This is a genomic window from Nitrosomonas communis (genome assembly GCF_900114745.1).
Taxonomy (GTDB): Bacteria; Pseudomonadota; Gammaproteobacteria; order Burkholderiales; family Nitrosomonadaceae; genus Nitrosomonas; species Nitrosomonas communis_A.
Genome location: NZ_FOUB01000004.1, coordinates 56285 through 113955, shown reverse-complemented (window position 1 = coordinate 113955; position 57671 = coordinate 56285). Strand labels below are relative to the sequence as shown.

The 57671-nt window shown below is 45.0% G+C and carries 52 protein-coding genes and 7 pseudogenes (1 of these 59 cut by a window edge); 24 read left to right on the top strand and 35 right to left on the bottom strand.

The window, feature by feature from the left end:
* From BM122_RS03095 to BM122_RS03085, 3 genes are all read left to right on the top strand, one after another.
* A protein-coding gene (locus tag BM122_RS03095; RefSeq protein ID WP_074903551.1) for an Rne/Rng family ribonuclease crosses the window boundary here: on the top strand, nt 1-2583 show its 3' portion. It extends 21 nt beyond the left edge of the window; only the last 2583 of its 2604 coding nucleotides appear in the window; its start codon lies off the left edge, out of view; it ends in the stop codon at nt 2581-2583.
* A 102-nt stretch (nt 2584-2685) separates the two neighbouring features.
* The gene (locus BM122_RS03090) at nt 2686-4185 is read left to right on the top strand and encodes a metallophosphoesterase (RefSeq protein ID WP_074903549.1); all 1500 of its coding nucleotides are present in this window, start codon (nt 2686-2688) and stop codon (nt 4183-4185) included.
* A gap of 4 nt (nt 4186-4189) precedes the next feature.
* On the top strand, nt 4190-6214 hold the full coding sequence (locus BM122_RS03085; protein ID WP_074903548.1) for a CHAT domain-containing protein: 2025 nt from the start codon (nt 4190-4192) through the stop codon (nt 6212-6214).
* Nucleotides 6215-6221: 7 nt separating this feature from the next.
* Here the strand turns inward: BM122_RS03085 and holB are convergent, their stop codons facing one another.
* Together holB and tmk are read right to left on the bottom strand one after the other, a co-directional pair.
* Nucleotides 6222-7280 (bottom strand): DNA polymerase III subunit delta', encoded by a 1059-nt coding sequence (gene holB, locus BM122_RS03080; RefSeq protein ID WP_074903610.1) that lies wholly within the window; start codon nt 7278-7280, stop codon nt 6222-6224.
* Between the two features lie 261 nt (nt 7281-7541).
* Nucleotides 7542-8165 carry a dTMP kinase gene (gene tmk / locus BM122_RS03075; protein ID WP_074903546.1) on the bottom strand — a complete coding sequence of 208 codons (624 nt, stop codon included), beginning with the start codon at nt 8163-8165 and terminating at the stop codon, nt 7542-7544.
* Nucleotides 8166-8271: 106 nt separating this feature from the next.
* On the opposite strand from tmk, the gene ampD reads away from it, so the two are divergent.
* Complete coding sequence (ampD, locus tag BM122_RS03070; RefSeq protein ID WP_074903544.1) at nt 8272-8844, top strand: 1,6-anhydro-N-acetylmuramyl-L-alanine amidase AmpD; 573 nt, start codon at nt 8272-8274, stop codon at nt 8842-8844.
* Here the strand turns inward: ampD and rnk are convergent.
* Together rnk and BM122_RS03060 are read right to left on the bottom strand one after the other, a co-directional pair.
* Entirely contained in the window at nt 8804-9217 is a 414-nt protein-coding gene (rnk, locus tag BM122_RS03065; protein ID WP_074903543.1) for a nucleoside diphosphate kinase regulator, read from the bottom strand. The two genes, ampD and rnk, sit on opposite strands and share 41 nt — an antisense overlap.
* A gap of 266 nt (nt 9218-9483) precedes the next feature.
* Nucleotides 9484-10389 carry a D-hexose-6-phosphate mutarotase gene (locus tag BM122_RS03060; RefSeq protein WP_074903541.1) on the bottom strand — a complete coding sequence of 302 codons (906 nt, stop codon included), beginning with the start codon at nt 10387-10389 and terminating at the stop codon, nt 9484-9486.
* Between the two features lie 118 nt (nt 10390-10507).
* Between BM122_RS03060 and BM122_RS03055 the strand changes: the two genes are divergently transcribed.
* Nucleotides 10508-13363 (top strand): aconitate hydratase, encoded by a 2856-nt coding sequence (locus BM122_RS03055; RefSeq protein ID WP_074903539.1) that lies wholly within the window; start codon nt 10508-10510, stop codon nt 13361-13363.
* Between the two features lie 363 nt (nt 13364-13726).
* Here BM122_RS03055 and BM122_RS03050 read toward each other — a convergent pair whose 3' ends face one another.
* Nucleotides 13727-14458: a DUF2459 domain-containing protein gene (locus tag BM122_RS03050; protein WP_074903537.1), complete on the bottom strand. Its 732-nt coding sequence runs from the start codon at nt 14456-14458 to the stop codon at nt 13727-13729.
* Between the two features lie 297 nt (nt 14459-14755).
* Between BM122_RS03050 and BM122_RS03045 the strand changes: the two genes are divergently transcribed.
* Nucleotides 14756-15664, top strand: coding sequence for a TIGR01777 family oxidoreductase (locus BM122_RS03045; protein ID WP_074903535.1), 909 nt, complete (start codon nt 14756-14758; stop codon nt 15662-15664).
* A 666-nt stretch (nt 15665-16330) separates the two neighbouring features.
* Here BM122_RS03045 and BM122_RS03040 read toward each other — a convergent pair.
* The 10 genes from BM122_RS03040 to BM122_RS02995 form a co-directional block, all read right to left on the bottom strand.
* Nucleotides 16331-17833: a proton-conducting transporter transmembrane domain-containing protein gene (locus BM122_RS03040; RefSeq protein ID WP_074903533.1), complete on the bottom strand. Its 1503-nt coding sequence runs from the start codon at nt 17831-17833 to the stop codon at nt 16331-16333.
* Nucleotides 17830-19272, bottom strand: a complete 1443-nt coding sequence (locus tag BM122_RS03035) for a complex I subunit 5 family protein (protein WP_218151972.1) — start codon at nt 19270-19272, stop codon at nt 17830-17832. The genes BM122_RS03040 and BM122_RS03035 overlap by 4 nt, the downstream gene beginning before the upstream one ends.
* Nucleotides 19269-19634, bottom strand: coding sequence for an NADH-quinone oxidoreductase subunit K (locus BM122_RS03030; protein WP_074903529.1), 366 nt, complete (start codon nt 19632-19634; stop codon nt 19269-19271). The genes BM122_RS03035 and BM122_RS03030 overlap by 4 nt, the downstream gene beginning before the upstream one ends.
* Complete coding sequence (locus BM122_RS03025; protein ID WP_177198031.1) at nt 19631-20257, bottom strand: MnhB domain-containing protein; 627 nt, start codon at nt 20255-20257, stop codon at nt 19631-19633. Before BM122_RS03025 ends, BM122_RS03030 begins: the two co-directional genes overlap by 4 nt.
* Nucleotides 20258-20345: 88 nt before the next feature.
* Nucleotides 20346-20588 carry a Na(+)/H(+) antiporter subunit B gene (locus tag BM122_RS03020; RefSeq protein WP_218151971.1) on the bottom strand — a complete coding sequence of 81 codons (243 nt, stop codon included), beginning with the start codon at nt 20586-20588 and terminating at the stop codon, nt 20346-20348.
* Entirely contained in the window at nt 20585-20899 is a 315-nt protein-coding gene (mnhG, locus tag BM122_RS03015; protein ID WP_074903523.1) for a monovalent cation/H(+) antiporter subunit G, read from the bottom strand. Before mnhG ends, BM122_RS03020 begins: the two co-directional genes overlap by 4 nt.
* Nucleotides 20886-21164 carry an MrpF/PhaF family protein gene (locus tag BM122_RS03010; protein WP_074903521.1) on the bottom strand — a complete coding sequence of 93 codons (279 nt, stop codon included), beginning with the start codon at nt 21162-21164 and terminating at the stop codon, nt 20886-20888. The genes mnhG and BM122_RS03010 overlap by 14 nt, the downstream gene beginning before the upstream one ends.
* Nucleotides 21161-21649: a Na+/H+ antiporter subunit E gene (locus BM122_RS03005; protein ID WP_074903519.1), complete on the bottom strand. Its 489-nt coding sequence runs from the start codon at nt 21647-21649 to the stop codon at nt 21161-21163. Before BM122_RS03005 ends, BM122_RS03010 begins: the two co-directional genes overlap by 4 nt.
* A gap of 441 nt (nt 21650-22090) precedes the next feature.
* Nucleotides 22091-22438, bottom strand: a complete 348-nt coding sequence (locus BM122_RS03000) for a universal stress protein (RefSeq protein ID WP_074903517.1) — start codon at nt 22436-22438, stop codon at nt 22091-22093.
* On the bottom strand, nt 22411-22956 hold the full coding sequence (locus tag BM122_RS02995) for a universal stress protein (RefSeq protein ID WP_074903515.1): 546 nt from the start codon (nt 22954-22956) through the stop codon (nt 22411-22413). Before BM122_RS02995 ends, BM122_RS03000 begins: the two co-directional genes overlap by 28 nt.
* Nucleotides 22957-23730: 774 nt before the next feature.
* Between BM122_RS02995 and BM122_RS02990 the strand changes: the two genes are divergently transcribed.
* A complete protein-coding gene (locus tag BM122_RS02990; protein WP_074903513.1) occupies nt 23731-24990 on the top strand; it encodes a putative Na+/H+ antiporter in 1260 nt (419 codons plus the stop codon).
* A 248-nt stretch (nt 24991-25238) separates the two neighbouring features.
* Here the strand turns inward: BM122_RS02990 and BM122_RS02985 are convergent, their stop codons facing one another.
* From BM122_RS02985 to BM122_RS02975, 3 genes are read right to left on the bottom strand one after another with little or no spacing between them, the layout of a single operon-like run.
* Nucleotides 25239-28412: an efflux RND transporter permease subunit gene (locus BM122_RS02985; RefSeq protein ID WP_074903512.1), complete on the bottom strand. Its 3174-nt coding sequence runs from the start codon at nt 28410-28412 to the stop codon at nt 25239-25241.
* A gap of 3 nt (nt 28413-28415) precedes the next feature.
* Nucleotides 28416-29588 (bottom strand): efflux RND transporter periplasmic adaptor subunit, encoded by a 1173-nt coding sequence (locus tag BM122_RS02980; protein WP_074903510.1) that lies wholly within the window; start codon nt 29586-29588, stop codon nt 28416-28418.
* Complete coding sequence (locus BM122_RS02975; protein WP_074903508.1) at nt 29585-30868, bottom strand: TolC family protein; 1284 nt, start codon at nt 30866-30868, stop codon at nt 29585-29587. The genes BM122_RS02980 and BM122_RS02975 overlap by 4 nt, the downstream gene beginning before the upstream one ends.
* 574 nt (nt 30869-31442) lie before the next feature.
* On the opposite strand from BM122_RS02975, the gene BM122_RS02970 reads away from it, so the two are divergent.
* Both BM122_RS02970 and BM122_RS02965 read left to right on the top strand, forming a co-directional pair.
* On the top strand, nt 31443-32480 hold the full coding sequence (locus BM122_RS02970) for a phosphoglycerate mutase (RefSeq protein ID WP_074903506.1): 1038 nt from the start codon (nt 31443-31445) through the stop codon (nt 32478-32480).
* A gap of 239 nt (nt 32481-32719) precedes the next feature.
* Nucleotides 32720-32848: an EAL domain-containing protein gene (locus BM122_RS02965; RefSeq protein WP_083398302.1), complete on the top strand. Its 129-nt coding sequence runs from the start codon at nt 32720-32722 to the stop codon at nt 32846-32848.
* 106 nt (nt 32849-32954) lie between these two features.
* Here the strand turns inward: BM122_RS02965 and BM122_RS02960 are convergent, their stop codons facing one another.
* The 8 genes from BM122_RS02960 to BM122_RS02925 form a co-directional block, all read right to left on the bottom strand.
* On the bottom strand, nt 32955-33215 hold the full coding sequence (locus BM122_RS02960; RefSeq protein WP_074903504.1) for a BolA family protein: 261 nt from the start codon (nt 33213-33215) through the stop codon (nt 32955-32957).
* A 335-nt stretch (nt 33216-33550) separates the two neighbouring features.
* Nucleotides 33551-34306 (bottom strand): ABC transporter permease, encoded by a 756-nt coding sequence (locus BM122_RS02955; protein WP_074903503.1) that lies wholly within the window; start codon nt 34304-34306, stop codon nt 33551-33553.
* A complete protein-coding gene (locus tag BM122_RS02950) occupies nt 34303-35217 on the bottom strand; it encodes an ABC transporter ATP-binding protein (RefSeq protein WP_074903501.1) in 915 nt (304 codons plus the stop codon). The genes BM122_RS02955 and BM122_RS02950 overlap by 4 nt, the downstream gene beginning before the upstream one ends.
* A gap of 61 nt (nt 35218-35278) precedes the next feature.
* Entirely contained in the window at nt 35279-35578 is a 300-nt protein-coding gene (locus BM122_RS02945) for an STAS domain-containing protein (protein ID WP_074903499.1), read from the bottom strand.
* 35 nt (nt 35579-35613) lie between these two features.
* On the bottom strand, nt 35614-36234 hold the full coding sequence (locus BM122_RS02940; protein ID WP_074903497.1) for an MlaC/ttg2D family ABC transporter substrate-binding protein: 621 nt from the start codon (nt 36232-36234) through the stop codon (nt 35614-35616).
* Nucleotides 36235-36271: 37 nt separating this feature from the next.
* The gene (gene mlaD / locus BM122_RS02935) at nt 36272-36730 is read right to left on the bottom strand and encodes an outer membrane lipid asymmetry maintenance protein MlaD (protein ID WP_074903495.1); all 459 of its coding nucleotides are present in this window, start codon (nt 36728-36730) and stop codon (nt 36272-36274) included.
* A complete protein-coding gene (gene mlaE / locus BM122_RS02930; RefSeq protein ID WP_074903493.1) occupies nt 36730-37527 on the bottom strand; it encodes a lipid asymmetry maintenance ABC transporter permease subunit MlaE in 798 nt (265 codons plus the stop codon). The genes mlaD and mlaE overlap by 1 nt, the downstream gene beginning before the upstream one ends.
* Nucleotides 37520-38329 carry an ABC transporter ATP-binding protein gene (locus BM122_RS02925; protein WP_074903492.1) on the bottom strand — a complete coding sequence of 270 codons (810 nt, stop codon included), beginning with the start codon at nt 38327-38329 and terminating at the stop codon, nt 37520-37522. The genes mlaE and BM122_RS02925 overlap by 8 nt, the downstream gene beginning before the upstream one ends.
* Before the next feature lie 642 nt (nt 38330-38971).
* On the opposite strand from BM122_RS02925, the gene BM122_RS02920 reads away from it, so the two are divergent.
* From BM122_RS02920 to trbK, 3 genes are all read left to right on the top strand, one after another.
* A complete protein-coding gene (locus BM122_RS02920) occupies nt 38972-39811 on the top strand; it encodes a thermonuclease family protein (protein ID WP_074903490.1) in 840 nt (279 codons plus the stop codon).
* A 629-nt stretch (nt 39812-40440) separates the two neighbouring features.
* Nucleotides 40441-40692, top strand: a complete 252-nt coding sequence (locus BM122_RS02915) for a hypothetical protein (RefSeq protein ID WP_074903488.1) — start codon at nt 40441-40443, stop codon at nt 40690-40692.
* Between the two features lie 185 nt (nt 40693-40877).
* Nucleotides 40878-41075, top strand: coding sequence for an entry exclusion lipoprotein TrbK (gene trbK / locus BM122_RS02910; RefSeq protein ID WP_074903486.1), 198 nt, complete (start codon nt 40878-40880; stop codon nt 41073-41075).
* Nucleotides 41076-41294: 219 nt separating this feature from the next.
* Here trbK and BM122_RS21445 read toward each other — a convergent pair.
* Nucleotides 41295-42044, bottom strand: a pseudogene (locus BM122_RS21445) (IS5 family transposase).
* 1494 nt (nt 42045-43538) lie between these two features.
* Between BM122_RS21445 and BM122_RS23090 the strand changes: the two are divergent.
* Nucleotides 43539-44876 (top strand): hypothetical protein, encoded by a 1338-nt coding sequence (locus tag BM122_RS23090; protein ID WP_074903483.1) that lies wholly within the window; start codon nt 43539-43541, stop codon nt 44874-44876.
* A gap of 137 nt (nt 44877-45013) precedes the next feature.
* Here BM122_RS23090 and eutC read toward each other — a convergent pair whose 3' ends face one another.
* From eutC to eutB (BM122_RS24770), 5 genes and pseudogenes are all read right to left on the bottom strand, one after another.
* Nucleotides 45014-45817, bottom strand: coding sequence for an ethanolamine ammonia-lyase subunit EutC (gene eutC, locus BM122_RS02890; RefSeq protein ID WP_074903481.1), 804 nt, complete (start codon nt 45815-45817; stop codon nt 45014-45016).
* Nucleotides 45804-46078, bottom strand: a pseudogene (eutB, locus tag BM122_RS24785) (ethanolamine ammonia-lyase subunit EutB). The gene eutC and the pseudogene eutB (BM122_RS24785) overlap by 14 nt, the downstream one beginning before the upstream one ends.
* A 22-nt stretch (nt 46079-46100) precedes the next feature.
* Nucleotides 46101-46594 (bottom strand): annotated as a pseudogene (eutB, locus tag BM122_RS24780) (ethanolamine ammonia-lyase subunit EutB).
* Nucleotides 46588-46830: an ethanolamine ammonia-lyase subunit EutB gene (eutB, locus tag BM122_RS24775; protein ID WP_256211854.1), complete on the bottom strand. Its 243-nt coding sequence runs from the start codon at nt 46828-46830 to the stop codon at nt 46588-46590. Before eutB (BM122_RS24775) ends, eutB (BM122_RS24780) begins: the two are co-directional and overlap by 7 nt.
* Entirely contained in the window at nt 46724-47248 is a 525-nt protein-coding gene (gene eutB / locus BM122_RS24770) for an ethanolamine ammonia-lyase subunit EutB (RefSeq protein WP_256211853.1), read from the bottom strand. Before eutB (BM122_RS24770) ends, eutB (BM122_RS24775) begins: the two co-directional genes overlap by 107 nt.
* A 355-nt stretch (nt 47249-47603) precedes the next feature.
* Between eutB (BM122_RS24770) and BM122_RS02880 the strand changes: the two genes are divergently transcribed.
* The 3 genes from BM122_RS02880 to BM122_RS02870 all read left to right on the top strand — a co-directional run bounded on the left by BM122_RS02880 (nt 47604) and on the right by BM122_RS02870 (nt 50811).
* Complete coding sequence (locus BM122_RS02880; protein WP_074903609.1) at nt 47604-48191, top strand: hypothetical protein; 588 nt, start codon at nt 47604-47606, stop codon at nt 48189-48191.
* Between the two features lie 262 nt (nt 48192-48453).
* On the top strand, nt 48454-48873 hold the full coding sequence (locus tag BM122_RS02875; protein ID WP_143083292.1) for a transposase: 420 nt from the start codon (nt 48454-48456) through the stop codon (nt 48871-48873).
* A gap of 258 nt (nt 48874-49131) precedes the next feature.
* Nucleotides 49132-50811: an alpha-amylase family protein gene (locus BM122_RS02870; RefSeq protein WP_074903476.1), complete on the top strand. Its 1680-nt coding sequence runs from the start codon at nt 49132-49134 to the stop codon at nt 50809-50811.
* Here the strand turns inward: BM122_RS02870 and BM122_RS25810 are convergent.
* Complete coding sequence (locus BM122_RS25810; RefSeq protein ID WP_143083294.1) at nt 50760-50921, bottom strand: hypothetical protein; 162 nt, start codon at nt 50919-50921, stop codon at nt 50760-50762. The genes BM122_RS02870 and BM122_RS25810 overlap by 52 nt on opposite strands.
* Between BM122_RS25810 and BM122_RS26510 the strand changes: the two are divergent.
* The 4 genes and pseudogenes from BM122_RS26510 to BM122_RS02845 all read left to right on the top strand — a co-directional run bounded on the left by BM122_RS26510 (nt 50853) and on the right by BM122_RS02845 (nt 54812).
* Nucleotides 50853-51728 (top strand): annotated as a pseudogene (locus tag BM122_RS26510) (IS982 family transposase). The gene BM122_RS25810 and the pseudogene BM122_RS26510 sit on opposite strands and share 69 nt — an antisense overlap.
* A 574-nt stretch (nt 51729-52302) precedes the next feature.
* Nucleotides 52303-52728: a DUF2267 domain-containing protein gene (locus BM122_RS02855; protein ID WP_074903473.1), complete on the top strand. Its 426-nt coding sequence runs from the start codon at nt 52303-52305 to the stop codon at nt 52726-52728.
* Nucleotides 52729-52815: 87 nt separating this feature from the next.
* Nucleotides 52816-53028: an alkylphosphonate utilization protein gene (locus BM122_RS02850; protein ID WP_074903472.1), complete on the top strand. Its 213-nt coding sequence runs from the start codon at nt 52816-52818 to the stop codon at nt 53026-53028.
* Nucleotides 53029-53581: 553 nt separating this feature from the next.
* Nucleotides 53582-54812: pseudogene (locus tag BM122_RS02845) on the top strand (ISL3 family transposase).
* Between the two features lie 56 nt (nt 54813-54868).
* Here the strand turns inward: BM122_RS02845 and tnpA are convergent.
* Nucleotides 54869-55111, bottom strand: a pseudogene (tnpA, locus tag BM122_RS02840) (IS200/IS605 family transposase); the annotation flags it as partial.
* Between the two features lie 361 nt (nt 55112-55472).
* On the bottom strand, nt 55473-55835 hold the full coding sequence (locus BM122_RS02835; RefSeq protein WP_177198030.1) for a group II intron maturase-specific domain-containing protein: 363 nt from the start codon (nt 55833-55835) through the stop codon (nt 55473-55475).
* Nucleotides 55836-55943: 108 nt separating this feature from the next.
* On the opposite strand from BM122_RS02835, the gene BM122_RS02830 reads away from it, so the two are divergent.
* From BM122_RS02830 to BM122_RS22145, 4 genes and pseudogenes are all read left to right on the top strand, one after another.
* Nucleotides 55944-56174 carry a hypothetical protein gene (locus tag BM122_RS02830; protein WP_074903468.1) on the top strand — a complete coding sequence of 77 codons (231 nt, stop codon included), beginning with the start codon at nt 55944-55946 and terminating at the stop codon, nt 56172-56174.
* Nucleotides 56175-56585: 411 nt separating this feature from the next.
* Nucleotides 56586-56837, top strand: a pseudogene (locus tag BM122_RS02825) (CBS domain-containing protein); the annotation flags it as partial.
* Nucleotides 56824-56964 carry a CBS domain-containing protein gene (locus tag BM122_RS22150; protein WP_177198029.1) on the top strand — a complete coding sequence of 47 codons (141 nt, stop codon included), beginning with the start codon at nt 56824-56826 and terminating at the stop codon, nt 56962-56964. The pseudogene BM122_RS02825 and the gene BM122_RS22150, both read left to right, overlap by 14 nt.
* Nucleotides 56965-57136: 172 nt before the next feature.
* Nucleotides 57137-57421 (top strand): hypothetical protein, encoded by a 285-nt coding sequence (locus BM122_RS22145; protein WP_074903464.1) that lies wholly within the window; start codon nt 57137-57139, stop codon nt 57419-57421.
* Nucleotides 57422-57671: the final 250 nt, after the last annotated feature.

The following is a 57671-nucleotide window of genomic DNA, read 5'->3' as shown; positions in this document are numbered from 1 at the left end:
GCGACACAGCCAGAAGAGTTGCGTGTCGCAATTGTAGATGGACAAAAACTGATTGATCTCGATATTGAGACAATTGGTAAAGAACAACGTAAAGGCAATATTTATAAAGGAGTGATTACCCGCTTAGAACCAGGATTAGAAGCTGCCTTTGTTGATTATGGAGGAGACCGCCATGGTTTCTTGCCTTATAAGGAAATCTCACCCACCTGCTTCGGTGAGAGCCCTGATTTACCGAGTCATCGTATTCCAAGCTTACTCCGAGAAAGCCAGGAGTTGATTGTTCAAGTTGATAAGGATGAGCGTGGCACTAAAGGTGCCGCATTAACTACCTACATTTCCTTGGCAGGGCGTTATCTCGTGCTGATGCCCAATAATCCGCATAGTGGAGGGATATCCCGTCGCATCACCGCAGAAGAGCGAACTGAACTGCGTGATGTTATCTCGCACCTGCACATCCCGCCTGGGATGAGCATTATTGCACGTACTGCAGGCATTGGTCGCAATGAAGAAGAGTTACAGTGGGATTTAAATTATTTGACCCAACTTTGGTACGCGATTGAAGAAGCCGCTAAGAATCAAAGCGGTATCTTTCTGATTTATCAGGAAAGCAGTCTCGTTATTCGTGCCATTCGCGATTATTTCCATCATGAAATCGGTGAAATTCTAATCGATAATTCTGAAATTTATGAACAAGCGTGCCAATTTATGGCTCACGTCATGCCAGATAATGTCGATCGTCTCAAACTGTATCAGGATGATATCCCCTTATTCTCTCGCTTCCAAATTGAACACCAGATAGAAACGGCTTACTCCCGGCAGGTATCCTTGCCTTCAGGCGGAGCTATCGTCATTGATCATACAGAAGCGCTCGTATCCATCGATGTCAATTCAGCGCGAGCCATTCGAGGTGCTGACATCGAAAGTACCGCACTTAATACCAATCTGGAAGCTGCGGACGAAATTGCCCGGCAACTGCGTTTACGCGATTTAGGTGGATTGGTTGTCATTGATTTTATTGACATGGAAGTCGCCCGTAACCAGCGCGAGGTGGAATCACGTCTGCATGAAGCGCTCCATCATGATCGTGCACGTGTCCAGGTTGGAAAAATCTCACGCTTTGGATTATTGGAGCTATCTCGCCAGCGCCTACGTCCCTCTCTTGGAGAAAGCAACTATATCACCTGCCCACGTTGCCATGGCACGGGACATATACGGGGTACTGATTCATCCGCTCTGCATATTCTCAGAATTATTCAGGAAGAAGCGATGAAAGAGCATACCAGTGCACTGCATGTGCAACTTCCTGTCGATGTGGCTACTTTTCTGTTAAATGAAAAACGTTCTGATATCCATAATATCGAAGCACGCCTGAAAGTTAATATTATCCTCATTCCGAATATCTATTTGGAAACGCCAAATTATAAAATTAGTCGACTGCGCCAGGAGGATATTAAATCAACTGAAATGCAAGCCAGTTATGAGATGGTAGAGAAAGTTGCAGAGGAAATTATCCTTCCGTCGACAGTACAGGAAGCCAAGCCAACACGTCCACAGGCCGCAGTAAAAGGAATTACGCCCACGCAACCTGCGCCAGCACGTGAAGAAAAACCTCGCGAACAAGCCTCGTTTTTGGATAAATTCTTTGGCTGGTTCAGACCAACCAGCCATGAGCATGCGCCTGCAGAACCCACTCCACCCAGCCATAAAGAAAGATCCCAGCGTCACGAACGGGGTCGGGGACGTCGGGATCGTGGTCGCGGTGACCGCAGTAAAGAGCTACTTACTCATGAACAACGCAAGCATCATGATGTACATGAGCCTCTGCAAGAATTGCCCCAAGAGTCTGCGGGCATCCTGCTAGAAGAGCAGATTGTTTCTGAGCCCCATGGAAGAGCCGTACAGAAAAGTCGTGATAGTCAGCTTGCGCGAAGAAAAAAAGCTCATCCGCCGCATGAAGAAAAAATACATACAGAGGCAGAAGTACCGACCGAAAAAGGTATCGCGCCAGTTGAGACATTACCTGAGCAAACTGAAGAACGTGAAGAGCGTGGTCGTTCACGCCGCCGTCGTGGAGGGCGGCAGCATGATCGCTCAGAGCGATCACGTCTTCATAAAGTAGCTGAAGCTGAGGAAGCAATTTCCTTGGAACAAACTCAGCCTGAAAGTCACTTCAAAGATCAGGCACCAGCACCGAAACTCATTACTTTTAAGGCAGAAAGTATCCTCACTGAATTGAGTGACACCAGCGAAAAATCTGAATCAGTTGATCATTCTCCCGATCTGTCAGTAACAGCACCGCCTGCTCCCATTCCACAATTTGACTTGTCATTTGAGCACATCTCGGCGCCAGCAGCATATGAATTATCTGCGTCCCAACCCAGCTCACCTAAATCGGTTGAGCCATGTGCTGTTTCCGAATTCCCGGATTTGACCAAAAGCGGCTTAATCATGATTGAGACCGCCCCTGATAAAATTTCTGAAACAGTGGAAGATCTGACTTCTCCCAGAAGACAACGACGTAAGCCAGCAACCTTAAAAATAATTGAATCTGAGCCATTAATCCAGGTAGAGACAAAAGATTAATTTCCTGAATAAAAAATGAATGAGAATAATTTTCTTCTAAAGAAACCTGAGACAGACTGCCAAAAATGGGGCTGTGATTACTTAATTTAATAAGATAACGATATGAGCGATTTTCCTGAATACGATGAAATCCATGTCATTTCAGACATTCACATGGGTGGCAATAAGGTGGATTTTCAAATTTTGCGTGAAACCGAACGCCTCGCCAACTATATCGGTTGGGTCGGACAGCAACGGCCTGGCGGACACGTGGCATTGATATTGAATGGCGATATCATCGATACCCTGGCAGAAGACATTCACGGCTATGTTGCCACTGATGAAGCCATTGCCACTGTACAGCGAATCATGAAAGATCCCTCCTTTTCCGACATCTGGAAAGCTTTGGCTGATTTTGTCAAATTGGAAGGACGCACCCTGATCATCATCATTGGCAACCACGATATTGAATTATCCTTTCCTGTTGTACAACGTCTGATTATCACGTATCTGGCAGGAGCCGATCAAACAGCACGCGCACGTATTGAATTTTGCACAACCGGCGCAGGCTATACCTGCATGGTAGGAAATGCACGCATCTATTGTACCCACGGGAATGAAGTAGATGCGTGGAATTACAACCGTTACGAAGATCTGGCAAAAGTCGGGCGACGCTTGAATGTTGGCCGTTCACTTAACCCCAGCGAATGGTACCCAAATGCCGGTACGCGCATGGTTAAAGATGTCATGAATGACGTGAAGCGCAAGTTTGCTTGGATCGATCTGCTTAAACCAGAAACGTCTGCCGCCGTCGGTACCTTGTTGGTACTTGATCCGTCACAAGTCAGTAAAATTAATAAGCTACTACCGATTGTGGGTGAAAAAGTAGAAGGACAAAAGCAAATTGATCAACGGCTTTCCGCTGAAGGCTTTCAACAGTCCAGTCAGAATGCCGTCATCCCATTTACTGCCGATCGTTTATTGGGGCCCAACCTTAAAGCTGGCGTATTAGGCGCTACAGCAACTGGCACGCGTAGCGCTGATGAAATGTTGCTGGCTGCGGAAAAGAGCTTTAACCGAACGGATGCAAAGACAGTCGTAACCGCTGACAGCACCTTAGGCACACCCCAACTCATCTGGGATAATTTAACGGGTTGGATGAGAGGTGTCGGCAAAGATGAAGCACTGCGTCGTGCGCTTAAAGACTGGTTGGCAGACGACAAAACATTCGATATCTCCGATCAGGATGATACTTATAAGCAAGTGACGGCCGCTGTTGGATCATCCATTGACTTTATTATTACCGGTCACACGCATCTTGAACGTGCCATCGACATGGGAGGCGGACGCTATTATTTCAATAGTGGTACCTGGATTCGTTTATTACAGTTTACCGAAGCCATGTTGAAAGACACGGCTTCCTTCAAACCCGTATACGAGGTACTCATCAATGGAAAAATGGAAGCTATTGATCAGGCAAGTTTTGATAATCAGCCATTTGTGATGGACCAGACCAGCGCTATATCGATCAAAGAAGAAAGCGGCAAAGCAGTTGGGAGGTTGACCCATGTTGTGGGTAACGGCTCAGGCCTACCTCTTGAGATAAGAAAATTTCCGGAGTAATAATATGAGCACTATCCCCAGCAAAGCAATCCAAAAAGTCAAACTTGAATTTCTCAGACCGGGACCATCGCACAATCAATTGCTCTCCCCGCTTACGCCATATATTGCGTTATGCGGCGAAGAAGGACCAGTGACTGTGCAAATGCCATTTGAACACCGGCAATTATTAATGCGCCTGCGCAGGTTACGTTATGAATCCGATAAGGACCCTGCCAAGGATGAGCAGCGCCAGGCTGAAGTTCGTGATTTGGGTGAAGCGATTGGGAGAGTGCTCGGCCAGATTCCAGCGCTGCTTTCGGAATTGGGTAATGCAGCAGTGGAAGCCGGAAAACTGGTTCATCTGCGCCTTTCCTTATCTGCGTTTGAGCTCGGCCTGGTTCCATTCGAGCTTGCCGTCGGCGTGGACGGCTTTCCAGGCTCAGGCTCCCCGTTATTTCTACAAACACGTGCACCGATCTCAATCACACGGGAAGTCCGCCGCGGACGGCCTCTCCCTGTTAATTGGAACCGGCCACCGCGCATTCTTTTTGCTTTTGCAGAACCAGATGGACTTTATGTTCCCGCTCAATCTCATTTACAAGCCCTACGTTCAGCCATCGAGCCGTGGGTAAAAATCAGAAACCCAGGAATGGATAAGGAACGCGTGGAGGATGTTAAAAAGATTTTGACTGTCCTACCCAATGCGACCTTGAAACAGATCCGTGAAGCATGTGCCCAAACTGAGTATACTCATGTACACATTCTGGCACATGGTGCACCATTGGAAAATTCCGGTAATAAACGCTATGGCGTAGCGTTAAGTAGCGATCATGATCAAAGCAAAGATATCATTGATGGCGAAAGGCTTGCCATTGCGCTGACAGCTCGTGATTCGTCGGGAAATACAAAATTCTGCCCGACGCTCGTCACGCTCGCAACCTGTGATTCAGGCAATATCGAATCAATGCTTACCCCCGGTGGCAGTATCGCACATGAGCTGCATGCTGCAGGTATTCCCTGGGTGATTGCATCACAGTTCCCACTATGGATGAGAGCCTCGGCGATTGCTGCCGAAGTACTTTATCAACGACTACTTGATGGCAATGATCCGCGCTGGGTCATCTATGAATTACGTCAGCGCTTACGTACCGATGCAGCAGGCACTCATGATTGGGCTAGTATCGTAGCTTACGCTACCGTACCATTAAATTTTGAAGACCAGGTCGATGCCTTCCGCGACAAACAAATCAGAAGACGACTAGAAGTCAAATTCGATCGTATCGATGAATTGGTAGGTGCTAATGCCGACATTGAACAAACTCAGCAAACATTCAGTTCTGCTGAGCTTGGAGAAGAAATCGGTTTCTTGTGCAAGTCTATTCGTAACGAACTCAAAGTATGGCGTGAAGCGCCTGAAGCAGTAGCGTCTTTCGAAATCAAAGCCGAACGTCTCGGCATGAGTGCAGCTAGTGAGAAACGTATTGGAATCGCCTATTCATTGCTTGCGAATAACCACGCGGCTGATCTCAGCAAGATTCCGAAGTGGGCAAAGGAAAGCAAAAAAGCCTATGAAACTTCTCAAGGATTCTATCGCGAAGCCTTGGAATTCGAGCCGCATAATTATTGGGTTATGACGCAATATCTTTCCATTACCGCAATACCTGCATTAACTAATAGCGCAGCTTTTAAATGCTTACCAGAAAATTATGGTCAATGGTGGATCACAGCTCGCCAAATTGTCGAGTGGGAGTTGAATAAGGCCAGCGGAGATAATCGGGCGTACATCTTAGCAACGCTGGCCGAGCTCGCTTTACTTGGGGTAGCCTATGGTGGACCAGATTTCAATGATCAACACGCAAAAGAGGAGATTATTCGTTATTGCAGTGAGATGCGGGCACAGCTTGGCCCTGATGAATTCCCGCTCCTGTCAACGCAGCGTCAATTCAGGCGCTACATCAGGTATTGGGATAGAGAGGAATGGAGAGATCTGGCCTATATTGCCTTGGAGGCGTTAGGGGGTAGACTATCAGAAGAATCTCTGGAGGATTGATTAGCGGTCAACCTTGGTATCGCGTCGGCGCCATTACCTTAACGTACGAAAGCAGTATCTCTTCCAGAAACAATTTGGCGTTGAGAGGATGGCGCGCTAATTGCTGGCTCGTGATCAAATTGCGCCAGAAGCTGGCAAGCAGCTTGGGATCTGCAGTTGAAGCCAATTTCCTTATAGTTGTTTCTTGATGCACATGGTAGCGAATTTTTCCCGTGGTACAAAAGCATACCAAGTCATAGCACCACTTTTGTAACCAGTTGACAATCTCTGGCAAATCCAGTTTATGCAGACTGTTGGCCAGAGAAATAGGATCAAAGCTGGCGGGCATGCTGATTTTCCGGATAAAATCAGCATGCTGACTAAAATAATCGTGATGGCTGAATGCCGCAGCCTGCAAAGGTGAGGCACCTGACAGAGCCAGACAGATATCGGCATGTTCTATTCCCTGCTGTGTCAACCAATTGCGCGCAGTAGCCGCATCAGGTATGGGCAGAGTAATATGCTGGCAACGACTACGAATGGTTGGCAGCAAATCTTGCGAGCGATGCGCTACCAGAATGAAAAGAACATTGGAGGGAGGTTCTTCGAGTTTCTTCAATAAGGCATTGGCTGCCGCTACATTCATGGCTTCTGCTGGATGAATCAGAATCACCTTGAGTCCATCCTGGTGACCGGAAAGATAGACGAAATCGTTCAGCGCTCGCACTTGCTCAATGGTAATATGTTGACTGGGCTTTTTCCCTGATTTGGCATGCTCTGCATCTTGCCTGTCTATACCGCTGCTTGCGGGACCCGCTTCACCAGACGAGTCAATAAGTGCTTCTGGTGTCATTAAATAAAAATTTGGATGGGTTTCCTGCTCGAACCATTTGCAGCTTGTACATACACCGCAGGCAACTTGTTCCACCGTTATCTGCGTACACAATAATGACTTGGCTAGGCTTCGGGCGAAGCCTAGCTTCCCTATTCCTTTTCTGCCTTTCAGCAGCAAGGCGTGTGTCTTCAAAGCAACCGAGCTTCTCACTTGTTGCCAAATAGTATATTGCCAGGGATAAAACTCATTCATCTGCATCTCTAAAGATCCATTGTGCGAGCGAATCACTTCTTCATCGGCGCATCTTCTTCCATTTCTAAATCAAAAATGACGCGAAGGCGAGCCGCGAACAGTATAAATAATACGGCAAGATGAAGCTGACAAAGTCAGTTTTGATTTAGAAATGGAATTCGCTCATTTCTCGCCTATCTGTCTGATATGTAGTTTCGTTGAAACTCACTTCGTTCATTTTCAAAAAAATGAATTTTAATCATACCTTATCCTAAGGTAGATTCAACCAAATAATGCTTTTTGGATAATACCTTGCAAGGCGATTGTCACCTCATGCAGCGGTTGGCTTGCATCGATCAAGCAGATTCTTTCAGGAAATTGCTGCGCTCGTTGTAGATAAGTTTCGCGCACCTGGAGAAAAAATTCATCCTGTTCTCTCTCGAACCGATCGGTTATTTTGGCCGATTGCACACGCTCTCTCGCCATTTCTATCGGCACATCGAAATATAATGTCAAGTCAGGCTGGAACACGCCCTGTACCCATCGTTCCAGTATTTGTAACTTATCGAATGTTACCCCTCTGCCCCCCCCCTGATAAGCAAAACTCGCATCGGTGAAACGGTCCGAAATGACCCACTCCCCTCTATGGAGAGACGGCAGAATAACTTTATCCAGATGCTCCCGCCGTGCTGCAAACATCAGCAATGCTTCCGTTTCCGCATGCATGTGCTGACCAGGATCGAGCAGCAAGGTGCGCAATTGCTCACCCAGTAAAGTGCCACCTGGCTCACGTGTTGTCACGACATCGATTCCTTTGTCTTCTAAAAAATTTTCCAGCCAGATCAAATGGGTACTTTTTCCTGCGCCATCAAGACCTTCTAGAGTGATGAATTTTCCCTGCTGCATGGGTAGCCTGCTTATCTAAATGTTCATAAATAAAATTCGCCTAAATCAGCTTTGCTTTATTATATTATCCAGTAAGTTAAATTTCCTGCCCAAAATGAAAGAACTTATGGAGATCAATACTGCCGGCTATCTTGAGAACGTGCGTTTCATTCCTTCACCCAACTATGATGAGCGTCCCCCTGGATGTGACATCAGTTTATTGGTAATACATAACATCAGTCTGCCACCGAACAAATTTGACGGAAATAGCGTAATCGAGTTATTTACCAACCAACTTGATCCGCAAGCGCATCCCTATTTTGAATCATTGCGCGATCTCAGAGTTTCCAGCCACTTTTTCATTCGCCGCGATGGGGAAATCATCCAATTTGTTCCGTGCATGCTGCGCGCCTGGCATGCCGGGGTTTCCAATTGGCAAGGCAAGGAACGCTGTAATGACTTCTCCATCGGGATTGAACTGGAAGGAAGCGATGCCCTACCCTTTGAGCCCATCCAGTACGATCAGCTCATTGCGCTCACAATATCTTTGCTCAAGGCCTACCCCATTACCGATATTGCAGGACATGCTGATATTGCCCCCACGCGTAAAACCGACCCAGGTCCTTATTTTGATTGGGGGCGCTATCACAGGGGATTCTCTAGCGATGATATTCACCAGCACGTTCAGGTTGGTAGGTGACTTCTACGATGCGAACGCGCAATACGCCACCGCCAGGTTTTGGCCATTCAATTTCATCTCCTTGAGAAAGACCCAGCAGCGCACTACCGACCGGTGCAAGAATTGAAATCTTACTTCCGCTGGCGTCAATGTCTTTAGGATAGACTAGTGTTAATTCAAATTCTTCAGACGAAGATTCAACTTTAAACCTTACTGTAGAATTCATGGTCACCACAGTAGGTGGAACATCTATCGGATCGACTACTTCCGCTCGCATCAGTTCAGCCTCTAATTCATCCTTACCCGGGAAAGCATTGCTGGGTAATGAATCAATAAGGCTCTCCAATCTCTCCGCATCAAGCGCTGAAATGATAATTTTTGGTCTGGTTTTCATTTTTACTCTCTTGGCTTTTGATTAATATAGCTTATCCACATAATGAAAGAAGAGCTCATCCTGTTTCTAAATCAAACCTAACTTTGTGGGTTTCCCCTTGCCGTATTATTCTGCCTGGGCTCGCCTTCGTGTCATCTTTGATTTAGAGTGGAATAATAAGCAGACAGGGGAAACGCGAACCGCGCACCATGCTCCCATCGAGACGACAACAGATTTATTGATTAAACGATGTTTTATCAAATACCGATTTTATCGAAACTTTGTTATCACAGATTTTCAATACGATAATTGGCAACCAGTCTAAATTCACTGCCTGGTTGTATCGTGATACGATCCGTGGCAGCATTAGTCGTTTCAACGCACAACATGCGCAGATAATCGTCATCTTGCAAGTCGGCCATCTCTGCCGAAATTTTGGCCCATGGATTCCACACCACAGCCGTTTGACTGCCTTGAGAAGCGATATAAATCCGGCGCTTCAGGGCAGGATCATGCACGATAATATCGTCTAAGACATCCAGGTAAATGCGATCCACTTCCGAGCTAATGGTCACAGCACCTGATTGCATTTTTTGCTGCCCCCCATCGGCTTTGTCGAGGTATTGCCTGCCCTCCAATCCTGAAACACGTATTTGATGAATATCGCCCACACTGAAATAGGTGTGAAAGGCTTGCGTAATGGAGAATGCCTGATCTCCAGTGTTGCGTGTCACTAGGACTAGATTAAGCGTTTCTCCCACTATAATTTCTAGCCTCAAAATAAAGGCATGTGGCCAGATAGCCTGCGTCTCTGGTGTATCTGTCAATCCTAAAACCACTTGAGTATCGCCATTAGCCGTCACGCTCGTTTCAATCACGTCCCACATGCGGTTACGCACAAAACCATGCGCCGCGCGGCCTTTTTCTTCTGGATCAGGACCAAACCAAGGCCAGCAAATTGGTATGCCCCCTTTAATTGCTTTTCCTGCCTGATAATAAGCTTTCTGGCTGAGAAACATCAAATCATCTGTTTTACCAGCAGGCTGAAAAGAAAGCACTTGACCTGCGTAGACCGAAATCAATGCACTAGACTTAGCGTTTTTTACTCGAATAAATGGAAAACCACCCTGTCCTTCAAAAAACTCAACCTGACCAGCAATCCCATGATCTCTATTTAATTGTGCAATACCCATTTTTTACCTTATTTTTTGTTGCAATAAGTTTAGAATGATAAACTCAAACCCAAACTTCATAAACTGCTATTAGTAACTGCTATTAATAAATCCTCGCGCTTACTTTTAAGGATATGCCATGGCTCACACTTTATTCAACTCACTGCAATCGCTACCATTCCCTGATGGCAAAACTGCGCAATTTTATTCCTTATCAGCGTTGGAGGAAGCCGGTCTTGGTAAGATATCACGACTTCCTGTCTCCATTCGTATTGTGTTAGAGTCGGTGTTGCGTAATTACGATGATAAAAAAGTCACAGAAATGCATGTTCGACAGCTGGCTGGCTGGCAGCCAAATGCCGTTCGTACGCATGAAATTCCGTTTGTGGTTGCGCGTATCGTGTTGCAGGATTTCACGGGTGTGCCGCTCCTGGTTGATCTGGCGGCCATGCGCAGCGCGGCAGAGAGGCTAGATAAAGATCCCAAGCGTATTGAACCGCTGGTACCGGTTGATCTGGTAGTTGATCACTCCGTTCAGGTCGATTACTATGGCGATAAAGAGGCACTCGCACGCAACATGGAAATGGAGTTTGTCCGTAATGAAGAACGCTACCAATTCATCAAATGGGGCATGCAGGCATTTGATACTTTCAAGGTTGTCCCACCCGGTATTGGTATCGTGCATCAGGTCAACCTGGAATATCTGGCACGCGGTGTGCATCAGAAAAATTGCCTGATTTATCCAGACACGCTGGTCGGCACCGATTCGCACACCACCATGATCAATAGTATCGGAGTAGTAGGCTGGGGTGTGGGCGGGATCGAAGCAGAAGCTGGCATGCTAGGGCAACCGGTTTACTTTCTCACCCCGGATGTCGTCGGTGTCAATCTAACTGGCCAGCTACGTGAAGGCGTAACTGCGACAGATTTGGTTTTGGCCGTTACTGAAATGCTGCGTAAAGCAAAAGTAGTCGGCAAATTTGTAGAATTCTTTGGTGAGGGTACCGCATCATTAAGCTTACCTGATCGTGCCACCATCGCTAACATGGCGCCCGAATATGGCGCCACCATGGGCTTTTTCCCAGTTGATGACGCCACTCTTCAATACTTTAGAAATACTGGCCGCACAAATGAAGAAATCGATGCATTTGAAACCTATTTCAAGGCACAACGGCTATTTGGCATGCCAAATAAAGGAGATATTGACTACAGTCAGGAATTGCAACTAGATTTGAATTCAATTATACCTTCGCTGGCCGGACCAAAACGCCCGCAGGATCGCATCGCAATTGGCAATCTTAAATCAACTTTTACTGAGCTTTTCAGTAAACCCATGGCAGACAATGGATATGGCAAGCCAACGGAAGATTTGGCTCGCACCTATCCCACCCGAGATGCCACCTACCCGAATAATGAAGTATGCGTCACCAGTCCGATGAATCAAGATGAAGCCACTCTTCCGCCTGGCTCTGAGAGAAATGTGTCTGAACTGCTCAATAATCGCCCCACCCAAAATACCATCCAAGCCAATGATAAAAGGAATTACTCAGCGGTGCTGCAGCATGGCGATGTTTTGATTGCTGCGATCACTTCCTGCACCAACACTTCTAATCCTACCGTATTAATCGCTGCTGGATTGCTTGCCAAAAAAGCGGTTGAAAAAGGTCTGAGTGTTAAACGTCATATCAAAACCTCACTTGCACCGGGCTCGCGCGTGGTGACAGAATATCTCATTGCTGCAGGCTTACTGCCCTATCTGGAGCAACTTGGTTTCAATCTAGCGGGTTATGGTTGTACCACCTGTATTGGCAACTCCGGACCGCTGCCAGAGCTGATCGAAGAGTGTGTCGTCAGAGAAGATCTCATTTGTTCAGCCGTTCTCTCAGGTAATCGGAATTTTGAAGCAAGAATACATGCTAATATCCGTGCTAATTTTCTGGCTTCGCCCCCTCTGGTAGTGGCTTATGCTATCGCAGGCACGGTATTAAAAGATCTGGATACCGAACCGCTAGGTGTAGGAAAGGATAATCAGCCCGTCTGGCTGCACGATATCTGGCCAAGTAGCGCGGAAATCGCATCTCTCATGAAATTTGCTACCCAAGCCGATACTTTCCGCCAGCTGTATAGTGATTTCACCAAAGATAATCCCCTTTGGAATAACATCACTTCGGTCACTGGCAAGCTCTATAACTGGCCAGACTCTACTTATATCGCCGAGCCACCTTTCTTCCAGGATTTTCCACTGCAACCAGCAGTACCTAACAACAAGCCTGGCGGCATCATTGGTGCGAGAGCATTAGCGATCTTTGGCGATTCCGTTACCACTGATCACATCAGCCCGGCTGGCGCTATCAAGGAAACCTCGCCGGCAGGTCAATATCTGCTCGCCAATCATGTTACTAAAGCAGATTTCAATAGTTATGGTTCTCGCCGCGGTAATCATCATGTCATGATGCGCGGCACTTTTGCCAATGTGCGCATTAAAAATCTGATGGTTCCTGGAAGTGAAGGTGGGATAACATTATTCCGTGACAGCAATACTACTGATGGCGAACAAATGCCCATCTACGATGCGGCTATGCGATATATCGCTCAAAATGTACCTACCGTGGTATTTGCTGGCAAGGAGTACGGCACGGGCTCAAGCCGTGATTGGGCAGCCAAAGGTACTCAGTTGTTAGGAGTCAAAGCTGTTATTGCGGAAAGCTATGAGCGTATCCACCGGAGCAATCTGGTCGGCATGGGGGTTCTACCTTTACAATTCATGGGCGATAATAATGCCTTGTCCCTTGGCATCAAAGGTGACGAACAATTCGATATTGTTGGCATCGACACCATTCAACCCCAGCAAGAAGTTACCCTCGTTATCCATTTCAAAGATGGCAGCCAGCACCGCATCCCGTTGCTCTGCCGCATTGATACCGCAATTGAAGTCGATTATTATCGACATAGCGGTATTTTACCTTATGTACTCAGGCAGTTACTGGTGAGTTAGAAAATATTAATGCGCGCTGGAGGATATCCTCCAGCTTGTCTGAGCTAATAAGATCATGTACCACAACTGACTTAAAGGTATTTAATTGCTACTAGCATCTGGCAATATCTCACTAAATGATCATCTTGGCTGCCACGAGGTACCCCAATATAAGCCTAACAAGCAGTTAAATCTATTTCCAAATCAAACATGACGCGAACGCGATCCACAAATAGTATAAAAATAATATGGCAAGGAGAAGTCAGCAAGTCTAAATTTGATCTAGAAATGGAATAAATCCTTGCTTACGTTGTTTGAGATTTTTGTAACCTATCATTTTATACAGCATTAGAAATAACGCAGTTTGTGATTTTGATCACTATCTTATTGAGGCTCATTATGAGGTATAGCTGTTGGTTGCTTCTCAGCGATCCGCACAGCGCGGTGTAACTGCCAGGCAAAGGAAGCTCTGCTGAAGGCCCAGAATGGGGAGAGAGGTAACCCCGCCTCTCTCAAGGCGTAAGCTGCATACTGATGACAGGTATGGAGAGCATGGTACGAACGTTTTGCAGGATAAAACAAAGAAGTCCCAAAAGCAGTTACAGAGTTACGGTCCGCTATCGTAGCATCGAGGTGATGGCGTAACCGCTGGTAACCTTCCTCACTCAGTCGAAATATGAAAAGATCAGAAGGAGGCTGAGGCGTACGATTGGCCCACACTTGATCATACCAGCCAACTTCAACCACTCCTTCTGTTGGCCAAAAAAGCGCTCGCATCACCCCAGTCAGACCCCATCTTCCTTCTAAATACCAAGCTCGCTCGGCATAGCCCCACTCCTCGAAACGTTGATTGCGAATGAAGGGCAGGACATGGCCTAGGGAAGAAGGCAATTGAGGAAATTGATGTTCTTCTTGATGTGCACTATTCACTGTCATTTCCTCGCTTTGAGGGAAAGCAATCATTGCATGCCATGTATCAAGCGATACATAAACAGTGCGTGCAGCGGAATCGGGAGGGGGTGGCCATAAGTTTTCAACAGGAAAGGCACAGGCCGTGAGCAGCGCGCTTACGCTTATTAAAAGAGACATCGCTGCATCACGAGTAAAATTTTTCATCGTTGTACAATCTGAGTCAAATTTCGATACAATAAAAAAAGATTAAAAAATAAGATTATCGTCCGCTATCATTGGAACTACTCTAAATAATTCCATTGCATTTGCTCTCTAGCTAGATTTGCATCTTGCCGTTTGATGCGGAAAACACATATCTTGAATTATTCCATTTCTAAATCAAAACTGACGCGAAGGCGAGCCGCAGACAGTATAAATAATACGGCAAGGAGAAGCCGACAAAGCCGGTTTTGATTTAGAAATAGAATTAGCCATCAATCAACTTGAGAATTGCCAAATATAATGAACATACTCATTACTGGCGCAACTGGATTCGTAGGCCGGCACCTGGTACAGCGCCTCAAACAAGACCATCATACCATTAAGGTCCTCAGCCGGAATGCGGCGCGTGCAAGCCAAAAACTGGGTGTACCAGCCTTTAGCTGGAACTATGCAAAAGAGGATGTGCCCGCTGAAGCATTAGAAAATATTCAGATTATCATCCATCTGATGGGCGAAAATATAGGTAGTGGCCGCTGGACTAAAGAACGCAAGCGCGAAATGTATGATTCACGAATAGTAAGTGCCCGCAAGCTGGTAGCCGCAGCCCCTGCCAGTCTGGAATGCTTCGTCTGTGCCTCAGCTATCGGCATCTACCCAGGTGAAGGAGATGATGTTTATAATGAATCCTATAACGTACCTGCCCAAGCAGGTTTTATGCAGACCATCTGCCGAGACTGGGAAGCAGAAGCTGCAAAAATTGAAAACAAGGGGGTACGTCGGGTAAACATACGGACGGGTATAGTATTGGGTGATGGCGGCATGCTGGATAAACTCCTGCCCTTATTCAAAATAGGATTAGGTGGACCGGTCGGTGACGGGCGCCAATGGCTTCCATGGATTCATATTGATGATCTGGTTTCGATATACAGCAACGCTGCACTGGATACGCGCTATCATGGTCCGATAAATGCAGTTTCACCCAATCCGGTTCGATACGGCCAATTTGCCGCTGCGCTTGGCAAGACGCTGCACCGGCCAGCGTTCTTTCCTACGCCAGCTTTTGTACTAAAACTGGCATTAGGTGAAGCAGCTGCTCTTGCGCTGAACAGTTATCACATCGTCTCTACCAGATTACTGCAAGTATATAATTTTAAATTCAAATTTACTGATTTACCGACAGCGCTAGAGGATTTATTTGGCGAAGGATAATGCCGGGTTGTGATAAATAGACGCGCTTGAAATAACAACACTGCAGTCTGTTTTCTGGTTTATGTGAGATATATGTCCAGATGGCAATGTGAGTCTCTCGCAAGCCTTGATAGTTAATCGACCAGTCTTATCCATTCTATTTTTGATACAAACATTTTGGGTAACCTACCCCATGACAATGCACTCACCGCGACCATCCACGATAATTTACAAACAAACGAAACGCGCCTATGAGCGCTGTCTGAAAATTTACCGGCATGCAGGGAACGAAGCTAAATAACGTGAGTTCGACATAAGAATCATTACACCATGGCTGGAAGAGCTTTAGGGAACTTGATATTAAGTGAGAATTTCTTGTCGTAGCTTTCTTCGCCGTGACGCCGTTTCAGCGATAACTCCAACAAGCGCTGCTCCTACCATGTCTCAAGCCCTTTAAGAAAATCGTCAATCGCACAAAAAATCACTGCTATAGTATATCCATCGAAATCTGAACATTCCATAAATCGCTTCATCATAAGAAATTTGGTTCCTTTTACTGCTTTTTTTATGTTGAATTCACGTTATTTTTAAAAGTTGCTCAACTAATTTATGAAGACGCTTTGTACCATCATCGTGAACTGATAGAGTTAGTAAGATCAGTATTTTTGGCTGGGAAAGAAGATGACCTTAAAGCAAGTATTCGCGTTTAACAATCAGTTTTACCCAGTATAATGGGCTCCAGTCGGTATCCGCAAATATGCCCGCTACTAAAGTTGCAGCAGCAGAAACAAGAGGCGGTATCAGTAAGAGCCCATGAGTTTCCCATCGCCCCCTGGCATAAATACGTTCTTGTACCCAAGTTTGAGGCTGAGTTTTAAACCAGAATCGATACATGATTGGCAAAAAATAAGTTGCATTAAAGAGGCTCGAAACAGTTAACACCCCGCTTGCCCACATCTGATCTGCTATCTCTGCACCCTGGTTGAGATAGAGTTTACTAATATAGCCCGCTGTCAATGGTGCCCCAATCATACCAAGTGCAGCTATGCAAAAAGCTATTGACGTCCATGGCATGCGCCATCCCACCCCATTCATCTCGCTTATTTTATGGATACCTAAAGTCTCAGCATAATTACCAGCGCAGAAAAAGAGGGTAATTTTCATGATGCCTTGATGAACAAGATGAACAATTCCGCCAATAGTACTTACTGGGCTAAATAAACTCACTCCAAGAATAATATACGAGACTTGGCTAACAGTTGAATAAGCAAGCCGTCGTTTTAGATCGCTCTGCCAAAGAGCACGCAGCGATCCCCAGATAATGGTAATCGAAGCCGCTATAGCAAGTGGTATGAGCAAATTCATGCTTTGCAAGTATTCCACACCATAAACTTCATATACAATTCGTATGATGCCAAAAGCTCCTGCTTTCACGACTGCCACTGCATGAAGCAAAGCTGATACTGGTGCTGGCGCCACCATCGCTTGCGGCAGCCAGCCATGTAACGGCACCAGGGCAGCCTTTACACCCAATCCAATAATAAGTAACAGAAAAATTATCTGTAACTGAGGTGAATATTTTGAATCCAATACGGCTACTACACCACCATAAATAAACTCAAATTGGCCCAGCAAACTGTACAACCAGATTATAGCTACCAGCAATACTGCCCCACCAGAAAGTGTATAGATCAGATAGATATTTCCAGCGCGAATAGCTGCTTCTGTACCTCGGTGCACCACCAGAGGATATGTGGATAGCGTCAGCAGTTCATAGAAAATGAAGAAAGTAAACAGATTACCCGCCATTGCCACACCCACAGTAGCGGTAACACAAAGACTGAAGAAACCAAAAAAACGGCTACGATGAGGCGAGCGTTCTAAATAACCAACAGCATAAAGGGTCGTCAAGAGCCATAATGCTGCTGACAAGGTGGCAAATAGTGCAGCTAGTGCATCTACCTTTAGTACTAGCTCCAGATTAAGTAATAAATTGTAACGCAAAATGTAGATCTGGCCATGCTGAATGCCCCATAGCATGTATCCTATCAGCAGCAGCTTGAGAATTGCTCCCGTCAGATTTAATAGGGTGCGCAAGCGAATGCGTGACTCTGGCAGAAAGAAAATGATCACTCCTGGCACCAGAGAACTGGCCAGAACGAGCAAAAGTAGACTCTCGTTGACGCTCAACCCGCCCCCAATATATTTAAAACATTATTAGATGCAAAACTCAACGACAAGCTAATAAAAGTAAGCAAAAAAGCAGGCCATTCCAGAGAAGGGTTTACAGGTCTGAATTTCATCTCCGCTGCTGCTGGCAACAAAGCCTGACGCAACACTTTAAATACATACCCTGCACTCAGCAATCCTCCCAGAATCATCACGACTACCCAGCCCCATTGACCACTACTCACAGCACTGCTAATCAGCAACCACTTAGCTATAAAACCCCCGGTAGGGGGTAACCCCATCAGAGTTACTCCTGCTAAAGCAAAAGTAAACAAGGTAAGTGGTAAACGGCTGGAAATTCCGCTTAGCAGTGCTATGTCATCCTTGCCCATCGATAGTATCATTACACCAGCAGCGGCAAACATTGCTGCCTTGGCTAAAGCGTGCGCCACAAGCTGAATCACACCGCCTTGCATTGCAATTTCGGCCGCTTCTGAGCCAACCTCAGTAATCAAAGGAAAAAGTAAGAAAAAATAGCCAATCTGAGCTACAGTAGAATAAGCTGCCAACATCTTCAGTCGTGTTTGGTTAAATGCCATAATTGATCCCCACAGTATGGCCACCGCACCCAGCCCTCCCAGCAGTTGAGCTGCTTGTATGGTCGCCAATGGAGCATACAAGCCAAGCCACATGCGCAGGATAAGATAAAAAGAAGCTTTAATAACTAATGCCGAAAGCAAGGCTGATACTGGTGTCGGCGCCCCACCATGAGCTGATGGTAACCAGAAATGAAAAGGGAATAAAGCTGTTTTAAGCAATAATCCGACCAGCATCAATATAGCTGCGAGGAATACTGCAACAGAAACTTCATTTTCAATTAATGGCTCTAGCACAGCTAATGCTACACTGCCATAACTTCCATAAATCAGCGCAACACCAGCCAAATAAACACCTGAACCAAGCAGAGTAACCAGCAGGTAGCGTATGGCCGCCAATATCGACCTTGTATTCCCTGCCGTTCCTACTAGTCCAACTGCTGCCAAGCCTAATAATTCTAGAGTAACATATATATTGAATATATCAGCAGACATGAATAGCGTATTCAGAGCTGCTAACAGTAAACCGAGCATTGGCCAAAAATAACCGACACCCTCAACATTATGAGAAAAATAGGAACGCGCATAAATTCCTAGCGGCAAGATCACCACATGGGTAAGTAATAACATTACACTAGCCAGACCATCCACGTGCAAATCAATTCCCAGAGGAGCGCTCCAACCACCCACGGCATAATACCGATCCTTTTCCGCGACAACCTGCCCTACCAATAATGCTACCAAAGCTAGCTGAATTACCAAACATACGATCGCTAATCGACCTCCCCGCCCCACACCTAGCAGAAAAGATAGCAATCCCCATAGTAAAGGCAGCAAAATCAACCAAGGTATAGGATCGCTCACTTGGATGCGTCTCCTTCTTTATTTCTTTCCCTCGTTATGAGTTTTTCCTCGGTTTGATCTAAGCTTTTCGAATTCGCTACAAATTGCGCCTTGCTGGTAAGATACAATAATCGCCGAACGAAGGCTAAAGCCAAAGCCGTAGCAGCAACAGCCACAACAATTCCAGTGAGAACCATGGCCTGTGGTATTGGATCAGGTATATTATCGTGCTGTCCTAAACCCACCAGCATAAGAAATACACCACTACCCATGATATTAAAAGCTAATATTTTGCGTAGCAGATGAGGCAGCAGAATTAATCCTGCCACACCACAAACAAACAATGCAGCGCCGACACAGGCATAAATAAGTGCACCTGTCATTCATCAGCCTTCTTATTATTTACTTCATCAGATAGTAATAAAAAGAATCCCGCCAGAATGAGACCAAGAGATAAGGTAAGTCCCGCCTCAATTATCAATATAAATATACCGGCCAAAGTGATTGGATATTGCAGTAGCAAACCAGGTGATAGAAACAATGTCATTGCAGTGATTAGCAAAAACAACAGCAAACCGAAGATAAATCCTAGGCGGAGACTCCAGGACGGCTCTCTCCAGGTGGGTAATAAGCCAGACAAATTAAGCAATACACCTGCTGCAGCAAGAACAGCAGCCGCTTGGAATGCGCCACCTGGTTGATATCCCCCTACCCCTAGCAGGTAACCTGCCACCAGAACCATCATCGGCACAAGCACACGTGCTGACCACAACAGAGCTTGCAAGTAGGGCTGGTTTAAGCGAATGCTTATACTTAAATTTTTTGGTTTACGTTTTTTTGTTTGATCTAGGACCCCTAGCAAAGCTAATAGCAATACCATTACTTCCAGTAGCGTATCAAAACCACGAAAATTGAGTAACACCGCCGTTGTTGGATGTCTTACACCCGAAGCATCAAGTTGTATCAGTACCTGCTCGGATAAATGAATGTGATTTGAAACCGGCAATTCTAAGATAGCCCAAATCAGCGTTAAACCCAAAGTGGCAGAAAAAAATATAACTACAGCATTAAGCAAGCTCTTCATCGACATAGCTTTAATGGCTTCTGCGTAAATATCCTATTGTATCCAGCAACAGTGCCCCAGTAAGGCCAGCACCAATTGCAGCTTCAGCTAACGCGATATCTGGAGCATCAAGTCGAACCCAAGTCAATGCCATAAGTAAGCCAAAAATCATGAATAACACTACTGCATGAAATAAATCTGGAGTAATCAGTGATTTTAAAGCAATCCAAAATAAAACCGTAGCCAATAACATATCCAGAATCAAGCTGCTCAAATTGTATGCTCCTTCGCTCTCCATGGAATGATTCCTCTCTTCATCGCACGTCTGGCAATTAAGAAACTTAGAGTGGAGCTCGCAACCAAGGCTAGTAACCAGATTAGAATAATCTTCAAGGCAATTACTAGTTCTGGTGCTTGAAATACTAAGCCGATACTGGTAAAGCCCAGTCCCAGATTATCCACTTTGGCTAAGGCATGCAATCGCGTATAGACGTCAGGAAAGCGCAGCAATCCTATTGTGCCTGCCAAGAAAAAAATAGCCCCCACCACTAAAAAAACAATACTGCATAATTCAAGAATGCTCATTTTTTTCCTCTTTTGTTCGCCAAGCACGCTGGGCAAAGACCACGCCAGAGATGACTGCGAGCAGAGAAAATATTAAGGCAACATCTAAAAGTATCAGTGCCTCTTCAATATAGGCTAATAATAACAATATCGCCACGCCGGACGTACTGAACAGTAAAGCTGCCAAGAGACGATCCGCAGTTGTAGGTCCACGTGTTACCCGCACTAAAGCAATTGATAAATTGACAAGTATAAATACCGCCAAGAGTTGATTAAGACTATTCATGATTTTTTCAGTTCCAAGCGCAGCATGTGTGCAATCTTTTCTTCAATACTTCGTACTTCTGTTTCTATAGATTGCCGCTCATCCAGCACATGTATATATAAACTGCTTAAAGTGAGATCTACACTCAATGTGCCTGGTAGCAAATTTAAGGTATTAGTTAGAATCGCTCGCCCCAAACCCTCTGGTAAACGTGGAGTAATGGTAAATATGTTGGGATGAAGATCAGGATTCGGGCGTATAGCCATACAGGCTACAGCAATACCGCCTTTCAGCGATAATCCAAAGAAATAGATTAAAAAGTGGGCAAAGCCTGTGAAGGAGAACCTAAATTGATTCGGCGGCAGTAAAATGAAGCTAGTCACCAAGGCCAACGAAATACTGATCAAACCCACAAACCAACTGTCTGTCTTACCTTCTATCAAAATCCACCAGACAGCGGTAAAAAACATTGATCTATAAAGAGTAGTCCGCAAGAGCGAAATCATATTCTTACCTCAAGAGAATTGAACAGCTTTAACAGATCAGCCGGATACCGCCCAATTCATATACGAGAGTATTATCGAGTAATAGATAACATTGCTTCCCATAGCTTCACCTGCCCTTGAATATATTTTCTTCCAGGATGAGTACAAGCCAGGAAGAGATCATTCATAAACTGCCTTTCTGAGTAAAAGCAAGCAAGCCAAGAACACCGCAGCTTGTTTATGCATTGCAGAATTGCCTGATCATTCTCTAAAACGGAGAAATCAATTTCTGATAGAGTCGTATATAGAAATTCTGCATCAATTGCTCTTCTATATTTTCTATAAATTTGCAATAGGTTTTATTGAATTCTACTTATGCAACTTCTTCTTTTAACAGGCTATAGCGTTGGTGAGAAAACTCTTCTTTTATAAAATCATGCAAGTATTTACAATAGAAAACTACTAATCTCGCACAACCATGGTATCACACTCCAGTAAATGTAATAGGTTTTTAGCTGTACTTCCAATCATGGCTTTAAGCAATCCTTTGCGACCTTGTGTACCGAGCACCACAAGATCAACTTCCTCATGGCGTACATAATCGCACAGCAATACTTCCGGGTATCCTTTTTCAATTACACGATGAAGACGATTTATAACTGATGGTTCTAATGCCATTTCAGCAAGGAAGCTGTCACACTGACTGCTGGCGGTAATTTTCCGCTTCTCATTTACTAATGCGTCCCCTCCCAAACTAGCACCCTCATAGGTGTGGAAAAGCGTTAGTTGTGTATCACTAAACCAGCGCACCGCAATCTCAAGAGCAGGTCGCGAAGCTGGCGAGAAATCTGTTGCATTACCACATGCCGATACGGCCCTCGAACACGGCGGCGCACAATCAATAATGGAATCGATAACTCTTGCAGTAACTCATCTAGGGCGCTTCCAAATTGAGTACGGGCGAGAGGCTCATCGCGTCCTACGCCAGTGATAACTAAATTGCTATTTTCTCTGAGTGCAGCTTCAAGAATGATTTTGTGGGGCACACCTTCAGCCATGTATATCTCAGCGTCAATGTTATCTGCCTCTAAATCCCTATTTAATCGACGTGATGCAATTGTCCGGTAATCCTCTGGACGGCGCCACGAAGGTAGCTCTTGCGTAATCTTCGCATAGCGAGCAGCATAATCAGGATCAATTGCATGCACCACTAGTAATTTAGCTTCCCAGGCTCTAGCTAATTGCGCAGCACGGTCCAATGCACGATCACATCGACAGCTAAGATCGGTAGCAAGCAGTAGGTTATGATCAACAGAATTATCTTCCATAAAATTAATTCCTTAAAAATAGCTATCATAGCTAACCAGTAACACCAATTTAAGTAATGAAGCATCAAGTATTTGTAATTACAAAGGGTTTAACTATTAGCCTCATATACCGTTAGTTTTTTTACTTCACACTAAGTTTCTTAATGTAGCGTGAGTCGGCATAAAAGAAACTGTAAAAGGAACCTAAATTCTCTATGGTGAAAGGATTGTGGAAAAGAGTTTCATCATTAGAGATGAGAGGAATCAGATTCCGATGAAGATTATAATAATAATTTTTTGTGCGATTGAAGACTTTTGCAAAGGTTTTGAGACGTGATGAGAGCAGCGCTTGTTGGAATTATCGCTGAAACGGCGTCGCGACGAGGAACGCCGCCTGCGACAAGAAATTCTTACTTAATATCAGTCTCCTTCCAGCTCTTCCCGCTATGTTGCCGTGATCCTTATATTGAATTCACGTTATTCCATTTCCAAATCAAAAATGGCGCGAAGGCGAACAGCAGACAGTATAAATAATACGGCAAGGTGAAGCCGACAAAGTCACTTTTAATTTAGAAATGGAATTAAATTAGCTATTAATCCTATTTCAGCAATACCATTCAAGTTTGAGTATATAATTCAACTAACACTACCGAAGCTTATTTTTCTCCGATAAAACTCAGATGGTTTTGATCATCTTTCAAATTCTGAAAAATTATAGCGGGTGAAATTTCTCGAATTACCTTCACAATACTGTATTTTTATGCTTCATCAATTGATACCTACACACGTTATCGCATGAGTGATCCAACTTCTATTCAATTAATTGCCGCTGTGTTGTTTGCACTCGCAGTGATTCATACCTTTTCTACAAAATATTTTGAGCATTTAGCCCATATCCAGCCGCGTCATGCGGGTATTTGGCATCTGCTGGGAGAAGTCGAAGTAGTATTCGGTTTCTGGGCAATGGTTTTGATGCTTTTTATGTTTGCCATAAGCGGCAAGCAGGAAGCCACTAGCTATCTCAACTCACGCGACTTTACTGAACCGTTATTTGTATTCGTCATCATGGTGATTGCAGGTACGCGTCCCATTCTTGCTTTCACTGCTTCTGCCGTACGGTGGACTGCACGCTACTTACCATTGGACCAGGGTATGGCCATGTATTTTTTGGTGTTAGCTTTCGTGCCACTGATGGGTTCATTTATCACTGAACCCGCCGCAATGACGCTGGCGGCGCTGATGCTGCGTGATACGCTGTTCAGTAAAGAAGTCTCTACTAAACTAAAATACGTCACAGTCGGTGTATTATTCGTAAATATCTCTATTGGCGGCACACTCACACCTTTTGCAGCTCCGCCAGTATTGATGGTGGCTGGCAAATGGAATTGGGATATTTGGTTCATGATCTCTACTTTTGGCTGGAAGGCTGCGTTGGCAGTGATTATCAATGCAGGCTCAGCCATGCTGTTATTCCGGCATGAACTCAAACATATGGGTCAGCAAGATAGTACCAATGTACCCAGGGTTCCGATATCTATGATATTTGTTCATTTGGTGTTTCTGACAGTAGTCGTCGTATTTGCCCACTACCCTGCAGTATTCATAGGACTATTTCTCTTTTTCCTTGGATTCGCAACGGCCTATCAACGGCACCAGAATCCGCTTATCTTACGTGAAGCATTATTGGTAGCCTTCTTCCTGGGTGGATTGGTAGTGCTCGGTGGTCAGCAACAATGGTGGCTGCAACCCATCTTGATGAATATGGATGATACTGCCGTATACTTTGGCGCTACAGCATTAACCGCGATTACCGACAATGCGGCACTCACTTACTTGGGGTCATTAGTCGAAGGTTTAAGCCAGGAATTCAAAGTAGCATTAGTAGCCGGCGCAGTAACAGGTGGTGGCTTGACCGTCATCGCGAATGCCCCAAACCCTGCTGGCATTGCTATTTTGCGTGGAAAATTTGAGGAAGAAACCATTCACCCGCTGGGACTCCTCATTGCTGCACTACCTCCTACATTGGTAGCCGTACTTGCGTTTCGCGTTCTGTGATTAGCAGTCATTCTATTTCTAAATTAAGACTGACTTTGTCGGCTTCACCTTGCCGTATTATTTATACTGTCTGCGCCTCTCCTTCGCGTTATTTGATTTGGAAATGGAATAACTCGTAGAACGTAGCATAGATAAGATCACATAATAAAACCACACTTACATTCTACGAGTGATACTTTATCCCTCGCTTACATTGATTTCCAACATCTTGGATTTTAGTCTTTTCCCGAGAAAGTAATCAGGCATTCTTAAAATGTTGAGTAATCTCGGATTTGGTCCGATGCTAAGGTTGAGGTAACGTGTTCCGGCTTATCATCAAACCAGCGATACAGCATGGGCATGACCACCATTGTCATCAGCGTCGCTGTTGTCAAACCACAGACTACCACAATAGCGAGCGGTTTTTGTACTTCAGAACCCAGACCTGTCGCTACCAGAAATGGTGCCAAACCCAAAACGGTTGTGGCCGCGGTCATCATGACAGGGCGGAAGCGCTGCGCACAAGCTTTTCTCACTGCCTCCTCTACACTCAATCCTTGATCACGCAATTCACGAATAAAAGAAATGAGCACTACACCATTCAATATGGATGTGCCCCATACTGCGATGAAGCCCACTGAAGCAGGTACAGAGAGGTACTCACCCGTCACAAAAAGACCCACAACTCCTCCCACTGAAGCAAACGGTAAAACTAAATAAATGAGCCCGGCAAGTTTGACTGAGTTAAACAACATGAACAGCAAGAAGAAAATTGCCGCCAAGGTCACGGGTACAATCACACTAAGCGTCGCCATAGCACGCTCCATATTCTCGAACTGTCCACCCCAGACAAAATAATAGCCGGGAGGTAATTTAATTTCTTTTGCAGTACGCTCCTGAAGCTCAGCAACGAAACCACCCATGTCTCGCTCATGCACATTAGCGCCCACCACCACACGGCGTTTAGCAAATTCACGTGAAATAATCGCTGGACCGTCAACCACCTGAATATCTGCTACTGCACTGAGAGGTATCAGCATGCCACCACCCCTCGCTCCAGCCGCCGGTGCAGCAATGCTGGCGGGCCTTAACAAGAGAAGATCCTTGATCGCTTCCACATCATGGCGAAATCCTTCCGGAAACCTCAAAAGCAGCGTAAAGCGGCGCTCACCCTCAAAAACCTGAGTCACTGCTTTACCACCAATGGCAGTAGCAATCAGCTCGTTGACATCAGACACATTGAGACCATGGCGGGCAATGGCGCGACGATCAATATTAATGGTCAATTCCTGCTGACCTGATAAACGTTCAATGCGAATATCCCTTGCTCCGCGCGTTGACTTGACAATGCGTGCGACTTGCTCAGATAGTTTGCGCAATTCTTCCAGATCATCACCAAAAATTTTAATTGCGACCTGGGAGCGCACTCCCGTTACCATCTCATCTACCCGCTGTGCAATCGGCTGGGAAAGCACGATATTGACACCTGGAAGATCTGCCAGCGCTTTACGAATATCTTCTTCGATTTCTGCCTGGGTGCGACCGGATCCTTCCAGATCCAGATCCGCAATCGGATCAGATTCATTCTGAGAGGCCGGATCAGCGGGCGATTCACCTCGTCCAAGCTTGGACACCACAGATTTAACCCCCGGTATGGTGGCAATCTTCTGCATGGCTTCCATTTCCAGCTCGATGGCTTCTTCCAGCGAGATGGAGGGCGCCCGGATAATAACGGGGGTCACTGCCCCTTCTTTCATGATCGGAATAAACGATTTACCTAAGAGCGGAAACAATGAAAATGCAATGATCAATGAGCTGATTGCAATGATCATGGTCTTTTTTTGATTACGCATTGCCAGATTAAAGATGTGCAAGTAGCCATGCTTGAGAGCGGCAACGATTTTGGTGTCATGCTCGCTGCCACCAGTCAATAGATAATCACTCAGCACGGGTGATAACAGCACAGATACAAAGAGTGCAACCAGCAATGAGATCGCAATTGTGATCGCCAGCGGACTGAATGTTTTTCCCTCCATACCTTCCAGTGTCATGAGCGGTAAAAACACCAAAATGGTAACGAATACGCCAAAAATAACCGGCGTGCCGACTTCAGCCACTGCCTTAACGATAATCTCGAATTTGGATTGATCCGTCCCCTTTGCTTGACCAAGACGCTGGTAAATATTTTCAACCACTACCACAGTTGGGTCCACCATCATTCCTAATGCAATCGTCAACCCACCTAGAGACATCAAATTAGCAGGCAGACCGTAGTAATTCATCACTATAAAGGTGACCAGTGGAGTAATGATCAGTGTGAAGCACACTACGATACTGGTTCGAACAGTTCCAAGAAAGATGGATAACACCACAATGACGAGAATCAGTGATTCGACCAAGGTACTCTGAACAGTTGCTAAGGCGCCATCCACCAAATCCGTTCGATCATAAAACGGTACGATCTGCAGACCGCCTGGCAGCAAGCCGCGCTCATTAATTTCAGCGACTTTTTCCTTAATCCGCCCTACAATCTCCTTGGCATTGCCCCCGCGCAGCATCATGACGATACCAGCGACTGATTCAGTGTAGCCATTTTTGATGCTTGCACCTTGGCGAACTTCTCCACCAAATCTTACCTCCGCCACATCACGCACATAAATCGGCACCCCATCCATTTCCTTAAGGATGATATTGCGGATATCATCCAATGTGGCAATTAAACCCACTCCGCGAATCAGGTATTGCTCATAGTGCAGTGCTAATATATTTCCGCTGGCATTGGCATTATTACTGGCCAGTGCACGATCAACTGCGGTGAGTGTTAAATCGTAATGCCGCAGCTTGTTAGGATCGACGTATACTTGATATTCCTTGACATGTCCGCCGATGGAATTGATTTCTGCCACACCCCGGATCGAGCGCAACATTGGGCGCACTACCCAATCCTGAATCGTACGTCGCTCAGTCAGTTCCTCTTCAGTCAGCGCGCGGTTACCGTCATTCGGATGTTCTATCGTGTATTGATAAACTTCCCCCAAACCAGTGGAAACGGGCCCAAGCACGGGTGTAATGCCACGGATCAACCGTGGCGTCACATCAATAATCCGTTCCATCACGAGCTGGCGCGCAAAAAACACATCGGTTTCATCCGTGAAAACCAATGTGATGAGTGATAATCCACTCTTATTCATCGAACGCATCTCGACTAATCCCGGCAAGCCCGTCATGGCAATCTCAACCGGCACAGTGACTAATCGCTCCATTTCCTCCGGGCTACGGCCTATTGCAACAGTGGCCACTTGCACCTGAATATTGGTTACGTCAGGAAATGCATCGACAGAAAGGTTTTTAGCGGCAAAACCTCCAGCAATACATAGCGCTAACCCAATCACTAAAACCAGCAGGCGCTGGTTTAGCATGGCACGTACAATAGCCGCCATCATAAGTTACTCCAACTCAGCAAGCTTACGCTCGCTGTCTAAATGATAAGCGCCTTCTATCACAATATGTTGATCCACTGTGAGCCCACTCAGTACGGGGCGGAAATTAGCGACTTCGGGCCCTAGTTCAACCGGTACTCGCTCAAAGTGATCATCACTTTTTGCGAGAAAAACATAATCCTGGTTCAATTCACGTACCACCGCCGCTTCTGGAACGACCAATGTTTTATGCTGTGGGTCTGTAATGTGCATATTCGCCAGCATATCAGGCTTAAGTTTACGATCCCGGTTCTCCACTAAAACCCGAGTCATCACAGTGCGCGTTACGCGATTGACAATATCCGAGACAAAAATGATCACCCCATCACGTCCAATACTGCCTATGGCAGGAACATCAATTTGTACGTGCTGACCGAGCCGAACATCCCTGGCAATTTGCTCCGGCACATCCCCAACCACCCACACAGAAGAAAGATCAGCAACCTGAAATAGTGGGTCAGAAGGTTGCACCACCTGGCCTACAATGACGTTACGTTCAATAACGTAGCCTTCTCGGGTTGCCTTGATATCCAGCCACGGTAAAATCTTTCCTTTTTTAGATAGTTCTTTTAATTCAGCATGACTCATTCCAAACAACCTTAATTGATCTGATGCCGCTCCCAGCTCAGCCTGGGCAATTTCAAGCTCGGACTGCCGTCGCTCCACCTCTGCAAGCGGTATCACATCAGCGGCCAAAAGATGCCTCGCACGCTCAGCCGCTTTCTGAGTCACGACGACACGCGATTGAGCACGTAAATAGGCAAGTTGTGATTGCGTTAACTCTGGGCTGGTAATACGTGCCAATCGATCACCTTCTTTAACGTAATCCCCCAATACGATAAACAAATTAATGATTCGCCCTGTTACGTAAGAACCAATTTTCGCTGTCCTTTCCTCATCCACCTGAACGCGGCTAGGAACTTGTATCCTATCAGCCAGATCAACCAGCGAAGGTTGGCCGATTTTCAGTCTATTTATTAACTCAGGTCGGACAGTAATACTATTAATATCCCTTTCGGCTTCTGATTCCTGTTGTGTAGTTTCCTCATTCTGAGGAGGCTGAGAAGACTCATTCTGATTGCACCCTGCTAACAATAGCGCAAACAAAAAGAAGCCCACTATAGGTAACGTAATTTTCATTCTGGAATCAACTCCTTGGGATAATGTGCACGTAGTCGGTCAATCTCGGCAGCGGCTGCTTGCAGATCAAAATACGCTTGTAAAGAATCACCCAAGATTCCACGAAGGACACGTTGAGTATCTAGCAACTCGAGCAAACTACGCTCACCAAAACGATAGGCAGCTTGGGCGACTTCCACTGCATTTTCTGCTTCTTTGATTAAGCCGCCCTCAAACATATCAACTCTTCGCTGAGCAATCTGCAGAGCCTGCCATGCAGATTCAAACAACTGACCCACTTCATAACGGCGAAAATCCAGTGTTTCCCGGACGCGCGCAGAATCAAAGATTGCACTATCAATCTCGCCACGGCGGCGATAAAAAATGGGAACTCTCACGCTTAAGCCAGCCGTGTTAGCGGTAAATTGGGTATCTTGAAAATTAGTGTATAGCACATTTACGGAAGGAAGCACAGAAGCACGCTCCTGATCAATACGCAACTTAGCGCGTTCTTGCTCAGCTTGCAAACGTACTATCTCTGGATTCGCTGCTGGAACTTCCCTACGTAAGATCTCTAATGAAGGCAGCGCTACTGGGTCCTTCAAGGAGCCTTTGACTTCAAAATCAGTTGGTAACGCACCGGCTGTAAACTGCAATAAAGCAACCCGTGCCCGCTCTGCATTCAATCGCGCTGCCTCTTTGCGGTTCTCTGCACTTCTAAGCTCGGTATCCGCCCGAATAAGTTCAAAACGGGCTGCTTCTCCTCTCTCTACATTCAATTTGATACGCCTGCGAACTTCCTTAAGCAGATCAAAAATGCTTTGTTCCAATGCAGCTTGCTCTTGACGCAGTAATAATTCATAGGCCCGTACCCGTAATTGGGCAGACAAATCAGCCCGTACCTGATCCAGGCTGGCACGTCCAGCCTCAACTCCAGCCTCTGCTGCACCAATGCGTGCACTCCGCATAAAAGGATTCTCAATCGGCTGGACAACTGTAACTGTGCGTTGGTCAGCCATTGGTCCGGTTATGGATTCCGGGAATCGCTTACCGACCGGACCCGCCATTACCAGAACCTCAGGGTTTGGGTAGGCAGACGCAGCAACCACACCCGCGCTAGCAATATTCACTTGCGAACGTGCAGCCAGGACTAAACCATTCGCTTCCAATCCCAAACGCTGGATTTCCTCGATGGAAAACTTTCTAGCTGAATCTTGAGCCCATACTTTAGCTGAATCTTGAGCCCATACAATAGGAGTTAAAGAAAAAAACAAGCTGAGCAAGATAATAAATTTCTGCATATAGTTTCTAATCAACTTTTAATCTTGGAGTTAAGGAGAGTTAAAGCAGATTTGAAGGTAACGATTGTGTATTGCAATGTAAAGGCTATAAAGGCTATAAAGGCTATCACTGTGATGGCTGAGAAAATGGATGTTTTTCGACAAAAATAAAAGGTTTGCAGAAAGTTTCTGAATTTTATTAAGTATGATCAAATCAAATAATTACTTATCTCATACTATGTTGCGATAAGCTAATTGCTATTGCTTTAGTCATGAACGTTTTATCTGTTTGACATAATAAAAATAAAATTACCAACAATTGTAATCCCAGAATCTCATCTAAGTAAAACTACCATTATAAATTTAAAAAATGAATACAACCTGAACAAGTTGTAAAAAAAATAAAAAGCTCCATCACAAATAATTTAGGATGGATTGAATGCTTTAAACATTCTACTATCAATTTGCTGTTGTTTCGAGAAGTAACAAATTGATTCCAAAAATAAAATAAAGCATGGGAAGCTTTATAATGACTTCACCCTCTTACTGAAATTTTTTATTCGCAATAATTTTTACCTACATTTTTTATTAATTTATGCATATACATCTTCTAATTCCAGGATTATTTTGGCCTGAAGCTGGCAGGCCTGAAGTTTATAGTGACTTATCTTTGTCTGCTTTAGAAGCCATCCTGGCTAAAAGCCGTTATACCGAGAGTCAGTCTCAAGGAATAGAAGAATGGCTATGTCGGGCTTTCGGTGTGTCGAAACAGCAAGATTGGCCAGTTGCACCCATTATGTTACAACTTGACGGGATAAACAAAGGATTTGATCAGAATGGGTATTGGCTTCGCGCTGATCCAGTTCACCTGCGTATTCAGCACAATCATATGCTGCTAGCTGACAGTCAAGTTTTCTCAATTTCCTTAAAGGAATCGATCCAATTTACCGATACGCTCAATCAGCATTATAGTAAAAGTGGGATCGTATTTTTACCACTTCACGCTGATCGCTGGTATGTCCGTATTGCCAAAATCCCTTCCTTGCAAACTCGACTGCTTAGCGAAATGATTGGCAAAAATATCAATAATTTGCTTCCTCTGGGAGAAGAGAGCCCAGCATGGCACAACATTTTTAATGAAATACAAATGCTGCTACATAATCATCCGCTTAACCAGGAAAGAGAAGAGCGAGGCGAATTGGCGATCAATAGCATTTGGTTCTGGGGAGGAGGAATGATGCCACAGAATATACACTCAACTTTTAACCAGATATGGTGTGATCATACTTTTACTCATGCCCTGGCGGTTGCAAGCGGCACAAACTGTTATCCACTTCCTCCTGATGCAAAAGAATGGCAGCACCAAGCCTCATCAGGTAATCATTTAATCGTACTTGATTCTCTATGGGGAAAAACCCAATATAGGAATATATATGAGTGGCGTGAATATTTAAGTTTGCTAGAAAATGACTGGTTTATACCCTTGTTCGAAGCAATGAAAAAACGAACAATTTCTCAATTGACGATTACCGTTTTAAATGAAAGTGGCATAAAAAATTTTATAATGACACACAATAATTTATGGAAGTTCTGGGCAAGAGCTAAATCCTTATCAAGTTATGGGCAAAATTGATTAAACTAAAATAAGTAGCTTTAATTTCTCATACACAATTTTTAATTTTTATAGTAGCTATAAGAATAAAAACCTAAGCGTTTTCTAAATTTAATGCAATCAAGTCTTATTCCATTTCTAAATTAAAACTGACTTTGTCGGCTTCACCTTGCCGTATTATTGATACTGTCTGCGGCTCACCTTCATGTCATTTTTGATTTGCAAGTGGAATAAGAGAAATTAACCGTATAGCCCACCTCATGAAAATTCAAACCATCTCAGAATCTGTTGAATCACTTAAGAGTGTTGAGAAGTTACATGACAGAGGAGTTGATTTTGCTCAGGGATTTGGTATTGCTCAGCCACAATCATTTAACGAGCTTGAATGAGGATAGGTTAAAAAATATACCGCTATGGTAGCTACCATAGCGGTATGCCTTTTCCTACTATATCCCAGAGAATAGCTTTCTCTCTTTATACCCATCTCTACAAGCTCTAAGCTTGCTGCTCAGCTTGCTTATATTCTTCCCACTGTTCAGGCGTAAGTGTTTTCATTGATAACGCATGGATCTCTTCTTTCATTTTATCCCGTAAGGCCCGATAAACCAGTTGATGTTGCTGAACCATGCTTTTTCCTTTGAATTGTTCACTAACGATAATGGCACTAAAATGACGCCCATCTTCCCCTTCTACCTGAATCCATTCACATGGTAAAGATGTTTCAATACATTGTTTAATATAATCTGAGGTAATCATTTTCGATCCTTTAGATAAATAAATCTCATGTTGCTGTACTGAGAATAAACCAGGACAACGCTTATCCTATTTCAAAATCCAGGCTGCTTTATCGGCTTTTCCTCGCCGTCTTATTGATACTATCTGCGGCATACTTTCGTGCCAAGTTTGATTTGGAAATGGGATTAATAAATTAACTTAACAAGATAAGAAACAAAGCCAGTAATGTACAAAAATAAGTCATATCAGATAAATTTATAGATAATCTTTCAAATACATACAACACCGCAATTTACCAGTTTGCTTGTATAGAGGCTTATTCAGAGTTTCCTTATAAAATAGGACAAGATACAGGTTTAATGGCGAATTTTATAACCGCTCTTTAACATCCATACTGTTAACCAGGAAACTATTGTTAAACACACTATCACAACCCCTAAACTAAAGTAAGGGGAAATATCTGATGTTCCCAGAAAACCATAGCGAAGTCCGTCGACGATATAAAAAAAAGGATTCAAATGTGATAAATATTGCCATCCAGGGGGAAGCGAATGGATCGAATAAAATACACCTGATAAAAAGGTCAATGGCAAAATAATAAAATTCTGGAAAGCAGCGAGTTGATCAAATTTTTCTGACCAAACACCAGCAATAATACCCAATGCACCTAATAACATACTACCTGCAATCGCAAACAATAAAGCCCATAAAGGCAGCTGTAGTGACACGCCATATAATAGCATCGTTATAGCGTATACACCTAACCCTACTAATAAGCCGCGCACTACCGCTGCTCCGATGTAGGCCAGAAATATCTCCAGATAAGATAAAGGCGATAACAAGATAAATACAATATTGCCGGATATTTTGGATTGAATCAGGCTAGAAGATGAATTTGCAAAAGTGTTTTGCAAGATAGCCATAATCACTAGACCTGGAATCAAGAACGATGTATAAGAAATTCCTTGATATACCTGTACACGCGTTTCTAGTACATGGGAAAAAATAAGCAGATAAAGTAAGCTAGATAAAACCGGTGCCAATATCGTCTGGAAGCTTACTTTCCAGAATCTCAATAACTCTTTATAAAATAATGTGTAAAAACCAATCATAATACTTCCGAAGACTCGGCTCCCATAATTTTTACAAATACTTCCTCCAGATCAGGCTGCTGTAATTGCATTTCTAGTACTTGTATATGCTCGGAACGCAATAGCGCAAGTATTGTTTCAACCTGGAAATAATCTTTTATTTTGAAGATATGCAAACCCTCATGACGGCTACTAGGCCATTCTTGCAAAATAGGCGGCAATGTTTCGGAAGAAAGCCGAAGTTGGATTGAGAATCCCTGAATACCATTAATAAGGCTCCGTATACTATCTAATGCAACAATTTTACCCTGCTTGAGCATAGCAGCACGATTACATAATGCTTCTGCTTCTTCAAGATAATGGGTAGTCAGGACAATCGTATGTCCCTCTCGGTTTAGCTGATTAATAAAAAACCATAGCGCTTGCCTTAGCTCTACATCGACACCAGCAGTGGGTTCATCCAGAATGATGACAGGCGGTTTGTGCACTAACGCCTGGGCTACTAATACACGCCGTTTCATTCCGCCAGAGAGTGCACGCATATTGGTATCGGCTTTATCAGTAAGATCCAGGCGATGCAAAATCTCATCAATCCAAGCATCATTCTTTCTAATACCGTAATAGCCAGATTGAATGATGAGCGCTTCTCTGACAGTAAAAAATGGATCAAACACCAATTCCTGGGGCACCACCCCAAGATTTTTGCGTGCATTAACGTAATCAGAAACAACGTCATGCCCCATAATTTTAGCGTGACCGCTCGTCGCCAACGTCAATCCTGCAAGGATACTGATGAGCGTCGTTTTCCCTGCACCATTAGGGCCTAGCAAAGCAAAGAATTCACCCGGATGGATTGAAAGATTAATATTTTCCAGAGCAGAGAAAGCGCCATAACACTTATAAAGCTGGTGGATTTCAATTGCTGCAACCATGGCAGAACGAGCTTGGAAGAAAAAGGACAATCAGATGAAATAGAATAGGGGAAGAGCAGTTTTATTTCGTAATATTGTTATCAAACGGAATAAAGTCAGTCACGCCGTATAGCTGCATAAGACTGCCTAAATTCGCGGGTAAATTGGCATAATAGAGCTGCTGATTCCTGGTATGAGCTACACGCAACCATTCGAATAACATGCTGATAGCGGATGAATCAAGTTCAATAACTTCTGCCAGATCAACTATCAAGCCATCTTCATCAAGAAGAGCGATTCCCTGTCGGGTCATTTCGGCTACATTATCGAAAATTACCGCACCACGCACGCAAATTCTTTTACCTTCACGCTGAATTACCATTGCTTTGCAAAAATGATCTAAGAGAATGCAATCGCTTATTGACCTTCTAATGATTTATTCTTCTTCGTAAGTGAGGCAATCAGACCCTCTACCCCTGCTTTTTTAATTTCACTATTAAAAGTGCTTCGATAGTTTGTTACCAGACTGACCCCAGCAACGGTCACATCATAAACCTTCCAACCTTGGTTGGTTTTTTCCATGCTGTAATCGATCGGAACGGGTTCTTTGCCACGACCTTGAATAACACGTGTTTTGACCTTTGTAGTTTTGGCATCAGGTTGAGATGTCAATGGCGCAACTTCGATCACTTCATCACGGTAATTCGTAAGTGCATTGGAGTAAGTTCTCACGAGTAAAGTCTGAAATTCACTCACCAGCTCTTTGCGTTGCTGAGCCTCAACCTTAGACCAGTTTTTCCCCATTGCAAGTTGAGTCATACGCGTGAAATTGAAATGAGGAAGTATTTTGGTCTCAATTAAATCCAGAACACGATCTTTCTGACCCTTTTTAATACCATCATCCTGCTTAAGAATAGTGATGACTTCATCAACTGTATTTCTCACTAGCTGATCGGGAGGTATCTCTTTGGCTGATACCGGAACAATCAATAAAAAACAAGTTACCAGAACAATAATTTTATTAAAAAGTGCTTTCATATTTGCCTTATCAGAATTTATCAATCATTAAGAAATGTTAATCCTCTGCAGCTTTATCGAACAAAAAACGTCCAATCATCTCCTCCAGGACCATAGCTGAATTGGTTTTCATTATCTTATCGCCTTCCGCTAACATCTCGTCATCCCCTCCTGGTGATAAGCCAATGTATTGCTCCCCAAGTAACCCAGATGTCAGAATGCTCGCAAAAGTATCTTTAGGAAATCGATAATGAGTATTGATAGCCATTGTCACCAGCGCATCGTAGGTTTCCAGGCTAAACTGGATATCTGTGACACGCCCTACCACTACTCCCGAGCTTTTGACAGGCGCTCTAATTTTAAGGCCACCAATATTTTCAAAATTTCCTGTAAGGGTATAGCTTTCGCCAGTATTATAACTCGTTAGATTCCCGACTTTTAATCCGAGTATCAGTAATGCTCCAATACCGGCTATTACGAACAATCCCACCCAAAAATCGATTATTGTTCGTGGCATCAATCTACTCCTCTAAACATAAAAGAGGTTAAAACAAAATCCAATCCCAGAATTGCCAGCGCAGAAGTCACTACTGTTCGGGTGGTCGCACCTGAAACTCCCTCAGCTGTAGGAGGTGCATCAAACCCTTCAAAAACTGCTATCGCTGTCACTGCCACACCGAAAAAGCAGCTTTTGATGACACCATTTACAATGTCATAACGAAAATCGACCGCATTCTGCATGGAGGACCAAAATGAACCTTCATCAACCCCAATGAAAATAACTGTTACTAAATAGCCTCCAAATACGCCTAAGACAGAAAAGAGGGCTGCCAGTAGTGGCATGGAAATAACCCCTGCCCAAAAGCGTGGTGCCACCACGCGTGCAACCGGGTCCACCGCCATCATCGCCATGGCAGATAACTGTTCAGTCGCTTTCATCAAACCTATCTCCGCAGTGATGGCAGAACCCGCGCGACTTGCAAACAACAATGCTGCCATTACTGGCCCCAGTTCTCGCACCAGAGACAATGCCACGAGCGTTCCGACTGCTGATTCAGAACCATACTTCTGCAGTGTCTCGTATCCTTGCAAACCTAATACCATTCCAACAAACAGGCCTGACACCAGAATAATGATGAGCGATAATACACCGACAAAATAAATTTCACGTATAACGAGACTAAAACGTAAGAAACTTGTCGTTGATTTCAGGAGCACCAGGGCAAAAAAGCGCGCTGCGCGACCTAAACGCCAAATGCTATCAATCACCCGATGCCCGATAGCCTGGATACTGGTAATAATGCGCTTAGGCAAAATGAGTCTCCAGCCTCAAATCCTCTTGATAAGCTTCTGCAGGATAATGAAAAGGAACCGGCCCATCTTCTTCACCATGCACAAATTGATGCACAAATGGAGCAACCGATTCCTTTACTTCTTGCGGAGTTCCATGCGCTGCGATGACTCCATCTGCCAGAAAATAGACGTAATCTACAATTCTTAAGGATTCTTGCACATCATGTGTCACTACAATTGAAGTCATCCCCAACGCATCTGTTAACCGGCGAATAAGACTACCAATGACACTTAATGAAATGGGATCCAGTCCGGTAAAAGGTTCGTCATACATGATCAGCATGGGATCAAGCGCAATCGAGCGAGCTAAGGCAACACGCCGCGCCATACCGCCTGAAAGTTCTGCCGGCATCAGGTGATAAGCTCCGCGCAAGCCCACTGCATGTAGTTTCATCAATACTAAATCACGGATCATGGATTCGGGAAGATTGGTATGCTCACGTATCTGAAAAGCAACATTGTCGAACACGGATAGATCAGTAAACAAGGCGCCAAACTGGAACAACATCCCCATTTTTCTGCGTACTTTAAAAAGATCATTTCTGCTGAGTTTATGTACTACCTGATCAGCAACTTTGACATAACCTGCAATTGGTTTGATTTCTCCACCAATCAAACGCAACAAGGTAGTCTTACCTGAACCACTTCCCCCCATAATAGCAATGACCTTGCCTCGAGGCATAGTCATATTGACACTTCTCAGAATGGGACGAGTATTATATGAAAAGGCAAGATCTTTGATTTCGATCAGTGGGGCAGACATTACTTAGGACTAACTATGGATTGATATATTTTAAGCAGAATGCTGGATTTTAATCCATATTGCTCATGGATATGATTTTATCTTTTAATTATTTATAAAAAATCAGTAACTCAATGCTATTTTTATGCTTTCCACACAAAAAATCAATGATATGTTCAAAATGCAAAAATTACCAAAGCTCCAGTAAAGATTGTAATTCCATTTCTAAATCAAAAATGACGCGAAGGCGAGCCGCAGACAGTATCAATAATACGGCAAAGTGAAGTCGACAAAGTCAGTTTTGATCTAGAAATGGAATAAGAAATAAAGCTAGCCAGACTAGAATCAATAGCCAATTAAGTTCTATATCATTACATTATTAAAAAATAATTGCTGCAACGATATTTGAAATTGGCTCAGAAGCTGTATCAATCATTTTATCAATTGCTACAGCCAATTCCTCTCTTCAACAAAGGCTTCAGGTGCTTATTCCATTTCTAAATCAAAAATGACGCGAAGGCGAGCTGCAGACAGTATGAATAATACGGCAAGGTGAAGCCAACAAAGTCAGTTTTGATTTGGAAATGGGATTAAATAATAAAATTATATAACCACTCAAATAGAAAGGCACTGCCTAAACTTCATTGTAAAGCCATGCAATAGATGAAACCGATCATAAAAATATCATTCTGGTGGTTAACTGTTTTCATTGGTCTGTATTTACCTGGTTGTGCTGCTGACACAATCTATCGTACCAAAGATGCGCAAGGGAGTATCACCTATTCAGATATCCCCGCTCCTGATGCTAAACCATTAAATTTATCACCAACCCCACATCGAGCCCAGCATCAAGTTGTTAAAGTATTGGATGGCGATACTGTTATGTTAAAAGGAGGAGAACGCGTGAGATTGCTGGGGGTTAATGCACCCGAAGTCAAAAGCCGTTATCGCGATGGAGAACCTGGCAGCATAGCTGCTAAAGAATGGTTACAGAAAAAATTACAAGGTCGGAAAGTATACTTGGAATATGACCGACAAAAACAAGATCATTATAATCGCTTGCTTGCTCATCTCTATCTGCCAAATGGAGAGCATCTTAACCTTATGCTAGTGGAAAAAGGATTGGCTGTAGTCAATTTACTACCGCCCAATCTCAGACATGCTGATGCAATGATCAGGGCACAGCAACGAGCTGAAAGACAAAAATCAGGAATTTGGTCGCTAACTGACTATCGTACGCGACCGCTTATGCAAATATCGCAGAAATCACGGGGCTGGCAACGTTTCTTGGGAACACCCATGTCATTGAAGAGAAATAAGCGGTATAGTCAATTGATTTTAAATAATAAAGTAGATATCCGGATCGATAATAACAACCTTGCCTTATTTCCAGCATTGGAAACTTACCTTCATAAACCGCTGGAAATTCGTGGATGGGTATCTCATAGAAATGATCACTACTCAATATTGATCCATCACCCTAGCGCACTTATTTTGCGCTAACTGCACAGCAAACAATGATCAGAAGTTTCGCCTGTCCGGTTGCCGAGCATTTAACCTAAATCTCTCTGTCATGTTAAGTGAGATGCAAAATCAAATATTTTAAAAGAATGCAAAAAACTTTCTATAAATTCAAAAACCACTTTTAGGGTAGGTTAAAGATAATACTGAAAATCAATCGCTTTAAAATAAATAAAATTCCTCTTATTAATGATTACTCAAATAATTCAGGCACCTCTAACTACCCTGAATAATAATTTTACTAAAAATAATCAATATAAATCAAAGATATATAATATATCTATCAAATTCTGGAATAGATGAATCAATATCGATGAAATAGCTGCCAGATTCCCACATGCTAATAGCATTACAAAAATCAATATAATCAGTACCATAAAGCTTGCTAATAACTTACACAAGTTTTATATTATTGTATTTATTAAGATTATTATTTCTTTTTGAAACAACTAAAAAATAGTCTGAACGCTTTTCATAGTTTTTTGCTCATAGCAATCATGTTTTTCTTTTTTTATTAGCAACTTGGCATCAATATCACATAATATTTAAATAAAACCATGAGCAAACCTAAACGGCAAACACTTAAATTCAAATCGAATGATATCTCTATTATGGATAGACCAGCTCAGGAATTTGCTCGTACTGAGATCGTATCAAGTAGCCAAGATTTAATACGATCTAAATCATCCAAAGATTTAGCGAACGATCTTAAAATCATTCGCGTATGGTTATTTCAGATTGGCGAACCTGAAGAAGATCATCACTTGGTGATCGACAAATGCAAGACAGATCCCGAAGCATTGTCTTATTTCTTACATTACGCCAGGGAAAGTTTGTTCAAAGCGATATGCTATAACACTTAGACTACATCACCTGACAAGATAAGGTAATGGTTTATATTTTTGGTGAATATTATTGCCAGCAATACAGCGTCATCTAATTCAGGTAGAATGATAGGGTTAGGTTCGTATGGTCGGCCAACGCCAAGCAATCAAGAACTCTGGCATGTAATCAAGCCAGAGTAAAATTTTATAGAGGAGAATTTTGGATGCGTATTAAATTTAGCTTCGTTTGTATTATTGGCCTTAGTATCGCGCTGATTGGTTGCGACGGAGGACCTCCCGAAGCCAATGCAGTCAATTGTTCGGGAAAAGGAATGGAGAAAGCACTGACAGCTTTTAGAAACAATGAAACTGAACGGCAAGCGTTTATCGATAAATGCGATGCTTTGAACAAAGAAGGCTAAACATACCATTAAAGTTCACACCCAATTCAGAAATAGTTTCTAGCTTTGGAAAAAGCTAAGGTTAAGGTCAATTTTCAATTTCAAAGAGCAGCAGATCCGGTTTTAGCAGGCTTTAGTCAGACCATACATTTGGCATGAGCAAATTGGAAAAAGTAAAAAGAATGCCAAATGTAAGGTCTGTCACCAAGATTCTCTCTTACGCTAGGGTCTGTTGACATTTCACATAGGTAGCCACAGATATCCACACGCCATAGCTACCATACTTTCATAATTTCGCTTCAGTTTGTCGTATCGTGTCCCTATTGCCCGATACTGCTTTAGCCGGGCAAAAGCATTCTCTACCCAATGCCGGTATCGATATAAACCCCAATCTATATCTGCATTACCCTCCAACGAGTTGGGCTTTCTCGATATCACAGCCCGAGCCCCCTTCTTCGTTATCTGTTCCCGTATTTATTCGCTGTCATAGCCCTTGTCCGCAATCATCGCTTTTGCGTCAGTCAGCCTGGCAATCAAATCAGGTGCTGCAGAACAGTCATTGACTTCTCCACCGGTAATTTCAAACTCAACTGGCAAACCATAACCATCAACCGCTAAGTGAATCTTTGTGGTATTGCCTGCACGGCTTTTGGCCTTCAGCCTGCGGTTCTTGACTCGCCGCTCCCGCACTTGGCTTTGCGCTTTAATATAGCTGCCATCCATAAATTTCCATTCCCAATCCGGATCAATAGCCAATGCTTTGAAAATATTGAACCCTTTCCTGCTCAATGACCATGCATTGAATCTTTTATAGATGGAATTCCAGCAGCCGAACGCCTTGGGCAGGTTTCACCACAAACAACCACCCCGCATTCGATACAGTATGCCTTCTACCGTCATGCGCAGATTGCGCTTGTTATCCATCGCTTCTTGAAGCAGAATCTTCTCCAGCTTCGACCAGAACTCATCATTGAGCATCCATCGCGGCATCGCAAACTCGTTTTGTTGGGGATATAGGAAACCCAATCTTACGAGTTTGTTTCTATCTATGAAATACTTACCTTAAAACGTTAACAGACCCTAGCTACTTCTTTAATTTCGCTCAATTTGGAAATTCCCCAAAGTTGGAATGACCTTGCTTATGAAAGTCTTGCTGAAGCAATTAACGACTGCGCTGCTTTAATTAAAGTAAAAAAACAGTAACATATTTTTTCAGTTGCTGTTGATATCACTTTAGTGGATGGTTTATTATTCCATTTCTAAATCAAAAATAACGCGAAGGCGAGCCGTAGACAGTATAAATAATACGGCAAGGCGAAGCCGGCAAAGTCAGTTTTGATTTAGAAATGGAATAAATTCTACGGGATTAATATCCTGTCTGTTGAGCTAAAATTCAATTTATAACTGAACTTTAAATTGTAAATAGCACATACCCAATTCAAAATATCGGGAGGCCGGTAAGCAATGATTAGAATGAGTAGTCACTTTGAATTTGTGTTTTTGCTTACAACGTAAACCCAGTTTCTTGCATAAACCGTATTTCATCACAACTCCCTCGCGAAATAGACCGCACACTTTTTTATGAAATCTTGCTCCATTTTGGTTTCTGCCAACTCACGCTTGATTCTGGAGTGCTCTCATTCAAGCTCACCCAGCGGTTTCTGGTGCTTCCTAGCTTAGTAAACTCGCCTTGTCTATTAGCACAAACTCAATTCTTTAACGCTCCCTTGGGGAGAGAAGGATAGCCGTTTTGCGGCTTCAACCTGAATTACCCTACTTCTTCAAAAACTCAACCAGCTGCTCACGAAATTCCTGGCTATAGCGTATCGGGCAATTATTCTATCTTTGCTCTCCATTTCATGTCTCTATTTTAGAGGCTTTGAGTTCCACGCAATTCAGCATACCTCGGGCACAAAATGGTTTATGACTTTTGGGATATCGAATTCTTTGAGCTAAGGATTATAGCGCTGCATGAAACTCACTATGTTCAGTCGGTTGAATTCAAAGTACGCATTTGCCGACTGAGTCCTCATTCTTAAATAAAATCTACAATAAAACATTGAATTTACTTACACATTCGCGTGGATTTCTCAGTACCAGGGTCATTTTTACATCACAACTCCTAATCAACGACAAATTTAACCATTTAAAAACATATATTTGAACATTAAATATAAAAATAGTCGCTAATTTGCGACACAGTAAATCTTTTAAAAACAAAGCGTTATGCATTAAATACATTTTTTTATGAAAATTGATTAATTATTGACGACATTTTTTGCAATTTTCTTCTAATGTAATAATGCAATAAGTTGATTAATAAGGTAAATATATTTTGGCATGGATATTGCTTATTATAAGTTGTCACAACTTTTATACGCATTAAAGGAGGATATAAAGAATCTATACGATAGCAATTCTTAATATTAACGTGATGGTAAGAATCATTTAGTTACATTAGCTTAAAATAAACGGAGAAAAACAATGGCTACAAGCAGTGAAAATATAACGAGCACAAACGGTGACAATGTAAATATTGAAGCTATTAAAAATTTGGCTGGAAGTGACTCCCAACAACAAAGTACTTCTACCGGCGGTACGGAGGGCGTGGATACTACTGCAGTAGATACTTCCACCAGCGGCACGGGCGGTGTTGAGACTACTACAGTAGATACTTCCACCAGCGGCACGGGCGGTGCTGAGACTACTACAGTAGATACTTCTACCAACGGCACGGGCGGTGCTGAGACTACTACAGTAGATACTTCTACCAGCGGCGCGGGGAGCGTTGAAACTACTGCAGTACTTACTTCTACCAGTGGCACAAGTGGTGATGATACTATCGCAGTCATTCCAGATGCAGTTTACGTTGGTGGATCAGGGGCAGATGATTTTGTGTTCCAAGATGCGGGACACTACAAAATTAATGATTTTAATGCGTCGCAAGGAGACAAGCTGGATTTCTCCAAATATGGTTTATCACGCGATGAACTAGCTAGTCATGTTACCAATATCAGAGTTGAGGCAGATAACCTCATCATTAATTTTGGTGATAATGTAGATATCACATTGGCAGGGGTACAGCCTGGTCATATCAGTTGGGATGATGTCATTACGGGTGATGATCATGGTGGTCATGGTGGATCTGGTGGTCAAGGTGGATCTGGTGGCCAAGGTGGATCTGGTGGTCAAGGCGGATCGGGTGATCACGGCGGATCAGGTAGTCAAGGTGGATCAGGTGATCACGGTGAACCAGGTGATCACGGCGGATCAGGCGGTAACGGCGGATCAGGTGGTAACGGTGGATCAGGCGGTCACGGCGGATCAGGTGATCATGGCGGATCAGGCGGTAACGGCGGATCAGGTGGTAACGGCGGATCAGGCGGTAACGGCGGATCAGGTGATCATGGCGGATCAGGCGGTAACGGCGGATCAGGTGGTAACGGTGGATCAGGCGGTCACGGCGGATCAGGTGGTAACGGCGGATCAGGTGGCCAAGGCGGTGATGATCATGGTGGTAAAGGTCATGGTGGTCATAAACATGTTGACGCACGTCCAAACGAACATTGCCAAGGTGAAGAGGGAACAGATAATTTTGTTTTCCATGATCTGGGGCACTGGAAAATTGACAGCTATAACGGGCAAGAAGGAGACATGCTAGATTTCACTGAGTATGGTTTAACTCGTGAAGAGATAGCCAGTCACATTACCAATATCAAAATAGAGGCTGATACCTTCATCGTTAACTTTGGTGATGATGTATCGATTACGCTGGTAGGTCAACCGCCCACCTGGGATAACGTCATTACTCCAGAGGGTTAATAACGTATCAAGAGAGGGGATCTACTCTCCTCTTAAGAAATCTGGGGTTTGTAGCTATAGAACCCCAGAAATTTCTAACCTTTATCGTGAGCAGTAACTATCTGGTTTAAGATAACGGAAATTTTTATTTATTATAATTAAATCAGTTTTCTATGCTGCTCAATAACAGCGATTTCTTGCAAACTGCTTTCATCCTTTAGCGCTACGCCCGACAACTTTCGACGTATCGCCTCTCTTGCCAGCCAGAATAGTTTCTTTGCGGCAGTCTCATAAGATAACCCATCGGAGCAAATATTAGAAATACAGTTCCGGTCTGCATCATTACAACCGACCTTGGGTGCATAGGTCATATAAATGCTCAAGCTGTCAGGCGATCTCAATCCTGGGCATTCCCCAATCAGCATGACAACGATATCGGCTGCCAGCCACTCACCAATTTCATCAGCCAAAGCGACACGTGCTTGTGAGGAAATCACGACGGGGCCTAATTTCCATTGCTCAGGAATATTCTTTTTTATTTCGATAAGTAATGGCTTGGCATGGCGCTCAACTGCCAATGAGGATAATCCATCGCCAACGACTATGACCAAATTGACTGCACCAGATGGAATGACAGATTGGATAGCCTGTAACTGCCGTCTACTTTGCTGATTGAGCTGCCGTCCATAATCTGGACGTAATAGATAACTCATGCGATCAGGTGCTTGGCTATGTACCCACTGGATAGAAAACCCCTGCTCTTTCAATTCCCGAGCAAGAGCTGTCACATTCAAAGCAAGATGGACCGAGTCCCTCGCTATGGCATGCGCTAAGGTAAAATCCAGTAGCGCCTTAGTTGGCAGACTGCTGCCAGCCCTTCTCAAGGCAATGCGCGCGGGGGTGAACCTCTTCAACTGTTGCCAGGGATCTTGGTTCAGGATGGGTTTATCAGGCTTGCTCACTGGGTGGGTTAAAAGTCAAAAAATACTCGGGCATACCTTGTAATAGAGGATGCACCGGTTCCACCGGCTGGATCTCACCTTGATCATTCATGATGTTCACACGCTTCAACCACTGTTCGAACTCTGGAGCCACACCCAACCCCAACACCTTTCGTAAATAAAGCGCATCATGGAAGAGGTAAACTGATAATTAAGCATGATGTCATCCGCACTGGGAATGCCCATGATAAACGTGACACCCGCAGCAGCAAGTAAAGTCATTAAGGTATCCACATCATCCTGATCAATTTCGGCGTGATTTGTGTAGCAAAATCACAGCCCAGCGGCACGCCCAGCAATTTTCCACAAAATGGCCTGCCAGTCCCGCACGAATGAGTTGCTTTCCATGATACAAATATTCCGGACCGATAAAGCCAACGACAGTATTGGTCAGCAAGGGAGAGAAATGACGCGCAACCGCATAGGCTCGTGCTTCACAGGTCTGCTGATCTATGCCGAAATTGGCATCGGCTGATAGTGCTGATCCCTGCCCTGTCTCAAAATACATGACATTGTTGCCGACAGTGCCGCGATTAAGAGAGCGCACGGCCGCCCTGGCTTCACGAAGGAGTGCGAGATCGATGCCAAAATGTTGTTCGCTTTTTCAGTCCCTGCAATCGACTGAAAGACCAGATCGACCGGTATATTTTTTTCAATTAACTGAATCTGATTGGTAACATGGGTAAGAATGCAGGATTGTGTGGGAATGTGGTAGCGTTGAATGATCTCGTCTACCAATAGTACAGATCCCTCATAGCCGACAAACTGTCTGATGCCGGATTAATGCCAATGACGGCATCACCCGAACCGTATAACAAGCCATCGAAAATGGAAGCAGCAATACCACGCGGATAATCGGTGGGATGGTTAGGCTGCAAGCGGACAGAAAGGCGGCCAGGCAAACCAATCGTGTCGCGGAAGGCAGTAATCAACTCGCATTTCCTGGCTACTAAAATCAAATCCTGATTGCGCATCAGCTTTCACACAGCAGCAGCCATTTCCGGGGTAAGGCTTGCCGGCCACACGCTTTAAAATGACTGAATCAGTACTGTCTGCCAGCAGCCAGTCGCGAAAATCACCTACCGTCAGATGGCTGATCTTGCTAAACGCCTGCTTATCATGCGTATCAATGATTAAGCGCGTCACTTCATCCTCTTCATAAGGAATCAGCAATTCCTCCAGAAAGCGTGTTAAGGGTACTTTCGCTAAACACATCCGTGCGGCCACTCGCTCGGCATAAGTCTCAGCAGCACCCCCTGCCAAACCATCCCCCGAACGAGCTGGAGATGCCTTGGCGAGCAGATCTTTCAAGCCATTAAATGGGTAGCAAAATGCGCCTATGCTGAAGCGGTAGACCATAAATAGTTCAATGAGGTTTTTTTCAGTGTACATGAGCTGATAGCCTATCCCACCGCTACCTACTTCCCTTTTATTTCCCCCTTCTGGCAGTTAAATTTGAGCTGACCTTACCCCTGGATGTCTTTCATGCAAATAGCGAAAAAGGACCCAAACCAACACTTTTTGTGACTGATCGAACACAAATTTTGCCAATTCCGGATGACTTTCCGTTCATTTGACGATCAAACTGTTTCCCCGCTACATTCGGTTGTTATTAAAAAAGTGTTTATTTTCCCTATACACACTAACCTGGGAAAATATTTCTATTTCATGGAAAATACAACGCTTAACACAGCCATATACTGTGGCTTTTGCTTTTTTATATTTTCATCTTCTTGTGAGTTATTTAATGAATAGAACACGCATCCCCCTGTGGCTCAAGTGGACTTACAGTCTGATGGTTCTCATTATCGTGCCTGTATACTGGCATGATCTGGGACCTGCTAATTTCTTATGGTTTTCTGATATAGCGTTGATCGTAATGGTACCAGCACTGTGGTTGGAGAGTCGGTTTCTCGCAAGTACTATGGCGGTCGGGGTATTGCTGCTTGAACTCATGTGGATAATGGATTTTATTGCAGGCGGTAACTTAACTCAGGTTGCTGCTTATATGTTCAGCTCGGAGACAGACTGGCACATTCGCATCCTTTCCGGCACTTTTCACTTGCTTCTACCACCTGTATTGCTGTTGATGCTTTCGCGCTACGGTTATGACCCTCGTGCATTGCCAGCGCAGATTGCTCTCGCGGTGATTGTGGTGCCGGTTACTTATTTAGTGACAGATCCTTCGGAAAATATCAATTGGGTATATGGTCCGGCGCAGCAGCAAGATTGGATACCACCTTTTTGGTATTTGGTGCTGCTTCTGTTTGCATTTGTGTTCCTGGTGTATTTGCCATCACACTGGGTATTTAAACGCTTCTTTCCCGCTCGGTAATTCTTTCAAAGCAAATAAGCCGGCGTTACCCCAACACCATTCTCTACGAGCGCAAGCTCAACGCTTCCGTCCTTGCCATTGACAACACCAAATCCAACCACACATTCCAGATATCGCCTTTGGCTAAGCCTTTAATGACTTTATCGGCATAGCTTGCTTTGCGCACGAGTAAATGCACATGCGCCAGATTTAAGCGGTGCAGTGCGGGAATGGCAGGACCTCTATCGTGATGTCGCCGCTGGACTGGATGGCGCGCAGTTCCTTGCCTTGCACCACCCTCCGGGCGACCTTCGGCCGTGTAAACCTGCCGGAAGCAGGTTTGTCATTGCAACGGCTGGCTGCGCTGGTTCCCCGGCCAAGGCTCAACCTCATTCGGTTCCATGGCGTACTTGCGCCGAATGCCAAGCTTCGTTCCGAGATCACCCCTGGCAGCAAGAAAAACAAAAATAACCCATCCGATAGGAATGACAATGTGCCACCCATGGCTTCTGTGCGCATCAGTTGGGCGCGTTTGCTCAAGCGAGTGTTCAATATCGACATCGAGCATTGTCCGCATTGCGGTGGAGCCCTGAAAATCATCGCCGCCATGCTGAAGAAAGCTGCGATCACTAACATTCTTGATCACCTCGGCTTGCTCTCTCGGGCGCTACCCAGAGCACTGGCTACCCGCGCAAGTTTTTGATCCGTTCGAGCCTATCTGAATCGCAGCCCGGCTTTTTCAGCTCTCTTCATGATTGAGCTGACCTTCCCCCTGGGCGTCTTTCACGCAAATAGCGAAAAAGGACCTAAACCAACACTTTTTGTGGCTGATCGAACACAAATTTTGCCAATTTTGGATAACTTTGCGTACAGTTGACGTTGACGATCAAACCATTTCTCGGTACATTCAGTTGTTATTAAAAAGGGCATTTATTTTTTTCCTATATACGACCCGCGTGACATGATCGAAGACCTCTGGTATAAGAATGCGGTGATCTACAGTCTCGATCTCGAGACGTTCATGGACCTCGATGGGGACGGCGTCGGCGACTTCAACGGATTGATCCAGCGACTGGATTATCTGCAGTTTCTTGGCGTCGATGCCGTCTGGCTCGCCCCCTTCCAGCCGACACCGAATCGAGACAACGGGTATGACATCACCGATTACTTCGGCGTCGATCCCCGCCACGGCTCCGGGGGCGATTTCGTTGAATTCATGCACCAGGCGGAGAAGCGCGGCATCAAGGTGCTGATCGACCTCGTCGTCAACCACACCTCAGACGAACACCCGTGGTTTCAGAAGGCGCGCGATCCGAAATCATCCAAGCGCGACTGGTACGTCTGGTCGGAAAAGCGGCCGGAGGACTGGAACGAGGGAATGGTATTTCCCGGCCAGCAGGAAGCTACCTGGACCTACGACAAGAAGGCGAAGGCATATTACTTCCACCGCTTCTTCAAATTTCAACCTGATCTCAACATGGTCAATCCGTCCGTGCGCCAGGAGATCCGTCGCATCATCGGATTCTGGCTGCAGCTCGGCGTGAAAGGGTTTCGCGTCGATGCGCTGCCGTTCGTGATTGAGAGTGTCGAACCCGGCAAGCGAAAGAAGGAGCAGAGGTACGACTACCTCACCGAATTCCGGACTTTCTTGCAGTGGCGCAGCGGGGATGCCATCATGCTGGGAGAGGCCAACGTGCTGCCTGAGGAGAACCGGAGGTACTTCGGCGACGAGAAGGGGGACCGCATCCACATGATGTTCAACTTCTACGTCAATCAGCACCTGTTCTATGCGCTCGCCAGCGGCGACGTGGGGCCGCTGGCCGAGGCGATCGATGCGACGTCCGACGTACCGGAGACCGGCCAGTGGGCGCACTTCCTGCGCAACCACGACGAGCTCGATCTCGCCAGGCTGACGGATGAGCAGCGCGCGCGCGTGTTTGAGCAGTTCGGGCCGGAGGAGCACATGCAGCTATTCGGCCGCGGGATCCGGCGGCGTCTGGCTCCAATGCTCGGCGACCGGCGGCACGAGGAGTTGGCCTACAGCGCCATGTTTTCGCTGCCCGGCACGCCAGTGATCCGGTACGGCGACGAACTGGGAATGGGCGACAACCTCGATCTCGAAGACCGAGACGCTGTGCGCACGCCCATGCAATGGGTGAACACGCTGAACGCCGGGTTCTCCACCGCTGACGATCTCGTCCATCCGGTCATCAGCGAGGGAGTTTGGAGCTACGAGCACGTCAACGTGGCAGCGCACAGGCGCGATCCGAACTCGCTGCTGAACTGGACCGCAAAGATGATCCGGCTCCGCAAGGAATGTCCCGAGATCGGATGGGGAAAGTGCACGATCCTCGATACCGGGTCGCCTCATGTGCTGGCCCTGCGATACGACTGGCGCGGCAATTCGGTGATCGTCGTGCACAACTTCGACAAGGTCCCGCACGAAATCACGCTCGAGCCGGGTGTAGAGAGAGGTGAGCGCCTGTCGAATCTACTTGTCGAGGAGGAGCACGAGTCCGGCGAGGACGGCATCCACCGGATGGCCCTCGAAGCGCTCGACTACCGGTGGTTTCGTGTCGGCGGGCTGGACTACGCCATCAACCGGGGGCGAACGACGACCAGGAAAGCGACGAACGGGTGATCAGCTCGTGGCGACGCCCAAGCGATGCAGTATTCTTTCGAATGAATCGGGCCGGGAAGGACCTGCTGGCACGTTCCGCACTCGCCGCCCTCCGCGGGCGCTTTGAACAGCCGGCAATTGTTGCAGCGTTTTTCGGCATCCGGCGAGGAGAGCTGTGTCTAAGTGAAGTCATGACCATCATGGTGGGATTTCATCTGTCCGGTTATCGGACGTTTAAGCCCTATTACCTGAATTACATGTTGAGGTATCAGTGGGGTTATTTTCCAGGGTTGGTGAGCTACAACCGCTTTGTGGAGTTGGCTTTAAGGTAGCCTGGCGCCCTTGTGTTGTTTTCTGGCCAGCCGCTTTGGGCAATGCAGTGGGATCAGCTTCATTGATTCGACCAAGATCAGTGTGTGCCACAATCGCCGCATTGGGTCGCATAAAGTCATGGCAGAGTTTGCCGCTCGGGGAAAAACTAGTGTGGATTGATTTTATGGGTTCAAGTTGCACTTAGTCATCAATGACCAGGGGGAATTGCTGGCAGTAAAAATCACGGCGGGCAATGTCGATGACCGTGACCCGGTACCAGAGTTGACGCGCTCCTTATTTGGAAAGCTCTTTGGTGACCGGGGCTAACTCTCGCAACCGCTCTTTGAGCAACTCCGGGAGCAAGGTGTGCAGCTCGTCACCAAGGTACGCAAGAACATGAAAAACAAGCTGTTGCCGCTGTTTGACAAACTGCTGTTACGTAAACGCTCGATCATTGAGACCGTCAATGATCATTGAGAGCCATCTCGCAAATCGAGCATTCCCGTCATCGTAGCCCATTTAACTTCTTTGTTAATCTGATAGCCGGGCTGGTGGCTTATACTTTTCGCGAGAAGAAACCCTCGCTTAATATCAGACTCCCTCAAGCTCTTCCAATCGTAATGTGATGATTCTTATGTCGAACTCACGTTAAAAAAGGTATTTATTTTTCCTATACACCGATCAGCATCATCATCAGTACTACGACTGCGCTTTCCTGCACCTTCAGGTAATTGGGATCGGGCTTCGCAGCAGCTGTCTGTCATACTGCGGTGCTCAGAAGAAGCAACATAGCTGGTTTGAATCTCATTTTTATAATAGCTGTCCGGTTTTGATCTTGCCGGTTGCACAGGCTAATTTTTGAGGTGTTGAGCATGTGTTGGTTTACGATGCAAAGGAACTACAGTACTGTATGCTGTCTGATGATACAGGTCAGCCGCATTCCTGATCTTCGTTATACCCATACAGGACCGGTACTTTTGTTGTTCCCTGCCGCCATTTGCTGCAGTTGTGAAAGAGGTGCCACGTGCTGTTCCATCTTCCGGCATGCCATAGTTGGTCTTTTTAAGCCGGCCAGCGGATTTTTTTTAAGTCCCCTGATGATCAGGTGAGCCGGACCGTGAGAAGAAATCTTCGCGTTGTCCTGGTCAAATATGGAAAGGACATTGAATTGCTGAATAATCTTTAAGAAAGGAGAATACGATGGGCTTTAATTTTGAACAGTATGCCGGTGAAGGCAATGCATTTATCAATGAAGTGGCTGAACTGACGGGTTTTTCCAGGGACAAGGCAGCCAGGATCACCCAGGTGGTGCTGCATGCCCTCCGCGACCGGCTCCAGCCGGCTGATGCAGTAAGCCTGGGGCAGGCCCTGCCTGTGATCATCAGGGGCATCTATTATGACCAGCTCAATCTCTCTCAACTGCCCCAGACCATAAGAGGCAAGGAGGCATTCATCAATTTCATTCACAATAAGCTGTCGGAGAAGCGTGAATTCGACCGCAGCGATATCCTGAAGGGACTGCAGGCGGTAACCACTGTGTTGGAAGTACGCCTCTCCCCTGAATACTATGAAAGCATCATGCACGGGATCAATGAAGAGATCCGTGAGCTTATAGACCAGCAGTGATCCGAAGTGTACGCGCTGATCCTTCCTCTCCGTTATCTTTGTCTCCGCTTTCCGGAGGGAAAGAACAGTTATTAAGTCAGAATAAGAATGGAAACAAAGGGCAGCAACGGGAACATCCTACAGGACGGAGATGCGGTGGTGGTCATCAAGGATCTGAAAGTCAAAAGATTCCCCGGTGAGATCAAAAGAGGTACGTTGGTCAAGAACATCCGTCTGACCGATGATCCGGGGGAGATCGAGGGCAAGGTGGAAAGCAGCGTGATGGTGCTGCTGAAGACGGTATTCGTGAAGAAACGATAATACTACTTTTTTCTGCGTCCGGTGCAGGCAACTGGTCTCTGAATTGAAGCAACGCAGTAAGCCGCATTACTCTGATCGGGTCGGGGCAACGGATTGTATCTGTTACCTCTCCCACACCACCGGACGTGCGGTTTTAGCTCCGCTGATACTCCGTATTTCATATCCGGCGGTTGAACCCAGTGGCTTAAATTGTCACAAAATCCGATGGAACCCATATTCCCCACCGTTTCAACCTTGCCTTATTTTTAGCAGGTTGTCCCGATTAAGGACGCTTCCATCAAATTTTCATTCAGCACCTTCTATTTATCCTTCGCCTGTGTTTCAGCTTGCATCCCACGGTCACGCTTCCGATTGGAATCCACCAAACTCACGTGGCCGCTGGGCGAGTGATTGCCGCAGTTGCAACGCTCACCCACGCCAGCATACTCCTCGCCAATCCACAGAGATGTTTAAAATGGCCTGTCTTTTGCTTAGTTAAATTACCTCCGGCAAAGCCGGAGGCTTATTTTTGTTGGCTCTATATGAATTTTAGTGGGTATGGCATTATTGAATAATGAATAATAAAACCTTGTTTAGTCTGGCTTTAGGCCTTCAGTCTCCTTGGGAAGTTAAAGAAATAAAGTTTGTTCATGCTGAATCAAAGCGAAAAGAGTTACACCTACAGATTGGTTTTGCAGTAGGGGGCACGATTTGCAGATGAGGCAGGAAATCTTTGTGGTGTTTATGACACAGTGGAGCGGACATGGCAGCACCTTAACTTCTTTGAGCATACTTGTTATTTGCATTGCGCGGTTCCCCGCATTACCACATCGTCAGGTAAGGTAGTTAATGTAGCGGTACCGTGGGCACGCGCCAACAGTGGTTTTACCTTGTTGTTTGAAGCCCTGGCTTTAGCGATGATTGAACGGGAAATGCCGGTCAATCGGGTTGCTGAGCTAATGCAAGTCAATCCACAACGCATCTGGACGATATTCAACCATTGGGTAGGCAAAGCGCTGCGTGCAGATGATCCTTCTGCTATCAGCCAGCTGGGTATGGATGAAACCTCTACGCGCAAAGGGCACAACTATGTCACGGTGGGAGTTGATATGGAAAGTGAACGTGTGATTTATGTGAATGAAGGAAAAGGCAAACAAGCTGTTCAAGCCATTGGCGAGCATTTGCAAGCAAAAGGGGCTCAGGCAGAGCAAATTCAGCAGGTCAGCATGGATTTATCGCCTGCTTTCATTGCCGGCGTCAAAGATGCTTTCCCCTGTGCACAGATTACCTTCGATCGTTTCCATATCGTCAAACTGCTCAATCAAGCAATGGATGCCGTGCGCAAAGCTGAACGCAAGGAACACGATGCGCTTAAAGGCCACCAATACACTCTTCTAAAAAACCGCGAATCACTCTCAGAAACACAACAGCAACAATTAACTGACATACTTCGCCTCTATCCTACCTTGGGAGAGGCCTACCGCCTCAAAATACTGTTCAATGATCTATGGAGCATGCCGGATAAGACCAGTACCCACGCTTTTCTCACGCAGTGGTGCAATGAGGTTAAGCAAGCCGGCATTCCAGCTTTCCAGGCTTTTGCTAATACGGTCACTTCTCATTGGAACGGGATTATTCACCTTGTTGAATCCCGTCTGACCAACGGCATTCTTGAAGGCATCAATAACAAGATTCAGCTTGCCAAACGGCGCGCCAGAGGCTATCGGAATATTAACAACTTCATCAATATGATTTATTTCTTATGTGGAAAACTTCGGTTTACTTACCCACGATATTTCACATAGAACCTTTTTGTTAGCCCCTCAAAGGGGCAAAAAGCTGGTGCCACCTAAAGGTGGCCTCATATACCCAGCTTGAGTTGGTTATAGTGTTCATACTCTTTCTCTTGATGTCGAATATATTCTCTGACTATCTCTTAATCTAATTCCACCGTGGATACAAAATAACCACGTGCCCAAAAACTCTCACCTGTAAAATTCCTTGTTTTTCCCATCAATCTCCGCGCAATCGATATCGCTCTTTTCCCTTTGATATATCCTACTATGTGGGATACCGAGTACTTCGGCGGAATACTAATGCACAATCAGGGTGACCGCATCACACGGTCAAACCTTTAATAATCCCCCGGCAAAGCCGGGGGATTACCTCGTTTATTTAGCCCTTCGCTCAACCTTGTTTCCAAGGCTTCTTCGTTGTCGGGTCGCAGGAGACGCCTACTGAAAAGCTTGCTTCCGTCCGCCGCTCAAGCTGGACGTGCAGTTTTCCCGCATTCAGCTTTCACAAGGCTGCACTATTGCGCCTGTTCAAAGAAAGTATTAGCTTAATATGACTAACAAGCCCCAGCTCACCATGTAATTCCATTTCTAAATCAAAACTGACTTTGTCGGCTTCACCTTGCCGTATGATTTATACTGTCTGCGGCTCGCCTTCGCGTCAATTTTGATTTAGAAATGGAATAACTTGGACTCCGGTAATACTTTCCAGCCTGCCTTACGCCAAAGTTTGTAGCGGTGGGACCAGATCCGCCTCCTAATCCATCGGTCAAGCTGGTTGAATAACTCTCTGGCATGAGCCTTCTTGTAATCATTACCCCAGCCTCGAATGACCGGATTGATTTCATCAATCAGATGCCCTGTTATTACGGGTGCTTTTCGATGGGTTCGCTTTCTGATCTGCTCTTTAAAATGTTCAATGGATTTCTGTCGAGGATAGGCATAGAGCGCCCCCTGGCGGGTTTGGCTCTTGATCTTGTGTGCTGGTAGGCCGTAACCCTCTCTTGATCTTATCGCTAAGAGACTCGAATCCATGCCGCACATGCACGATTCGTGTTTTATCTTTGTTTAGCACCACTCCTAACTTCTCTAACACTTTGGTGGCAAGAATCAGCGCTGTTTGTGCTTCAGTCCTCGTTCGACATGTCACCACCTAATCATCCGCAAACCGAATCAATCGATACCCCTTGCGGCGCCTCTCTCAATCATCTTGATCAAACAGGTCGGATTCAAAAAGCGTGGCGCTCAAACAAAATTATCGTCGCCATCCTGGAGAAAGTTGCGATCACCAAAAATCTTTATCATCTCGGCTTGTCCTCTCGGGCGCCGCCCAGAGCACCCGCGCAGGTCGTTGATCCGTTCGAGCCTATCTGAATCACAGCCCAAATTTTCTAGCTCTCTTCATGATTGAGCTGACCTTTCTAACTAGGCATTTTTCACGCAAATAACAAAAAAGAGCCCCAAACCCAACCAACACTTTTTGTGGCTGATCGAACATATATAGCAAAACCTGTTAGAAATGATTCAAAGAGTATTCTCATTGTCTCATCTAGCACAAATGGGCATACGCCAAAATACTGCGTAAACAACAAAACCAAACCGTTGAGATGCTCTTCAAATTCTATATATTCTGAATCATTCTTAACTGGTTACGCTATATTTTGCTAGTGTCGAATGACTTTCTGGTCAGTTGACGATCAAGCTATTCCCCAGTACATTCGGTTGTTATTAGAAAGGGCGTTTATTTTTCCTATCACAAATTAAAGGAAAGACACCAAAAACGTTCAATATGTTTCACCTGATACCTCATTAATAAAGGTCGCAAAGCTAATGGAAGAACATGATTGCGTTTCTGTTCTAGTTGGTGAGAATAATAAATTGGTCGGTCTCATTACTGATCGGAATATCGTTATGCGTTGCGTAGCAAAAGATAAAGCTCCTGCAGAAATGACAGCGGGCGGATGCACAACACCTGAAATCTTATATTCTTTTGGAACGGGAAGCGGAAGACGTGCTGAAAAATATGGCGGAAAATAAAGTTTGTTGTATGCCTGTTTTTGACAATGAGCCGGAAAAAAGCCTTGTCGATATCATTTCTTTTGGAGACCTCAGCGCTATTTATAAAAATAGAGAAGTCAGTGGTGAGGCAATGGAAAATTTGTAAAGTCTCGTAAATAACTTTGAATTTAGGGAAGAAAAAATTGGAAATAAGATGATATGGGAAAGGGATTATGGCTATTTTGCGACTATGTCCGTCCTTTTTTAAATGGTTCTGTGCGCGAATTTAGTATGATTACCAGCGCTGCTGACCAAATTCACTAACTATATGTCCTACTATGAACACTTTATTTCTGTTTCTGTTGTGCCTTCCAGCCCTGTTCGCTGCAGTATGGGCTCACCACCGCATAAGTACCCACTCATCCGGTACCCGGTGGATAACGAGAGGGTTCCTGATCGTGTTAGGCCTTGCCTTCGGCTGGGTAATGGCTTTCGTATACACTGAAAGTCAGGGGCTGGAACAAGCCCTGATCTTTATCAGTTCTTTCGGTATAGCTCACGTGCCGGCTGCCTTTATATTGCAGCTGAAGCACTGGCGCGGAGGCGAGTCGGATAAAGACTAAGGATTTATTCATAAGACGTTGCTTAACGCGAAAGCTCAGGTCACTTCTTAGCGCCGGCACCGCAAAAAAATGTCAGGTTCAGAATAAAGCATTCTTATTCTTGCGAATAATAATCCTGCTCATTGTTGGGTGCAATTGTTGATATAACTCTGCGATTTCTCGCTGGCTATATGCACCTGTTTTGTTAGCAGCAAGGAGCATCATGGATGGAGTGATAAAATAAAAAAACAAGCACAACACCTGGCTCTTG

Coding starts and splice junctions, on each gene's coding strand:
- BM122_RS03045 (WP_074903535.1), top strand. CDS start 14,756: ATGAACATACTCATTACTGGCGCAACTGGATTCGTAGGCCGGCACCTG.
- BM122_RS23090 (WP_074903483.1), top strand. CDS start 43,539: ATGGCTACAAGCAGTGAAAATATAACGAGCACAAACGGTGACAATGTA.
- BM122_RS03090 (WP_074903549.1), top strand. CDS start 2,686: ATGAGCGATTTTCCTGAATACGATGAAATCCATGTCATTTCAGACATT.
- BM122_RS02830 (WP_074903468.1), top strand. CDS start 55,944: ATGTCACCACCTAATCATCCGCAAACCGAATCAATCGATACCCCTTGC.
- BM122_RS02970 (WP_074903506.1), top strand. CDS start 31,443: ATGCATATACATCTTCTAATTCCAGGATTATTTTGGCCTGAAGCTGGC.
- BM122_RS22145 (WP_074903464.1), top strand. CDS start 57,137: ATGAACACTTTATTTCTGTTTCTGTTGTGCCTTCCAGCCCTGTTCGCT.
- BM122_RS03030 (WP_074903529.1), bottom strand. CDS start 19,634: ATGACAGGTGCACTTATTTATGCCTGTGTCGGCGCTGCATTGTTTGTT.
- BM122_RS02995 (WP_074903515.1), bottom strand. CDS start 22,956: ATGGAAGATAATTCTGTTGATCATAACCTACTGCTTGCTACCGATCTT.
- BM122_RS02855 (WP_074903473.1), top strand. CDS start 52,303: ATGGGCTTTAATTTTGAACAGTATGCCGGTGAAGGCAATGCATTTATC.
- BM122_RS03055 (WP_074903539.1), top strand. CDS start 10,508: ATGGCTCACACTTTATTCAACTCACTGCAATCGCTACCATTCCCTGAT.
- BM122_RS02990 (WP_074903513.1), top strand. CDS start 23,731: ATGAGTGATCCAACTTCTATTCAATTAATTGCCGCTGTGTTGTTTGCA.
- BM122_RS02940 (WP_074903497.1), bottom strand. CDS start 36,234: ATGAAAGCACTTTTTAATAAAATTATTGTTCTGGTAACTTGTTTTTTA.
- BM122_RS02955 (WP_074903503.1), bottom strand. CDS start 34,306: ATGATTGGTTTTTACACATTATTTTATAAAGAGTTATTGAGATTCTGG.
- BM122_RS02950 (WP_074903501.1), bottom strand. CDS start 35,217: ATGGTTGCAGCAATTGAAATCCACCAGCTTTATAAGTGTTATGGCGCT.
- BM122_RS03005 (WP_074903519.1), bottom strand. CDS start 21,649: ATGATTTCGCTCTTGCGGACTACTCTTTATAGATCAATGTTTTTTACC.
- mnhG (WP_074903523.1), bottom strand. CDS start 20,899: ATGAGCATTCTTGAATTATGCAGTATTGTTTTTTTAGTGGTGGGGGCT.
- BM122_RS02975 (WP_074903508.1), bottom strand. CDS start 30,868: ATGCAGAAATTTATTATCTTGCTCAGCTTGTTTTTTTCTTTAACTCCT.
- BM122_RS02980 (WP_074903510.1), bottom strand. CDS start 29,588: ATGAAAATTACGTTACCTATAGTGGGCTTCTTTTTGTTTGCGCTATTG.
- BM122_RS02985 (WP_074903512.1), bottom strand. CDS start 28,412: ATGATGGCGGCTATTGTACGTGCCATGCTAAACCAGCGCCTGCTGGTT.
- eutB (WP_256211853.1), bottom strand. CDS start 47,248: ATGTACACTGAAAAAAACCTCATTGAACTATTTATGGTCTACCGCTTC.
- BM122_RS03085 (WP_074903548.1), top strand. CDS start 4,190: ATGAGCACTATCCCCAGCAAAGCAATCCAAAAAGTCAAACTTGAATTT.
- tmk (WP_074903546.1), bottom strand. CDS start 8,165: ATGCAGCAGGGAAAATTCATCACTCTAGAAGGTCTTGATGGCGCAGGA.
- ampD (WP_074903544.1), top strand. CDS start 8,272: ATGGAGATCAATACTGCCGGCTATCTTGAGAACGTGCGTTTCATTCCT.
- eutB (WP_256211854.1), bottom strand. CDS start 46,830: ATGCGCAATCAGGATTTGATTTTAGTAGCCAGGAAATGCGAGTTGATT.
- trbK (WP_074903486.1), top strand. CDS start 40,878: ATGCGTATTAAATTTAGCTTCGTTTGTATTATTGGCCTTAGTATCGCG.
- BM122_RS02870 (WP_074903476.1), top strand. CDS start 49,132: ATGATCGAAGACCTCTGGTATAAGAATGCGGTGATCTACAGTCTCGAT.
- BM122_RS02850 (WP_074903472.1), top strand. CDS start 52,816: ATGGAAACAAAGGGCAGCAACGGGAACATCCTACAGGACGGAGATGCG.
- BM122_RS02960 (WP_074903504.1), bottom strand. CDS start 33,215: ATGATTACCTCAGATTATATTAAACAATGTATTGAAACATCTTTACCA.
- BM122_RS02835 (WP_177198030.1), bottom strand. CDS start 55,835: ATGGATTCGAGTCTCTTAGCGATAAGATCAAGAGAGGGTTACGGCCTA.
- BM122_RS03010 (WP_074903521.1), bottom strand. CDS start 21,164: ATGAATAGTCTTAATCAACTCTTGGCGGTATTTATACTTGTCAATTTA.
- BM122_RS02880 (WP_074903609.1), top strand. CDS start 47,604: ATGAATAGAACACGCATCCCCCTGTGGCTCAAGTGGACTTACAGTCTG.
- BM122_RS02920 (WP_074903490.1), top strand. CDS start 38,972: ATGAAACCGATCATAAAAATATCATTCTGGTGGTTAACTGTTTTCATT.
- holB (WP_074903610.1), bottom strand. CDS start 7,280: ATGAATGAGTTTTATCCCTGGCAATATACTATTTGGCAACAAGTGAGA.
- BM122_RS22150 (WP_177198029.1), top strand. CDS start 56,824: ATGGCGGAAAATAAAGTTTGTTGTATGCCTGTTTTTGACAATGAGCCG.
- BM122_RS02915 (WP_074903488.1), top strand. CDS start 40,441: ATGGATAGACCAGCTCAGGAATTTGCTCGTACTGAGATCGTATCAAGT.
- BM122_RS02965 (WP_083398302.1), top strand. CDS start 32,720: ATGAAAATTCAAACCATCTCAGAATCTGTTGAATCACTTAAGAGTGTT.
- rnk (WP_074903543.1), bottom strand. CDS start 9,217: ATGAAAACCAGACCAAAAATTATCATTTCAGCGCTTGATGCGGAGAGA.
- BM122_RS03050 (WP_074903537.1), bottom strand. CDS start 14,458: ATGAAAAATTTTACTCGTGATGCAGCGATGTCTCTTTTAATAAGCGTA.
- BM122_RS02925 (WP_074903492.1), bottom strand. CDS start 38,329: ATGTCTGCCCCACTGATCGAAATCAAAGATCTTGCCTTTTCATATAAT.
- BM122_RS03060 (WP_074903541.1), bottom strand. CDS start 10,389: ATGGGTATTGCACAATTAAATAGAGATCATGGGATTGCTGGTCAGGTT.
- mlaD (WP_074903495.1), bottom strand. CDS start 36,730: ATGCCACGAACAATAATCGATTTTTGGGTGGGATTGTTCGTAATAGCC.
- BM122_RS02945 (WP_074903499.1), bottom strand. CDS start 35,578: ATGGTAATTCAGCGTGAAGGTAAAAGAATTTGCGTGCGTGGTGCGGTA.